The organism is Streptomyces sp. NPDC101152, from assembly GCF_044768275.1.
In the GTDB taxonomy this organism is placed as follows: Bacteria; Actinomycetota; Actinomycetes; order Streptomycetales; family Streptomycetaceae; genus Streptomyces.
On record NZ_JBIWPO010000001.1, the window covers coordinates 1 to 56,085 of the forward strand.

Here is a 56,085-nt window from a genome sequence, read left to right on the forward strand (position 1 = left end):
GTAGACGGCCACGCTCGCGATGCCGGCGTCCCGACAGGCACGGGCCACGCGGACAGCGATTTCGCCACGGTTGGCGATGAGCACCTTGCGCACGATTGAGGCTCCCTCCTTGAAACAAGCCGAGTTTAGGGACTGCCGACGAGACACTTCGACCCATCCCCTGTGGTGAGCTTGCCCACACGGAGCGTGATACGAGGCTCGCCCGACCCGCGAAATCCCTTGTCGCACCTAGGTACGCAGGACTCCTCCCGGAAACCCTAGCTCTCCCATGTGGTCAAGGTCTCTGTGAGAGCGTGCTGCGGGCCACTCGGTTTCTTTGTGGAGATCCTACGAATGGCCCAATGATTCTTTGCGGTCCGTAGAACCCTTGTCCCAGGGTTTACCCGTTAGTAGCGTTCGCGATGGAGTGAAAACGTACTTGGGGTAACCAGATCTTGGCTCGAGAGTGGGTGGGGACCGGTGGTGCGCAGGCCGGTGGCGTGGGTCGTGGCGGTCGTCCTCTTCGTGGAGGCACTCGGAGTCGCCGCGCTGAACTGGTTCCTCGGAATCGTCGTCGACCGGCAGGACATGTCCCTGGCCGGCCTCGACCCGAACACGATGTCGATCTCCTCGAAGATCGGCGGCATCGTCTTCGGCCTCTACTACGCCCTGTGCGGACTGGTCGCGCTCCTCGTGGCCGTCCGCAACCGCCCGCCGGCCGGCCTCGGCCGCGTCCTGCTGGTCAGCGCGGCCGTCGTGCACGGGCTGCTGGCGGCCCTGGTGTGGGGTCTGGTGGGCTGGGTCGCGTTCGTGTTCATGCTGGTCGTCCTGGCGCTCATCGTGCTGCTGCTGATGACCTACGACGCTCCCGCCGAGCCGGCCGACGCGGTGCCGCCGAGGGGCGCCGGACCCGACGGCGAGGGCCCGTCCGGCGAGGGCGGCGCGGACTCGCCGCCCGTGGCTACTCCGCCGGCGCCCACAACTCCGTGATGCGGATGCCCAGCCGGGTCAGGAGTCTGCGCAGCAGGGGGAGGCTGAGGCCGATCACGTTGCCGTGGTCGCCCTCGATGCCGTCGATGAACGGCGCGCTGCGGCCGTCCAGGGTGAAGGCCCCGGCGACGTAGAGGGGTTCGCCGGTGGCGACGTACGCGGCGATCTCCTCGTCGGTGGGGTCGCCGAAGTGGACGAGGGTGGAGGCCGTTCCCGACACGTGCCGCCTGGCGGTGGTGTCCCAGACGCAGTGACCGGTCTGGAGCGTCCCGGTCCGCCCGCGCATCGCCTTCCAGCGGGCCGTGGCCTCCTCGGCGTCCCCCGGCTTGCCGAGGGCCTGGCCGTCCAGCTCCAGCACGGAGTCGCAACCGATCACCAGGGCGCCGCTCACCTCCGGCCGGGCGGCGACGACGGAGGCCTTCGCCTCGGCGAGGGCGAGCGCCAGCTCGGCGGGGGTGGGGGCGGTGACGGCGTCCTCGTCCACGCCGCTCACGACGACCTCGGGGTCCAGGCCGGCCTGGCGGAGCAGGTTGAGTCGGGCGGGGGACTGGGAGGCCAGGATGAGGCGGCGCGGCTGATCGGTCATGCGGCCAGGGTATCGGCGGGCGTGTCGGCGTTCACCGCAGGCCGATCACGATCATCGCCAGGACCATGGCCAGCGCCATGAGAACGCCGAGCCGCCGCAACATGTCCTGCGTTTCGCGCAGTTCGTCGGGGGGTTCGTTCTCGGGGTCGGACCACAGCATGCCACCAGCCTGCGCTGGGCTTCGGCAGGGCGCCTGAGTACGGGTACTCAAATGGCGCCCTGAGCTGTACTCTTGTGCGCGGTTCCCCGCGCCCCTGAGTTGCTTCGATCACCCCGGCCAGTAAGTGCGCGTCCATGCCGTGGGCCCCGGCTGGGGCAGGCGGTGGGATGCGATGCGGGACGGGTCGGACCAGGTGTCCCTGGCCGTGGGCGGGCCCGGCGGTGTCGCTGCAGCCGCTGCGGCGCGGGCCCTGACCACTGTCAGGGCCGCTGCCAGTTCCTCCGGGGTGGGGTTGCCCCGGACTACCTTGATGGTCACAGCGTCTCCTTAGAGGGGGATGTTGCCGTGCTTCTTGGGGGGCAGGGACTCGCGCTTGGTGCGGAGCTGGCGCAGGCCGCGGACGACGTGGCGGCGGGTGTCGGAGGGCAGGATCACCGAGTCGACGTAGCCGCGTTCGGCTGCGACGTAGGGGTTGAGGAGGGCGTCCTCGTACTCCTGGATCAGGCGGGCGCGCACCGCGTCGACGTCGCCGTTCGCCTCGGCCTCGGCGATGGTGCGGCGGTGCAGGATGTTGACGGCGCCCTGGGCGCCCATGACGGCGATCTGGGCGGTCGGCCAGGCGAGGTTGAGGTCGGCACCGAGGTGCTTGGAGCCCATGACGTCGTAGGCGCCGCCGAAGGCCTTGCGGGTGATCACGGTGATCAGGGGGACGGTGGCCTCGGCGTAGGCGTAGATCAGCTTGGCGCCGCGGCGGATGATGCCGTCGTGCTCCTGGTCGACGCCGGGCAGGAAGCCGGGGACGTCGACGAAGGTCAGCACCGGGATGTTGAAGGCGTCGCAGGTGCGCACGAAGCGGGCCGCCTTCTCGCTGGCCTTGATGTCGAGGCAGCCGGCGAACTGCATGGGCTGGTTGGCGACGATGCCGACGGGGTGGCCCTCGACGCGGCCGTAGCCGGTGAGGATGTTCGGCGCGTACAGCGGCTGGGTCTCGAAGAACTCGGCGTCGTCCAGGACGTGTTCGATCACCGTGTGCATGTCGTACGGCTGGTTCGCGCTGTCCGGCACGAGGGTGTCCAGCTCGAGGTCCTCGGCGGTGACCGTGAGGTCCGCCTCCTCGGGGTAGACCGGCGCCTCGGAGAGGTTGTTCGAGGGGAGGTAGGACAGCAGCTGCTTGATGTATTCGACGGCGTCCTTCTCGTCGCCCGCCATGTGGTGGGCCACGCCGGAGACCGAGTTGTGGGTGCGGGCGCCGCCCAGCTCCTCGAAGCCGACGTCCTCGCCGGTGACCGTCTTGATGACGTCCGGACCGGTGATGAACATGTGCGAGGTCTGGTCGACCATCACCGTGAAGTCGGTGATCGCCGGGGAGTAGACCGCGCCGCCCGCGCAGGGGCCGACGACCAGGCTGATCTGCGGGATGACGCCGCTCGCGTGGGTGTTGCGGCGGAAGATCTCGCCGTACGCGCCCAGGGACGCCACACCCTCCTGGATGCGGGCGCCGCCGGAGTCGTTGATGCCGATGACCGGGCAGCCGGTCTTCAGCGCGAAGTCCATGACCTTGACGATCTTCTGGCCGTAGACCTCGCCGAGCGCTCCGCCGAAGACGGTGAAATCCTGGGAGAACACGGCGACGGGACGGCCGTCGACCGTGCCGTAGCCGGTGACGACCCCGTCCCCGTAGGGGCGGTTGGCCTCCAGGCCGAAGTTGGTGGAGCGGTGCCGGGCGAACTCGTCCAGCTCGACGAAGGACCCCTCGTCGAGGAGCAGTTCGATGCGCTCACGGGCCGTCAACTTGCCCTTGGCGTGCTGCTTCTCGACGGCACGTGCGGAGCCGGCGTGCGTCGCCTCGTCGATACGACGCTTCAGGTCCGCGAGCTTGCCCGCGGTGGTGTGGATGTCGGTCTCTTCCGGCTCGGACATCGGGATCGCGGCTCCCTGCCTGCTCAAAAGGGGGGGACGGTTACTCATCCGTAGAGTAGTGGTGGCCCTACGAAAGAGCAGTGCGGCGTTTCACACACCTAGGGTGGCTTGCATGACGCCGGAAGATGCATCAGACGACAGCCGCTGGTCCGATCTGGAGCGGCCGCCCCTCAACGCCAACGCGCTGCGCCGCGGGCTGCTGCACGAGGGCGGGCTGTGGCGGGAGCTGGAGGTGGTGCGCGCCACCGGCTCCACCAACTCCGACCTGGTCGCCCTGGCGGCGGCCGGTAAGGCGGGCGAGGGCTCGGTCCTGGTCGCCGAGGAGCAGACCGCGGGCCGGGGGCGTCTCGACCGCCAGTGGACGGCGCCGGCCCGCTCGGGCCTCTTCTTCTCCGTGCTGCTGCGCCCCGTCGAGGTCCCGGTGGCCCGGTGGGGGTGGCTCCCGCTGCTCACCGGGGTCGCGGTGGCGACCGGGCTGGCGCGGGCGGCGGGCGTGGACACGGCACTCAAGTGGCCCAACGACCTGCTGGTCTCCATCGGCGGCGAAGAACGCAAGGCCGGCGGGATCCTGGCAGAGCGGGCCGGGGACGACGCGGTGGTGATCGGCGTCGGCATCAACGTCACCCTGAGGGCCGGCGAGCTCCCGGTCCCCGCCGCCGGGTCGCTGGCGCTGGCCGGGGCGGTGAGCACGGACCGGGACCCCCTGCTGAGGGCGGTGCTTCGGGCGCTGGAGGAGTGGTACGGGCGCTGGCGGGAGGCCGGCGGCGACCCCGCGGTGAGCGGCCTGCAGGAGACGTACGCGGCCGGTTGCGCGACGCTCGGGCGGACCGTGCGGGCCGAGTTGCCCGGGGACCGGTCGATCACCGGTGAGGCGGTGGCCGTCGACGGCGACGGAAGGCTGGTGATCGCGACGGCGGCGGGGGTGCAGGAGCCGGTGGGAGCGGGGGACATCGTGCACGTGCGGCCGGTGTGAGGAAGGGCGGAGGACGGCCACCGCACCTGAAGGGGTGACGTACCGTCGGCTCCACGGGAGTGAGCCACGGCACACCTGCCGTAGAGTGAAGGCCGGTCGATACCTGACCGCGGCAGATCGGAAGGGCAGCAGGCGTGACCGTCGACGACACGGGCTCCGGTTCGGACGCGGACGGCCGGGTGGACCCCCACGCCGCCGATCCCGGCGAGGACCCGCTCGCCCTGCGTCTCGAACACCTGATCCTCGGTGCCGACCGGCGCTACACCCCCTTTCAGGCGGCACGTAGCGCGGGCGTCTCCGTGGAGCTGGCGACCCGCTTCTGGCGGGCCATGGGCTTCGCCGACATCGGCCAGGCCAAGGCCCTGACGGAGGCGGACGTCCTCGCGCTGCGCCGGTTGTCCGGTCTGGTCGAGGCGGGCCTGCTGAGCGAGGCGATGGCCGTGCAGGTGGCCCGCTCCACCGGGCAGACCACGGCCCGGCTGGCCGAGTGGCAGATCGACTCCTTCCTGGAGGGCCTGACGGAGCCCCCGGAGCCTGGGATGACCCGCACCGAGGTCACCTACCCGATCGTCGAGCTGCTCCTGCCCGAGCTGGAGGAGTTCCTGGTCTACGTCTGGCGCCGCCAGCTCGCAGCCTCCGCCGGGCGGGTCGTCCAGGCCGCCGACGACGAGGAGATGGTCGATCGGCGCCTCGCCGTCGGGTTCGCGGACCTGGTGGGCTTCACGCGGCTGACCCGCCGGATGGAGGAGGAGGAACTCGGCGAGCTGGTCGAGGCCTTCGAGACGACCGCCGCGGACCTGGTGGCCGCGCACGGCGGACGGCTGGTCAAGACGCTGGGTGACGAGGTCCTGTACTCCGCCGACGACGCCGGGGTGGCCGCCGAGATCGCCCTGCGCCTCATCGAGACCATGGCGAACGACGAGACGATGCCGGAGCTGCGGGTGGGCATCGCGTTCGGCACGGTGACGACCCGTATGGGTGACGTGTTCGGTACGACGGTGAACCTCGCCTCCCGGCTGACCTCGATAGCTCCCCGCGACGCCGTCCTGGTCGACTCGGCCTTCGCGGAGGAACTGATCCGCACCGGCGAGGCCCCCGCGTCCGAGGCGGAGGCCGCCGAGGCCGCCGCGACGGCGGAGAAGGAGGGCGAGGAGCCCCCCACCTACCGCTTCGCCCTCCAGCCGATGTGGCAGCGCCCGGTGCGAGGCCTCGGCGTGGTCGAACCGTGGCTGCTCACGCGTAGGGGCGGGGTGTCCTAGCCCTAGGGCCTGTTGCGAAAGTGGCGCCTGCCGCGCGACGCCCGGCACGTTCCCCCAAAGGGGGTACCCCCACTCGCCGCACCGCCCGAAAGCCCGAGTACGCCCGGTCCATCGACGGCGTCTTCCGGCCGGCACGCCGAGACCACGCTCCCCCACGCTCGAACCACTCGCGCGGGGGCCCCCACGACGCCGCGCGGCCGCCCGCCGGGCGACGACGCCACTTTCGCAACAGGCCCTAGCCGACGGCGCCTGGCGGGCGTCAGCTGCGCCCCGCCGCGCGTCGGCCGTGGCCGCCTGCCACACCTACGCACAGACCGGCCTGCACGCCCAGGCGGGTGCGGCGCGCGGTCGCGGGCGTGCTGCGGCGGGAGCGGGTGGGCTGCGGGCGGGAATTGGCAGAGGCGTCCGTGTCCGCCGCCCGTCAGCCGTGGCCGACTGATCCGGTCACGCACAGGCCGATGATCGGTACGCAGAGGCCGGGCGGGGCGGGTTGTGGGGTCGTCGGCGGGGGTGTGGTGTGGTCCGGCGCCGGGGTCGGTCGGGGGGCCGGTGGAGGCGTCGCGGCGGGTGCGGTCGGGACCGGGGTGTCGGGGAGCGTGGTGGTGCCGGGGGGTGCGGTGGGGGTCGCGGACGGTGGTTGCGAGGAGGGGCCTGCCGTCGTCCGGGGGACGGAGGCCGGGCTTGCCGTGAGGGTCGCGCCGGCGCCGCCCATGGGGGAGGTCGCCGACGGGCCCGTGTCGGGGACCGCCGCGACGGTGGCGGCGGTGTTCGTCGCTGCCTCGCCGGTGCCGCCCGGATCCAGCCTCGGTTCCGCCTCCGCGGTGCCGCCTCCGCCGACACCGGTGTCGGGGCTGAGCCGTACGAGGCTCAACGCTCCGGCCGCCAGAGCCAGCCCTCCGACGGCGAACAGCACCTTCCGGGGCCGTGGCCTGCGGTGACGCCCGCGGATGCGGGGGCCGAAGAGCAGGGGCCGGGCCGCGGCCGACTCCACGTCTTCCTCCAGGTGTGCCCTCATGGTGTCCTCCCCGATGCGCTCGCACCCCCGGTGCGCCGTGGCGGACGCACGTTATGCGCTGCTGTGGGGGGTGGGAGCCGAGTTGGGCGGGATGTCACTCGAACGGGTTGTCGGGGTGAGGGGCTGGAACCAGGGGTCGGTCTTTGCGCGGAGGGGGTTCGCTGCGATGATCGGGGAGAGGAAGTTAACCCGCGTTAACCGGAGGGTGTCATGAGTGAGGAGCGGTTCGGGGAGTTCGTGCTGGTGCGGCGGCACGGCGAGGGGCGTGTCGCGGAACTGGCCCTGGACCGGCCCAAGGCCATGAACGCCGTGTCGACGGAGATGGCCCGTTCCGTCACCGGGGCCTGCGCCGCCCTCGGCGCCGACCGGGACGTCCGGGTCGTGGTGCTGACGTCCACCCATGAGCGGGCCTTCTGCGTCGGGGCCGATCTCAAGGAGCGGAACTCCTTCAGCGACGCCGACCTGGTCCGCCAGCGCCCCGTCACGCGCGGCGCCTACACCGCCGTACTGGAGCTGCCGGTGCCCACCGTCGCCGCCGTGCACGGCTTCGCGCTGGGCGGCGGGTTCGAGCTGGCGCTGTCCTGCGACCTGATCGTGGCCGACAGTACGGCGGTAGTGGGCCTGCCGGAGGTCTCCGTCGGCGTCATCCCGGGCGGCGGCGGCACGCAGCTGCTGCCGCGCCGGGTCGGCGCCGCGCGGGCCGCCGAGCTGATCTTCACGGCACGCCGGGTGGAGGCGGCCGAGGCGAGGGAGCTCGGGCTCGTGGACGAGCTGGTGGAGGAGGGCCGGGACACCGAGGAGGCGCTCGCCCTCGCCGCCCGTGTCGCCGCGAACTCGCCCGTCGGCCTGCGTGCCGCCAAGCGCGCCCTGCGGCTCGGGCACGGCCTCGACCTGCGGGCCGGCCTCGAGGTCGAGGACGCGGCCTGGCGGTCCGTGGCCTTCTCGGGGGACCGGGCGGAAGGGGTCGCGGCCTTCAACGAGAAGCGGAAGCCGCAGTGGCCCGGCGAGTGAGGCCCTGGGGAACGCCGGTCACTCCACCGCCGTAGTAATCGAACGAATCACCCCAAACCTCCCTAACCTGGAGTGATGGGTGAGGACAACCGGCTCGCGGCCGTCGTCGCGCTGGCGCAGGGCATGGCGGCGGCGCACGGCTCGCACGAGGCGTGGCGGGCGGCGGCCGTCGGCGCGTGCCGCGCGCTGGGCGGGAGTTTCGCCGCGCTCTCGGTGTGGGAGCGGGAGCTCGGACGGTTGCGGGTCCTCGTCAACGTGGGGGAGCGGGCCGCCGGGGAGGAGGAGTTCCCCGAGGACGAGTCGTACCCCGTCCACCAGTTTCCGGAGATCGCCGAGTTCCTGCACGAACGGTGGGCGGGGGGTGGGGAGCCCCATGCCTGGGTGGAGACGGCGGAGGGTCCGGCCGCCGGGCGCCGGCCCGGGTATGTGCACCAGCGTGTGGCCGCGCTGCGCCGCAGGGGGCGCGGCTGCTGTGTCGTCGCGCCTGTCGTGCTGAACGGGCGGGCGTGGGGCGAGCTGTATGTCGCGCGGCGGCTGGGCGCGCCGGTCTTCGAGCGGGCCGACGCCGACTTCGCGACCGTCCTCGCCGCCGTCCTCGCCGCCGGGATCGCGCAGGCGGAGCGGCTGGAGGAGGCGAGACGGCTCGCGTACACCGACGCGCTCACCGGGCTCGCCAACCGCCGGGCCGCCGACATGCGGCTGGACGAGGCCATCGAGCGGCACCGCGCGGACGGCACGGTCGTCAGCCTCGTCGTCTGCGACCTCAACGGGCTCAAGCGGGTCAACGACACCCGTGGCCACGCCGTCGGCGACCGGCTCCTCGAACGCTTCGGCTCGGTGCTCTCCCTGTGCGGCGCGATGCTGCCGGGGGCGCTCGCGGCCCGGCTGGGCGGGGACGAGTTCTGTCTGCTGGCGGTCGGGCCGTCCGCCGACGAGGTGGTCAAGGCGGCGGACGAACTGTGCCGCCGCGCCACCGAGTTGGAGCTGGGGGAGGGGGTGGCCTGCGGAGTCGCCTCCACGCAGGACCCGATCGGGCCGGTCGGCTCGGCCCGGCGGCTGTTCCGGCTCGCCGATGCGGCCCAGTACCGGGCCAAGGCCGAGCGGGCGTCGAAACCGGTGGTGGCCGGCCGGGAGGGCCCCGACGACCCCGTCGTGCGGTTGGCGGACGCGGAGCCGGCCGAGGGCGCCGTGGAGCGCCGCCGTTTCCGGGGGCGGCGCGTGTAAGGGGCGTAGCGCACCCCCACTAGTGACATCTTCGTCTTCACTGCGTACGCTCCTGAATATGGATATGCACACTGTGGTGGTGGGGACGTCCGGGGTGACCGCGTCCGACGTTCTCGCCGTGGCGCGCGGCGGCGCCCGGGTCGGGCTTTCCGGAGAGGCGGTCGCGGCCCTCGCCGCCGCCCGCGGGATCGTGGACGCGCTGGCGGCCAAGCCCGAGCCCGTCTACGGCGTCAGCACCGGCTTCGGCGCCCTCGCGACCCGGCACATCAGCCAGGAACTCCGGGCCCAGCTGCAGCGCAACATCGTCCGCTCGCACGCCGCCGGACTGGGCCCGCGGGTCGAGCGGGAGGTCGTACGGGCCCTGATGTTCCTGCGCCTGAAGACCGTCTGCTCGGGACACACGGGCGTGCGGCCGGAGGTCGCGCAGACCATGGCGGACGTCCTGAACGCCGGGATCACCCCGGTCGTCCACGAGTACGGCTCCCTCGGCTGCTCCGGCGACCTCGCGCCCCTGTCGCACTGCGCGCTCACGCTCATGGGCGAGGGCGACGCCGAGGGCCCGGACGGGACCGTGCGGCCCGCCGGTGAGCTGCTCGCCGAGCACGGGATCGCGCCCGTGGAGCTCCGCGAGAAGGAGGGGCTCGCCCTGCTCAACGGCACCGACGGCATGCTCGGCATGCTGCTCATGGCCCTCGCCGACCTCGACACCCTCTACAAGTCCGCCGACGTCACGGCCGCCCTGAGCCTCGAGGCGCTGCTCGGCACCGACAAGGTGCTCGCGCCCGAACTGCACGCCATCCGCCCGCACCCGGGGCAGGGCGCCTCCGCCGCCAACATGCTCGCCGTGCTGAAGGGCTCCGAGCTCACCGGGCACCACCAGGACGACGCCCCGCGTGTCCAGGACGCCTACTCGGTGCGCTGCGCCCCCCAGGTCGCCGGCGCCGGCCGCGACACCATCGCACACGCCCGCCTGGTCGCCGAGCGCGAGCTGGCCTCGGCCGTGGACAACCCGGTGGTGCTGCCGGACGGACGGGTCGAGTCCAACGGCAACTTCCACGGCGCCCCGGTCGCGTACGTCCTCGACTTCCTCGCCATCGCCGCCGCCGACCTGGCGTCCATCGCCGAGCGGCGCACCGACCGGCTGCTCGACAAGAACCGCAGCCACGGGCTGCCGCCCTTCCTCGCGGACGACGCCGGTGTCGACTCGGGACTCATGATCGCCCAGTACACGCAGGCCGCGCTGGTCGGCGAGATGAAGCGGCTGGCCGTACCGGCGTCGGCGGACTCCATCCCGTCCTCCGCCATGCAGGAGGACCACGTCTCCATGGGCTGGTCCGCCGCCCGCAAGCTGCGCACCGCCGTCGACAACCTCGCGCGCGTGGTCGCCATCGAGCTGTACGCGGCCACCCGTGCCATCGAGCTGCGGGAGGGGCTGGCTCCGGCGCCGGCCTCCCAGGCCGCCATCGAGGCCGTACGGGCCGCGGGCGTCCAGGGCCCCGGCCCTGACCGGTTCCTGGCGCCCGACCTGGCCGCCGCCGACGCGTTCGTGCGGGCCGGGAAGCTGGTCGACGCGGTGGAGACGGTCACCGGGCCGCTGCAGTAGCCGTAGGGCAGGGAGGGGGGCCGGGGTGCCGGCCCCTTCTCAGAACCCGAGGCGTTCGCGGCGCACCGAGTAGACGACGAAACCGGCACCGAGCGTGAGGAAGAGCGTGCCGCCGAGGACGTACGGGGTCGTGTCGACGCTTCCGGTGTCGGCGAGCTGCGTCTCGTCGCGCACGGCCGCGGAGCTGTCCGAGATATGCGAGGCCTGCGCCGACACGGCCCTGGCCTGCGTCGTCGTGCTCGTCGAGGGCTGCGTTCTCGCCGGAGTGTCCGGTGTCGCGTTGGCGGACGGGACGAACCACAGGGCGCCCAGCAGGGTGCCCGCGGCGGTGGCGGTCAGCAACGTTCGGCGAGCGGATGACACGGAATATCTAACTCCTTGTGGCGCTGGCGAATTGGCCGTGTGGGGCGATGTTAGTGAAAGGCGCGGGTCACGGGAAAGTCACGGGAGGCACGGGCCGTACGCTCCCGCCATGAGTACCGGAGAGACCTCACGATTTGTCCGCCTTCGGGTGGAACTCGTCCTCGAGCTGGACGACACCGACGCCGTGACCAAGGCGGCTCTGCGGCGGATCGCCGACGAACCGGAGCTGCCGGACGACGAGCGGGCGCACGCCGAGGGTGCTGTGACCGAAGACACGGCGGAGGCGCTGGCCTATCTCGTCGACCCGTTCGACCTGGTGAGCGAGGTGCCCGGGGTCGAGCTCGCGCAGGCCTCCTGGTCCTGCGAGCCCGTCGAGTACGACCCCGATTCGCCGGACTGGGACCTGGACGAGGACGATGTCCGGGAAGATGACGAGGAGGACGGCGTCGGCTGAGCGGCCCAGGGAAAGTGGCCCCGGGTGGCAACCGCTGTCCGGGGTTTCGTCGTCTCAGGTGACACACCGGCCGCCGGTGGCACCCTCCGCCGCGGCGGACGTGGTGTGCCCCACACGTCAGAGACATGTGGAACGGGCGATACCGGTCGTAGCGTTGAAGGTCGTTGACGGCTGACGCCGGTCGGCGGGGACTCTCGGGGTTTTTGGGGATACGGCAACGATGGAGAAGCGTGTGATGACGAACAGTAGGCGGCGCAGGGGCCTGACGGTCGCGTCCGCACTGCTCGGTGGTGTTCTGGTGCTTTCGGCGTGTTCCGGCGGCGGTGGCGGCAAGGCCTCCGGCAGCGGGAACAGCGGCACCTCGCAGGCGAAGGCCGACGAGGCGGCGGCGAAGAAGGCGTCCGAGGCCGACATCAGGATCACGCCCAAGGACGGCACCGACAACGCCTCCATCAACAACTCCGCGGCCGTCACGGTCAGCAAGGGCACGCTCACCAGTGTGTCGATGACGACCGAGAGCGGCACCCCCGTCGCCGGCACGCTCTCCGCCGACAAGACGAGCTGGAAGCCCAACGGCCAGCTGGACCGTTCGACCAAGTACAAGGTCTCCGCGGCCGCCAAGGACTCGGCCGGCCGGGTCGCGCACGAGAACGCCTCCTTCACCACCGTCTCCCCGGCCAACAGCTTCATAGGCACCTTCACGCCGGACAACGGGACCACCGTCGGCGTGGGCATGCCGGTGTCGATCAACTTCGACAAGGCGATCACCAACAAGGCCGCGGTCCAGAAGGGCATCACCGTCTCCTCCAGCAGCGGCCAGGAGGTCGTCGGGCACTGGTTCGGCGCGAACCGCCTGGACTTCCGCCCCGAGCAGTACTGGAAGGAGAACTCCACCGTCACGCTGAAGCTCAACCTCGACGGTGTCCAGGGGGCGAGCGGCGTCTACGGCGTGCAGCAGAAGACGGTCACCTTCCACATCGGCCGCAACCAGATCTCCTACGTCGACGCGAAGACCAAGCAGATGAAGGTCACGCAGGACGGCAAGGTCATCAAGACCATCCCGATCTCGGCCGGTTCACCGCAGCACACCACGTACAACGGCATCATGGTGATGTCCGAGAAGTACCAGCAGACCCGGATGAACGGCACGACGGTCGGCTTCACCGACAACGACGGCAAGGCCGAGTACGACATCAAGGACGTGCCGCACGCCATCCGCCTCACCAACTCCGGCACCTTCCTGCACGGCAACTACTGGGGCGCGAAGTCCATCTTCGGCAACGTCAACACCAGCCACGGCTGTGTGGGCCTGTCCGACACCAAGGGCGCCAAGGACACCAGCACGCCGGGCTACTGGATGTACACCCACTCGATCGTCGGTGACGTCGTGGTCATCTCCAACACCGGTGACAAGGTGGTCCAGCCGGACAACGGCCTCAACGGCTGGAACCTCAGCTGGGCGCAGTGGAAGGCCGGTTCGGCCGTCTGACACACGCTCCGCCCCCTGCCTCCCGATGCCGCCCCGAGGGGCGGCATCGGTGCGTCCGGGGACTTTCCCCCGCCCGCCAACCGCTTCTCATGCAGCTCTTATTGGGGGCTTATCCAGCCATCACGCGCCGTCCCTAGCTTGCGGCCATGTTCTTCACCTACCTGAGGCGCGAGCTGCGCCGCCGCAGAAAAGCGGCCCTCGTCGTCGCCTCCGGCCTCGCGCTGGGCATCGCGCTGGTCATCGTGGTCACCTCCGTGTCGTCCGGCATGAACAGGGCCCAGGACAAGGTCCTCCAGTCGCTGTACGGCCTGGGTACGGACATGACGGTCACCAAGGCGGCGACACCGGCGGCGAGCGGCTCGCAGCAGCCGCGCTTCCAGTTCGACGCACGGGGCAACGACGACAGGACCACCCAGAGCAGCGACCGGATCCGGGTGCAGGGCTTCACCACCCTCGCCTCCTCCACGGTCACCCAGGTCGCGGGCCAGAAGGGCGTGTCGGCGGCCGTCGGCGGACTCAGCCTCAACGTGGTGAAGATCAGCGGCCAGTTCACCCGCGGCCAGTTCCAGCAGAACGGCGGCAGCGGCGGCGGGTTCCAGCGCGGCGAGGGCAACGGGCAGCCGCAGGGCCAGGTCCAGGGCGGCGGCGCCAACTTCGACGTCAACGCGTACACCGTCTACGGCACCGACGTCACCAGGACCGGGCTCGGCCCGCTGACCTCCTCGAAGATCACCAGCGGCCGCGGTTTCAGGACCACGGAGTCCAGCGCCAAGGTGCTGGTGGCCGACTCGGCGTATGCCAAGGAGAAGAAGTACAAGGTCGGTTCGACCGTCACCATCAAGGGCGTCAAGTTCACCGTCATCGGTATCGCCACGGCCGACAGCGGCGACTCCGCGGCCAACCTCTACATGCCGCTGACGGAGGCCCAGACGCTGGCGGGCGAGAAGGGCAAGGTCACCACGATCTACGTCAAGGCGACCGGCTCCCAGCAGATCTCCGCCGTCAAGTCGACGATCCAGAAGAACGTCTCCGGTACGACGGTCACCACCTCCGCCGACCTCGCGTCCACGGTGTCCGGCTCGCTGTCCACCGCGTCCAGCCTCGCCACCAACGTCGGCAAGTGGCTGTCCGTCGCCGTGCTGGTGGCCGCCTTCCTCGTCGCCGGTCTGCTCACCTCCTCCGCCGTCTCCCGCCGGGTCCGTGAGTTCGGCACGCTGAAGGCGCTGGGCTGGAAGTCGGGCCGGGTGACCCGGCAGGTCGTCGGTGAGGCCGTGGTGAACGGGCTGCTCGGCGGGGCGCTGGGAATCGCCCTCGGGCTGGCGGGCGCGTACGTCGTGACGGCCATCAGCCCCACCCTGCAGGCCCAGTTGGGCGGCTCGGGCGGTGGTGGCGGGTTCGGCGGCGGCGGGTTCGGCGGTGGGGGCTTCGGTCCGGGGCGCGCGGCGGCCAGGACCCTGGACGTAGCCCTGACGGCTCCGGTGAGCGTGACGACCGTGGCCCTCGCGGTGGCGCTGGCGGTGGCGGGCGGCCTGATCGCGGGCGCGTTCGGCGGCTGGCGGGCGTCGCGGCTGCGGCCGGCGGACGCTCTGCGGCGCGTCGAGTGACGGTCGTTCCCGGCCGCCGAGTTCCACCACCCCGACCCCACCCAGGAGCCAGCGACATGTACGAACTCAGAAGCGTCACCAAGCGCTACACCCGGGGCAAGGAAGCCATCCACGCCCTCGACGCCGTGGACCTCACCATCGGCGACGGCGACCGCCTCGTCATCCAGGGCCCCACCGGCGGCGGCAAGTCCACCCTGCTGCAGATGCTCGGCGCCCTGGACCGGCCCACCGAGGGCGAAGTCGTCCTGGACGGCACCGACCTGGCGAAGCTCTCCGAGGCCCGGCTGACCAGGGTCCGCAGCGAGAACATCGGCTTCGTCTTCCAGAGCTTCAACCTGATCCCGACGCTCACCGCCCAGGAGAACGTCGAAACCGCTCTCGTCCCCCTCGGCGTGAAGGTGAGGGACCGCCGCGAGCGGGCCGCTGAGGCGCTCAACTCGGTAGGTCTCGGGGAGCGGTTGGGGCACCTGCCGTCCGAGATGTCCGGCGGTCAGCAGCAACGCGTCGCGATCGCCCGCGCGCTCGTCAAGCAGCCGAAGGTGCTGCTCGCCGACGAACCCACCGGAAACCTCGACGAGTCGATGCGCGACGAGATCATGGACGTGCTGGAGCGCATGTGGAAGGAGCTCGGGCTGACCTTCATCATGGTCACCCACGACTCCGCGATCGCGAAGAAGGCGCCGAGGCTCGCGACGATCCGCAAGGGGAGGCTCACCGTCAAGGAGAACGCGGGCGCGTGAGGCGGCGGAAGGTCAACTGCTCACCGCCCGGCGCGTAACGGTCCTCACATCGCGCTCTTACCCTCCTCTCAACTCTTGAGGTCGCTGATCATCCCCCGGCATACTGCGTGTCCCGGGGGATCCGCGCAGGTGTGCGGTCGTCCCCCCGGCCGGGTGAACGGGGAATTCGCCCGGTACCTCATCTCCAGGGGGAGACTTGCGCAGACAAGTGAAGAGAGCATGCGCGGCCACCGTCGCCACGGCGGCCGCCGTGGCCCTGGCGGCGGGCATGACCGGCCCGGCGCAGGCCAAGGCCGGGCCCACGAGCGCGGCCTCGAAGGCCTCACTCGCGTCCCAGCACCGCATCACCCTGATCACCGGCGACCGCGTGATCGTCGACGCGAAGGGCCGCGTCGTCGGCCTGGAGCGGGCGAAGGGACGCGAGCGCATACCCGTCCAGATCCGCAAGGCCGGCGGGCACACGCTCGTCATACCGGCGGACGCGGCCCGGCTGGTCGCCGGCGGAAGGCTCGACCAGCGGCTGTTCGACATCACCGAGCTCAACCGGGCCGCCACCCGTAAATCCCAGGCCAAGGGCCTCAAGGTCATCGTCGGGTACCAGGGCGCGGCGACGACCGCCAAGGCCGACGTGCGTGACGCGGGCACCCTGCGCCGGACTTTGAAGGCCCTGAACGCGGACGCCGTGCAGACCCCGCTCAAGGAGACGCCCGCCCTGTGGGACGCGGTGACCAACGGCGGCAGGACCGCGGCCGGCATCGCGCACGTCTGGCTCGACGGCACCCGCAAGGCCAGCCTCGACAAGTCCGTGCCGCAGATCGGCGCCCCGAAGGCGTGGGCGGCCGGCTACGACGGCAAGGGCGTCAAGATCGCCGTGCTGGACACCGGCGTCGACGCGGACCACCCGGACCTCAAGGGCCAGGTGCTCGAGTCCAAGAACTTCTCCACGGCCGCCGACGCGGGCGACCACTTCGGGCACGGCACGCACGTCGCGTCCATCGCGGCGGGCACCGGCGCCAAGTCCCACGGCAAGTACAAGGGCGTGGCGCCCGGCGCCAAGATCCTCAACGGCAAGGTCCTCGACGACACCGGCAACGGTGACGACTCCGGCATCATCGCCGGCATGGAGTGGGCGGCCGAGCAGGGCGCCGACGTCGTCAACCTGAGCCTGGGCGGGCAGGACACCCCCGGCATCGACCCGCTCGAGGCCGAGGTGAACAAGCTGTCCGAGCAGAAGGGCGTCCTCTTCGCGATCGCCGCCGGCAACGACGGCCCGGAGTCGATCGGTTCACCCGGCAGCGCCGAGGACGCGCTCACCGTCGGCGCGGTCGACGGCAACGACAAGCTGGCCGACTTCTCCTCCACCGGCCCCACCGTCGACGGCGCCATCAAGCCGGACGTCACCGCGCCCGGCGTGGACATCACCGCCGCCGCGGCCCCGGGCAGCGTCATCGACCAGGAGGTCGGCGAGAACCCGCCCGGCTACCTGACCATCTCCGGTACGTCGATGGCCACCCCGCATGTCGCGGGCGCGGCGGCGATCCTCAAGCAGGAGCACCCGGACTGGAGGTTCTCCGAGCTCAAGGGCGCCCTGACCGGCTCGGCGAAGGGCGGCACGTACACGCCGTTCCAGCAGGGTTCGGGCCGTGTCGCGGTCGACCAGGCCATCAAACAGACCGTGATCGCCGACCCGGTGTCGCTGAGCTTCGGTACCCAGCAGTGGCCGCACACCGACGACACGCCGGTCAACCGGCAGGTGACGTACCGCAACCTCGGCACGAAGGACGTCACGCTGTCCCTGTCCGCGACCGCGACGAACCCGAAGGGCCAGGCGGCTCCCGCGGGCTTCTTCAAGCTGGCCGCGACCAAGGTGACCGTCCCCGCGGGCGGCAAGGCCTCGGTCGACCTGACCGTCGACACCAGGCTGGGCGGCACGCTCGACGGCGCGTACTCGGCGTACGTGACGGCGACGGGCGGCGGCCAGACAATCCGTACGGCCGCTGCCGTGCAGCGCGAGGTCGAGTCGTACAACGTCACGGTCAAGCACCTCGACCGGGACGGCAAGCCGACCGGTGACTACAACACCGCGCTGCTCGGCTACTCGGGCCTGGCGAACGGCCGCGCCTACCAGGTGACCGTCTCCGACTCCGGTACGGCGACGATGCGGCTGCCCAAGGGCGACTACCTGCTGGACGGCTGGATCGCCAAGGACCTGGTGAACCTCCGGGGCGGTCTCGACTGGCTGGTCCAGCCGAAGCTGAGCGTCACCAAGGACACCTCGGTGACGCTCGACGCCCGCACCACCAAGGCGGCCGACATCACGGTGCCGGACGCGCAGGCCAAGCAGCAGCTGGGACTGGTCGGCTACTCCTACGACCCGGCCGGCATCGGCTTCAGCATCGGTCTGCAGTCCTTCGCCGACGTCCGCATGGCACCGCTGGGCGGCGAGGTCTCGGGCCTGCACCAGACCTGGAGCGGCCAGTGGACCAAGGGCGCGAACGCCGAGTACGACGTGGCCACCACCGCGAACGTCAAGAAGATCCAGGGCGACAAGGTCCGCCACTTCACGGCGGGCGAACTCGCCACGGTGCGCAACGACCTCGGCGCCGGCGCCGCCGGCAAGTCGGGCGCCCTGTTCCCGCTGGGCGAGTTCCCGGGCGACGTGGTCTTCGCGACCGGCGTCGAGCAGCAGCTGCCGGGTGCCCGGACGCTGTACCTGTCGACGTCCGACAGGATCCAGTGGTCCTGGGACTTCCAGCAGTACAAGGGCCATGACGCCGACGGCCTCCCGATCCCGGAGGCCTACTACACGCTGGGCGCGCCGCAGCTGTTCAAGGCCGGCCAGAAGTACGCGAAGACCTTCAACACGGCGGTCTTCGGCCCGCACCTGAACACCGACTTCGGTCTCTTCCGCGACGGCAACAGCGTCTACGGCTCCGTCCCGCTGTTCGCCGACGGCGCGGGCCACGCCGGCTCCTCGGACTTCACCGGCGTCACCACCACCCTCTACCGCAACGGCACCAAGGTCGGCTCCAACGACGACCCGCTGTTCGGCCTGAAGGAGTTCACGGTGCCGTCCGGCGACGCCGAGTACCGGCTGACCACGTCGGTCACGCGCAGCGTCCATGTCGCCGCGGCCTCCACCCGCGTCGACGCGAGCTGGACCTTCCGCTCCAGGAAGCCGGCCGCCGGCACGGCAGCCAAGCTGCCCGCGTCCATGGTCCGCTTCAACGCGCAGACCGGCCCGGACAACCGGGTCCCGGCGGGCAAGACGCTCACCATCCCGCTCACCGTCGAGGGCGCGGCCAAGGGCGCCAACCTCAAGACGCTGTACGTGTACGTGTCGTACGACTACGGGCAGACCTGGAAGCAGGTCAAGGTGGTCGGCGGCAAGATCACCGTGAAGAACCCGGCGAAGGGACAGGCCGTCTCGTTCCACGCCAAGATCACCGACAAGCAGGACAACAAGTCGACGATCTCGATCTACAACGCGTACTACGGCAAGTAGCGATCAGCGAAAGCCCCCGCCGTGGGCTCGGCCTCCGGCGGGGGCTTTCGTGGACGCGGGTACCGGCGCTCAGGCCGAGGGCGCCGAGCGGCCCGCTCCCGCCCGGGTGGCGTCCGCGCCCCAGCTGGCCAGCAGCCGCAGGGCCTCCGCCGACGGCGAACCGGGCTCCGCGTGGTACATGGTCAGCGCCTGCCCGTCGTCGTCGGCCAGGCGGAGCGACTCGAAGTCCAGGGTGAGATCGCCCACCAGCGGGTGCCGCAGCCGCTTGACGCCGTAGCTCTTCTCCCGGACGTCGTGCGTGGCCCACAGCCGCCGGAACTCCTCGCTCTTCACGGAGAGTTCGCCCACCAGCGAGGACAGGCGCGGGTCGTCCGGGTAGCAGCCCGCCTCCATGCGCAGGAAGCTGACGATGTCGCTCGCCTTCTGCTCCCACTCCACGAACAGCTCGCGGTACTCGGGGGACAGGAACACCAGCCGCGCCCAGTTGCGCTGCGGGGCCGACAGTTCGTCCCAGTCGCCGAAGACGGCCGCCGCCATCCGGTTCCAGGCGAGGATGTCCCCGCGCCGCCCCGAGACGTACGCCGGCACCCCGTCCAGGGAGTCCAGCAGCTGCCGCAGCGCCCCGCGCACCTGCTCGGTGCGGGCCGCCGGCTTCTTCTTGTGCGTCTTCGGCTTGGCGAGATGCGTGAGGTGGTTGTGCTCCGCGTCACTGAGCCGCAGCGCCCGCGCGATCGAGTCCAGCACCTCCGCCGACACGTTGCGCCCGTTGCCCTGCTCGAGGCGCGTGTAGTACGCGACCGAGACGCCCGCAAGCTGCGCCAGCTCCTCGCGCCTGAGGCCCGGCACCCGCCGGTGCCGCCCGAAGTCCGGCAGCCCCACGTCCTCCGGCTTCAGCCGGGCACGCCGGGTACGCAGGAACTCGCTGAGCTCGGCACGCCGGTCCAGGGCGCCACCGGCCCCCTGTACGGGCTCCAGCTGTTCGTCCATGCGTTCAAGTATTCACGGTCGTACGCCCACCAGCCTGACCCCGCCAGTGGTAGGCACGGCAGACGTACGCAGAAGCGTGGCCTGGGTGATTCGTGATCCGCGGGGCATGCTGGTCATCGCGCCCGGACGGAACGAACAGAAGGCAGCCGGGCGCGGACCCACGAGGAGAACCACCGGCATGACCACCGTCGCCGCATACGCCGCTCCCGCCGCCAAGGCTCCGCTGGAGCGGACCACCATCGAGCGCCGCGAGGTCGGCGAGTTCGACGTCCTGATCGACATCAAGTTCGCCGGTATCTGCCACTCGGACATCCACCAGGCCCGGGAGGGCTGGGGCGAGGCCATCTTCCCGATGGTCCCCGGCCACGAGATAGCGGGCGTCGTCTCCGAGGTCGGCGCGGGCGTGACCAAGTTCGCCGTCGGCGACCGCGTGGGCGTCGGCTGCCTGGTCGACTCCTGCCGCGAGTGCGACAACTGCAAGGCCGGCCTGGAGCAGTACTGCACCGGCGGCGGCGTGGGCACGTACAACGCCCTCGACAAGAACGGCGAGCCGACCTACGGCGGCTACTCCGAGAAGATCGTCGTCGACGAGAACTACGTCGTCCGCATCCCCGACGGCCTGTCCCTGGACGTGGCGGCCCCGCTGCTGTGCGCCGGCATCACCACGTACTCCCCTCTGCGCCACTGGAACGCGGGCCCCGGCAAGAAGGTCGCGATCCTCGGTATGGGCGGCCTCGGCCACATGGGCGTCAAGATCGCGCACGCGCTGGGCGCCGAGGTCACCGTGCTCTCGCAGTCCCTGCGCAAGAAGGAGGACGGCCTGAAGCTGGGTGCCGACCACTACTACGCGACCAGCGACGAGCAGACCTTCCAGGACCTGAAGGGCACCTTCGACCTGATCCTCTCCACGGTCTCGGCCCCGCTGAACCTGGACGCCTATCTGTCCCTCCTGCGGACCGACGGCGCGTTCGTGAACGTCGGCGCCCCCGAGGAGCCCGTCAGGCTCAACCTGTTCTCGGTGATCGGCGGCCGCAAGACCCTGGCCGGCTCCGGCATCGGCGGCATCCGCGAGACCCAGGAGATGCTGGACTTCTGCGCGGAGCACGGCTTCGGCGCGGAGATCGAGCTGATCGGCGCCGACCAGATCAACGAGGCGTACGAGCGGGTGCTCTCCAGTGACGTCCGCTACCGCTTCGTGATCGACACGTCGACGATCTGACCCACGTGCTGCCGAGGGGCCCGGCCGACAGCGCCGGGCCCCTCGGCATGGCGCAGTACGTTGGAGAGGAGGAGGCCACCACGATGACCGTGCAGCTGAACCACACCATCGTCGCCGCGCACGACAAGCAGACCTCGGCCCGGTTCCTCGCCGACATCCTGGGCCTGGAGGTGAGCCCGCAGTACGGCCCCTTCCTCCCGGTCGCCATCCCCAACGGCGTGACCCTCGACTACATGGACACCTCCGGCGAGATCACCCCGCAGCACTACGCGTTCCTGGTGTCCGAGGACGACTTCGACACGATCCTCGCCCGCGTCCGGGCCGCCGGCCTGACCCACTGGGCAGGCCCGGGCCACCGCCGCCCCGGCGAGATCAACCGCAACGACGGCGGCCGGGGCACCTACTTCGACGACCCCGACGGCCACAGCCTGGAGATCCTCACCAGGCCCTACGGCAGCGGGAGTTGACCGGTCGGCAGGATGAACCCGCCGGCCCGGTGGGACCGTACGAGGACACCTCCCGCCGTCGGCCGTACGGCGTGCGCGCGCCCGAGTCCCGAGACCCGGGCGCCGCCGTCCGCGGTGACCTCGACCATGGTGTTCTCGTCCAGCGCGAGGCCGTACGGCAGCCGGTGCCGGGTGACGGCGGAGATCAGCCGGGGGAGCGTGCCCCACTGGGCGGCGTGGGCGTCCACCGCGAAGGGCACGAGCCCCAGACCCGGCCGCACCTCGATCTCGTCCAGGTCCTCACCCGTGTCCTCGTGGCACACCGCGATCCCGTCCTCGAGTCAGCCGCCGACGACGGCGTGCGCGGCGGCGATCGCGGCACCCGCGGAGAATCCGGCGTACGGGATGCCCGACTCCGCCAGCAGTGTAGGCAGTTGACCGAGACAGTCGGCGAACGCCTCCTGGTACGCGGGCGTCAGCCCACCGCACACCAGCAGCCCGTCCAGCCCCTCGACCACACCGGCGTCGAACCGCCCACCGAGCGGGACGAGCAGCGGTACGGGGCGACAGTCGGCGACCTCACGCAGCACCGCGTCGTACCGGCCGAACTGCTCCTTGCCGTCCCCCTCGTCGAGCACCACACACCCCACGCGCGGCGAGGCCTTCGCGGCGGCCCGCAGAAACGGCCCGTACAGGGCATGCGCGGCCCCCGGATCCCACCCGCCGCCGATCAGAAACGTACGACCACCCATGCGCGCAGACGTTACGGAGGAGGGTCTGCGGGTGCCAGGGCTTTTCCCAACCTACGGCCGGGCTGCTGCCGCGGCCCTGGCGAGTTCGCGCAGCGCCCGCGCCGACGGGGAGCCCGGGTCCGCGGTGATCAGGACGACCTCCTGGTCGTCCTCGGGGACGAGGAGGACGTCGCAGTTCAGGCGCAGGGGGCCGACGGCCGGGTGGTCGAGGGTCTTGGTGCGGTGACCGGGGGCGTGCACCGGGCGGCTCTCCCAGAGCCGGCGGAACTCCTCGCTGCCGGCGTGCAGCTGGGCCAACTGCTCAGCGAGCGCCGGGTCGTGCGGATACCGGTCCGCGGCGCGGCGCAGCCGTGCCACCACGATGTGCCCGAACTCCTCGGCGCTGGAACTCTCGTAGCGCCGGCCCTCACCGAGGAACCGCCGCCGGGCGAGATTCGTCGTCCCGCGCCCGAGATCACCGCCCAGCACCGCCTGCGCCAACGGGTTCCAGGCGACCAGCCCGTACGCGGCGTCGGTCACGATCGCCGCCGTCTCCGGCAACCGCTCCAGCATCCGCGCCACCTGCGGCCGCACCCGCCGTACGGGACCGGCGCCGGGCGGCGCGGCCGTGCCCGCGAGGCGGAAGAGGTGGTCGCGCTCGGCAGGGCTGAGCCGCAGCGCCCGCGCGAGCCCGTCCAGGATCCGCGCGGACGGCCTGGGCCCACGGGCCTGCTCCAGCCGTACGTAGTAGTCGACCGACATGTGGGCCAGCTCCGCCAGTTCCTCGCGCCGCAGCCCCGGCGTACGGCGCGGCACGTCGTCCGGCAGTCCCAGCTCCCCGGGCCGCAGCGCCGCCCGCCGCTCGCGAAGGAACCGCGCCAACTCCTGCCGCGCCATGCCACCGCCTCCTTTGGGCCCGCGTGCCTTCTCCGGGTGCCTGCCCTCGATTGTGCCGCCTGGTACAGGTCGTCCCTGGCAGGGCGGTCATGGGCAAAGGAGTGTGGGCGGCATGAACGATCGCGCAGCACTCGTGACGGGTGCCAACAAGGGAATCGGCCGCCACATCGCCGGTCAGCTGGCCGCGGAGGGCTTCACCGTGTACGTGGGCGCGCGGGACGCCGACCGCGGACGGCGTGCGGTGGCGGAGATCGGCGACCGCGCCCGGCTCCTGGTCCTCGACGTCACCGACCCCGACGGGATCGCCCGGGCCGCCGCCCAGGTCGACCACCTGGACGTCCTGGTCAACAACGCCGGCGTCAACCCGTCCCTCGCGCCGCCGACCGAGTCCGACGCCGAGGAGTTCCGGCGCGCGTACGAGACGAACGTCGTCGGCGTCCTGGAGGTCACCAACGCGTTCCTCCCGGCCCTGCGCCGCTCCCGGCACCCCCGCATCGTCAACATCTCCAGCGGCACGTCCTCACTGACATGGAGCACGAGTCCCAACCCGCAGTTCGCTCCGGGCCGCCCGGGCTCCGCCGCCTACCGCGCCGCCAAGACCGCCCTCAACGCCCTCACCCTCCTCTACGCCCAGTCCCTGGCCGACGAGGGCTTCAAGGTCAACGCCCTCGCGCCGGGCCTGCGGGCCACCGACCTGGTCCCGGGCGTGAGGGACAGGGGCGGTGACCCGGCGGAGGGCGCCGAGGGTGCCGTACGCCTGGCCCTCCTGCCCGACGACGGTCCGACGGGGAGGTTCTTCTCCTGGGACGGGACGGAGGTGCCGTGGTGAGCCGACGCGCCGGAGGCATCAGCCCCGTAGGCCCTTGAGGCCGTCGTAGGCGGACATGACGATCTCCAGGCCCCGGTTGTCGTCGGCCGGTTCGCGCATCTGGTTGGTCACGTACGCCACCACCATGCGCTCCTCCGGTTCGATCATGACCAGCGAGCCGCCCCAGCCGCCCCAGCCGCAGCCGTCGCCGAACAGCCCGTATCCGAGGCCGTAGCGCACCGGCATGCCCAGCCGGCGGTCCTCGCCGCTGAACTGCTCCTGCCGGCCGCGCTCGCACCCGCCCGGTGACATCACCCGCACTCCGCGCACCGCGCCGCCGCACGCCATCACGGACTGCGTGAGGGCGACCGAGCGGGCGTTGCCGAAGCCGCTCGCCGCGGGGATCTGCGCGCGCCGCCAGGCCACGCCGTTGCCGTCCCGGACGCGGATCGCGGCGCCTGACGCGGGGGCGGCGGCCTGCTCGCCGGGCGCACTGGCGGCGTAGTCCTCGTCCCGCCCCGGCGGCGGGACGGTGAGCGCCACGCGGTGATCGTGCTCGGCGCCCAGTCCCATGTGGAAGTCGGCGCCGAGCGGTCCGGCGACCTCGGCGGCGAAGAACTCGCCCACACTGCGGCCCGTGATCCGCCGGACGATCTCGCCCACCAGGAACCCCTGGGTGAGCGAGTGGTAACCGGCCGCGGTGCCCGGTTCCCACTGCGGGGCCAGGGCGGCGAGCCGTGCCGTGGCGGCCGGCCAGTCGTACAGCTCCTCGACCGGGCCGTCCCAGTCGGGCAGGCCAGCGGTGTGCGACAGCAGGTGCCGTACCAGCACGCCGTCCTTCCCGGCCGCGGCGAACTCCGGCCAGTACCGGGCCACCGGCGCGTCCGGGTCCAGTTCGCCGCGGTCGACGAGGACGAGCGCGCACAGTGCCGTCATCGTCTTGGTGACGGAGTAGACGTTGACGATCGTGTCCCGCTCCCACGGCACGGTCCGCTCAGCGTCCGCGAACCCGCCCCACACGTCGACGACGGGCTCGCCGTCCACGAACACGGCGACCGAGCCGCCCACGTCCCCCGCCTCCAGCAACGCGCCCAGCGCACCGGGCACCGCGGTGAACAGATCGTCGTACGAGCCCCGGATACCGGCCGTGCCGGTCGAGTCAGCCATGACCGGCATTAGCCCGCAGCCGCCGACCACCCGGCAACCGATTTACGGCCGGCCACAACAGGCGTGATCTCTGAGCGACTTCGGCCCGCGAGGCAACCTCGATCGTCTTCTCACCCTTTTCACAGATGGCACACACGCATCTCTTACGTGCCGGCCAGACGTGCACGACTCGTCCCGACCAGACGCAGAAAGAGCACCTGATGAACAGACACCACCCCACCGCCATACGGCGTTCGGCGGTCATCGCCGCCGCCGCTCTCGCCGTCGGCGCCGCCGGAACCGTCGCCGCGCCCGGCGCGGGAGCCGCGACCCCGGCGGGCACACCGAAGCTCCAGCTGATCACCGCCGCCCCCTCGGTGACGGTCGACCGCTACGAGGGCGAGCCGGGCGTCTACCTGGACCTCGGCACCTACGTCACGGTCGACGGGGGACCGCTCGAGCTGCGGGTGACGCGCAAGTCCTACAACGACCCCGTCGTCGCGACCCAGGTGATCCGCTCGGGCGGCCGGACGGTGACCAAGACCCTGCCGCAGGGCCTGGTGAAGGACTTCTCCGGCCTGACCGACTTCCTGAAGGTCAGCCTCAGCGACGCGTCGGGCGCGAAGGTGTCCGACACCACGCAGTCGTTCTGCCCGAACAACCGGGCGGGCCGGATCCGGCCGGACGCCCCCGCCACCTCGAAGTATCCGGGCGGCTGCTCCGACAACCCGTTCACGCTCGGCGGGGTGTGGGGCGTCGAGAAGGGCTGGGCGGCGGCCACGTCGCAGAGTTTCCGCGGCAACCCGGTCGACCTGAAGGCCGGCGTCTACACCGCGAAGGTGTCGGTGGTGAAGAAGTACCGCGATTTGTTCGGGATTCCGGACAAGACGCAGACCGTGAAGGTGACGGTCCGCCAGCAGTCCGGCGGGGGCCAGGGTCTGGCCGGGATCAAGCGCTCGCAGAAGAACGCGTCCAAGAGCCCGCAGCCGGCAGCGCACCGCCCGGTCGGCAGGGCGGCCGTCCCCGCCGACGTGCCCAAGCCGGACCTGCGCGCCCTCCCGGCGTACGGCATCGCGATCACCAACGGCGACGAGGGCGGAGCGGGCGCCGCCCCCGGCAAGGACTACCTCGCCTTCAGCGCCACCGTCTGGAACGCCGGCCCCTCCCCGCTGGTCGTGGACGGGTTCCGCAAGCCCGGCGCCGAGAAGATGGACGCCTACCAGTACTTCTACGACGCCCAGGGCAAGCAGGTCGGGTACACGCCCACCGGCACCATGGAGTGGGACCCACGGGAGGGCCACCAGCACTGGCACTTCAGCGACTTCGCCAGCTACCGGCTGCTCGGCGCGGACAAGAAGGAGATCGTCCGCAGCGGCAAGGAGGCGTTCTGCCTGGCCAACACCGACGCCATCGACTACACGGTGAAGAACGCCAACTGGCACCCCTACAACACCGACCTCTCCACCGCCTGCGGTGAGGAGACCGCCGTCTCCGTGCGCGAGGTGCTCGACGTCGGCAACGGCGACACCTACAGCCAGTACCGGCCCGGCCAGTCCTTCGACGTGTCCAGCCTGCCGAACGGCACCTACTACATCGAGGTCATCGCCAACCCCGACAACCGGCTCAAGGAGCAGAGCACGGCCAACAACGTCACGTACCGCAAGGTCGTCCTCGGCGGCACGCCGGGCGCCCGCACGGTGACCGTGCCGAAGTACGGCCTCGTCGACGCACCCTGACCGACCGGCGGGCGGCGGCGACCGCCTCCGCCCGCCCTCAGGCCATGGGGTCCTCGACAGCCGGGTCGGGCTCGACCCTCATCCACGGAAGTCCCTCGAACTGCGCGAGGATCCGGCTCCAGCCCCCGCTGCGCGCACCGCCGGTGGGGGCGCTGTCGTCCAGCCGGATCTCCGTGCCCGGCGGAAGGTCCTCCGGGCCCCGCTCGGTGCCGATGACCAGGGTGAACCGCGGGTCGTCGGGGTCGCTCCGGCTGTTTCACAGATCCCCGTCGCGCCATGCCTCCAGACCGAACTCCGCGAGGATCGCCCGCCCGTGGCGCCCCTCGGGAAACAGCAGCAGCAGCGTGTCGCCCCGCACGGGCACGTCGGTGTCGGCGACCCGGGCGGCCAACTCCTTGATGGAGACGGCGGGTTCGACCTGGAGCCCGAACCCGCTCCGGTGCGATCCGGTCACGGTCACGATGCGGTACGGCAGAGGCCATCCTCCCAGCCCGTGCCCCGGTGCGGCGAGACCGTTTCCGTCACTGCGGCAACGTCGCCGGGCTGCCGCCGTTCGCCTCGTAGCCCGCCACCGCCAGCGCGCGGTACACCGCGAACTCCGCCGCCGGGTCCGGGGAGAGGGTCCAGGGCAGCGCCCCGACGTGGCCGTCGATGTGTATGAGCTGGTTCATCGCCTCGGCCCAGCGCTCGGAGCGGACCAGGAAGAACAGCAGCAGATGGCGGACGTGCGCCAGCATCGGGTCGTCCGGGCGGGCCGAGTGGACGGCGTGAAGCGCTCCGTGGATCGCCTTCGTCACCACCTCGCTCTGGTAGAAGCCGCTGACCAGGTTCACCTCCGGCAGATGCTCGAAGACCGCGAACAGGGGCATGGCGGCCAGCAGCGAACCCCGCGGCGCCCGCGCGGCGGCCGCCTCGGCGAAGGAGTACGCCAGCTCCCGCGAACCGTGCCACTTCTCGCACCAGTAGTGCAGCGCGGCCAGGTGCGCGCCCATGTGCGTCGGCGCGCGGTCGAGGATCTTCAGCCACAGCTGCTCGAACTCCGGACGCGGATACGCGAGCCCGCGGGCCACCGACAGCTCGACGATGCAGGGAACGGGGTCGCCGGGCGCGAGCAGTGCCGCCTCGCCGCAGGCCGCTCGCGCCTCCTCCATGATGATCCGGAACTCGTCCGTGCCGGGCGTCGACGTCCGCCACGCCTGCTGCGCCAGGAACTCCGCGTGCACGGCCGCCCCGCCCGCGTCCTTGGGCTGCTCGACCCGCCACACCCGCAGCCACTGTCCGCCCGGCGTCTCGCTCACCCCGCCCGGCCGCTGCTGCAGCTCCAGCGACGCGGCACCCGCGAAGGCCTGCACCCGCTGCCAGCGCAGCTCGCCCGCGGCCTCCGTGCCGGCCAGCAGCTGCGAGGCCGCGCGGTAGTCCTGCGTGCGCTGCACCAGGTCCAGGACGTCCAGCAGGTCCTGGTCGGGGCCGGGCATGCGCACGTCGAGCTGCTCCTCGAGCACGAACCCGTAGTTCGCCGGGTCCGCGGCGTCCGGATGGCCCGCCGGGACCTGCTCGATCATGCCGCGCCTGCGCCGCAGGACCGGCAGCAGCACGAAGCCGAACATGACCAGCGCGATCAGGACCCACAGAAGTTCCATGACTCAAGCGTTCCAGACGCCTCGGACAATTGGCCAACCCGGTCCGCGGACCTGTGGAAAACCCCCGGAACCGCCTGCACCGCCCCGGCCGGGGGACCGAGGGAAAACCCGGCGGTACGGCCCGTCGGGCCTCGGCGTCCGACGCCCGACCCGCGAGCGCACTACCCTCGGTGCCCATGAGCGACAGGCACATCAGTCAGCACTTCGAGACCCTCGCGATCCACGCGGGCAACACCGCCGATCCCCTCACCGGCGCGGTCGTCCCGCCGATCTACCAGGTCTCGACCTATAAGCAGGACGGCGTGGGCGGCCTGCGCGGCGGCTACGAGTACAGCCGCAGCGCCAACCCCACCAGGACCGCCCTTGAGGAGAACCTCGCCGCCCTCGAGGGCGGTCGTCGAGGCCTCGCGTTCGCGTCCGGACTGGCGGCCGAGGACTGCCTGCTGCGTACGCTGCTCAGCCCAGGCGACCACGTGGTCATCCCGAACGACGCGTACGGCGGCACGTTCCGCCTGTTCGCGAAGGTCGTCGCCCGGTGGGGGGTCGAGTGGTCGGTCGCCGACACCAGCGACCCGTCCGCCGTACGGGCCGCCATCACCCCGAAGACCAAGGCCGTGTGGGTGGAGACCCCCTCCAACCCGCTGCTCGGCATCACCGACATCGCCGCCGTCGCCCAGGTCGCCCGGGACGCGGGCGCCAGGCTGGTGGTGGACAACACCTTCGCCACGCCGTACCTGCAGCAGCCGCTGGCGCTCGGCGCGGACGTCGTCGTGCACTCCCTGACCAAGTACATGGGCGGCCACTCGGACGTCGTGGGCGGTGCGCTGGTCGTCGCCGACGAGACGCTCGGCGAGGAGCTGGCGTTCCACCAGAACGCGATGGGCGCGGTCGCCGGGCCCTTCGACTCCTGGCTGGTGCTGCGCGGTACCAAGACGCTGTCGGTGCGCATGGACCGGCACAGCGAGAACGCGACCCGGATCGCCGACATGCTCACCCGGCACGCGCGCGTGACGAACGTGCTGTACCCGGGCCTGCCCGAGCACCCCGGCCACGAGGTCGCCGCCAAGCAGATGCGGGCCTTCGGCGGCATGGTGTCGTTCCAGGTCGCCGGCGGCGAGGAGGCGGCCGTCGAGGTCTGCAACCGCGCCAGGGTGTTCACGCTCGGCGAGTCGCTGGGCGGCGTGGAGTCCCTGATCGAGCACCCCGGTCGCATGACGCACGCCTCCGTGGCCGGCTCCGCCCTCGAGGTACCCGCCGACCTCGTCCGGCTCTCCGTGGGCATCGAGAACGTCGACGACCTCCTGGAGGACCTGCAGCAGGCCCTCGGCTGACCCCGGCCGGCCCCGGGGGCCCGCTCACCAGCCCGAGTACGGGGGAGTCGTCTGCGAGGGCGGCTCCACCCAGGGGCGGGCCGCCATGGCCCACACGAGGAACGCCACGGCCCCCGCGCACAGCAGCAGCCACATCAGCCGACGGGCCGCCCGCCGGCGGCGCAGCAAGCGGCTGCCGCGGCGCACGACGTCCGCGTACAGGTCGGGCGGTACCGGCGGCGGCACCCGCTCCATGATCCGCCGCGCCGCGGCCTCCCGCTCGGGCCGGTTCACCCCCACCACCGCCGTCCGTCGTCCGCGCGCCCGCCCGGGCCCCTCCCGGGCCGCCGCCTCATGACGGCGCCACCTTCGGCTCCACCACGGCCGGTGCGGGGCGGCGCGGCGGGTGCAGCAGGGTCGCCGTCGCCCGGTCGCAGATCGTGCGGACGCGGTCCACCGGCAGCCCCAGCAGAGCCGCCGTCTGCTCCTCGGCGACCCCCTCGTACAGGCGCAGGACGAGGATCAGACGTTCCTGCGGAGCGAGATCGGCCAGCACGCTGCCGGGATGCGGACGGCCGCGGCCCAGACCGCCGTACTGGTGCCAGGCGGTGTGGGCGAAGCGGCTCGCGAGGTACTGGCGGGCCCGGTCGTACGGGTCCTCGCCGCGCAGCCGGTCCCAGCACGCGTACGTGTGCGCGAGGGCCAGCGTCAGCAGCCGCCGCGCCCGTGGGTTGTCGTCCGGCGCCTCGGCCGTGAGCAGCGTGGCGGCATGCAGCAGCCGCCCTGCCGCGCCCGCGACGAACGCCTCGAACTCCCGGGCCCGGCGGGCGCCCTGGGACGCCTGCCGCTCTCGCACCGCGCCTCCCGCCCTGACGCGACCCTGACCAAGACAGGGCCGGCCGCGTACGGCATCCGGAACCGTGTACGACGGGCCCGGTCTCATATGAGGCCCTGGGCGGCCCGCCGGTCAAGAGCCGCGCGTCATCCACGCGTGCGTGGCCCCCGTACGCACCTCGCGTACGCGTGCGCCGAGCGCGCGGTGGCTACGAGGGGGACGACGCCTCCGGACCGGGAACCCCCTGGGCCGTCATCCGGGCGGACAGCGCGATGTTGAAGCGCGTCAGGAGCGCGCAGAAGGTCTCGCGCTCGGCGGGCTCCCAGTCCTGGGTCAGTTCGGCCATCAACTGGCGCCGGGACGAGCGCACTTCCTCCAGCCGCGACTGTCCGCGCGGGGAGAGCTGCAGCACCACCGCGCGCCCGTCCTCGGGGTGCGAGGTGCGCTTGACCAGCCCGGTGTCCACGAGCGGCGCCACCTGCCGGGTGACCGTCGAGGAGTCGATGCCCATGCTCGCGGCGAGCGCCTTGACACCCATCGGGCCTTCGTTGTCCAGGCGGTTGAGCAGCAGGTATGCGGCGCGGTCCATGGAGTTGCGCACCTGCCCGACTCCCCCGAGCCGGGTCTGTTCGGCACGCCGGGCGAAGACCGCCACCTCGTGCTGCAGCGTGTCGAGGAGACCGCTGTCACCGACGGTCGTCATGTCCATCGACATTTCAGGTGTTGTGGGCATGGCCGGAGACTCGCTTCATGAAGGTGGTCTGTGAATGGGGGACAGAGTACGCGGCCGGAAGGCGGCCCGTACCGGCGCTGCGCAAACCAGTCTCGGAGGTTGGTCACACCGGCCACAGGCCCCTGTGAACTGCGATGCTTGAGTCATGAGCTACAGCACGGCTGACTCCTTGCGGCCCGTGACCCTCGACGACGTTCGGGGCGCCCAGAAGATGCTCTCGGGCGTGGCGCGGGTGACGGCGATGGAGGGCAGCAGGCACCTGTCCCAGCTGGTCGGCGCGCCGGTCCACCTCAAGTGCGAGAACCTCCAGCGGACCGGCTCCTTCAAGCTGCGCGGCGCGTACGTGCGCATCGCCGGGCTGCTGCCCGAGGAACGGGCCGCCGGGGTCGTCGCGGCGAGCGCAGGCAACCACGCGCAGGGCGTCGCCCTCGCGTCCTCGCTGCTCGGCGTGCGCGCGACGGTGTTCATGCCGCAGGGCGCCCCGCTGCCGAAGATCAGCGCCACCCGCGAGTACGGCGCCGAGGTGCGCCTGCACGGGACGGTGGTCGACGAGACGCTGGCCGCCGCGCAGGCGTACGCGGCCGAGACGGGCGCGGTGTTCATCCACCCCTTCGACCACCCCGACGTCATCGCGGGCCAGGGCACGGTCGGCCTGGAGATCCTGGAGCAGTGCCCGGAGGCGCGCACGGTCGTCGTCGGCATCGGCGGCGGAGGTCTCGCGGCCGGTATCGCGGTCGCCGTGAAGGCGCTCAGGCCGGACGTGCGGCTCGTGGGCGTGCAGGCCGAGGGCGCGGCGGCGTACCCGCCCTCGCTCGCGGCCGGGCACCCGGTGTCGGTCGAGAACCCGGCGACGATGGCCGACGGCATCAAGGTCGGACGTCCCGGCGACGTGCCGTTCGGGATCGTCGCGGACTTGGTGGACGAGGTCCGCACGGTCAGCGAGGACCAGCTGTCCGCCGCGCTGCTGCTGTGCCTGGAACGGGCCAAGCTGGTCGTGGAACCGGCCGGCGCGAGCCCGGTCGCGGCGCTGCTGGCCGATCCCGCGTCCTTCCGGGGCCCGGTCGTGGCGGTGCTGTCCGGCGGGAACGTCGACCCGGTGCTGATGCAGCGCGTGCTGCGGCACGGCATGGCCGCGCAGGGCCGCTACCTGGCCGTACGGCTGCGGCTGACGGACCGGCCGGGGGCGCTCGCGACGCTTCTGGGGGTGTTGTCAGTGGTCGACGCTAACGTCCTCGATGTGAGTCACGTACGGACCGACCCACGGCTCGGGCTCACGGAGGCGGAGGTCGAGCTGCACCTGGAGACGAAGGGGCCGGAGCACTGCGCCGAGGTCGGCCGGGCGCTGCGCGAGGCGGGTTACACGGTCATCGGCTGAGGTCGTGGGCCGCCCCCGACAAGCGGAACGCCCAGTTCAGGAACCCTTCGTCACTCGATCGGGGAAACCCGTTGAGAGACGCGATACATCGCGTTATGGTGTGTCTCGTGGCCGTCGCCGCATCAGCGATCAGGTGGAACAAACCGCACAAACCTAGGCTTGCCTAGGCCTTCCGATGAATCCCCGACGACGTGGAGACTCACATGCCAGGCGCCATCTATGCCGAAGGTCTGGTCAAGACCTTCGGAGACGTAAGGGCTTTGGACGGCGTCGACCTCGATGTCCCCGAGGGCACCGTCCTGGGCCTGCTCGGACCGAACGGCGCGGGCAAGACGACCGCCGTCCGCTGCCTGACCACTCTGCTGCGACCCGACAGCGGCAAGGCCGTCGTCGCCGGCCTCGACGTGCTCAAGCAGCCGAACGAGGTACGCCGCTCGATAGGTCTGTCCGGCCAGTTCGCCGCCGTCGACGAGTACCTGACCGGCCGCGAGAACCTCCAGATGGTCGGTCAGCTCTACCAGATGAAAGCCAAGGCCGCCAAGGCCCGCGCCGAGGAGCTGCTCACCCAGTTCGACCTCGCGGACGCCGCCGACCGCACCGCGAAGACCTACTCCGGAGGCATGCGCCGTCGCCTCGACCTCGCGGCCGCCCTCGTCGTCTCGCCGCCCGTGATGTTCATGGACGAACCGACGACCGGCCTGGACCCCCGCAACCGCCAGCTGCTGTGGGAGGTCATCAAACAACTGGTCTCCGGCGGCACGACCCTGCTGCTCACCACCCAGTACCTGGAAGAGGCCGACCACCTCGCGCACGACATCGCGGTCGTCGACCACGGCCGGGTCATCGCACGCGGCACCTCCGACCAGCTCAAGGCCCGCACCGGCGGCGAGCGCGTCGAGGTCGTCGTGCACGAGCGCGAGCACATCCCCACCGCCAAAGAGGTCCTCAGCGCCTTCGGCAAGGGCGAACTCACCGTCGAGGACCACATCCGCAAACTCACCGTGCCCGTGACCGGCGGCGCCAAGCTCCTCGCCGAGGTGATCCGCGAGCTGGACGCCCGGGGCATCGAGATAGACGACATCGGCCTGCGCCGCCCGACCCTGGACGACGTGTTCCTGTCCCTGACCGGTCATGTCGCCGAGGTCAAGGAAACCGGCACCGACGAGGAGACCGACCCCAAGGGGCGCGGCCACAAGAAGGAGACAGCCAAGTGAGCGCCGTCACCGACGCCGTAAGGGTCGCACCGAGCACGAACGCGGTCAGCCAGTCCTTCCGGGACTCGATGGTCGTCGCCAAACGCAATCTGATCAGGATGTCCCGGATTCCTGAAATGATCATTTACGGGCTGATCCAGCCCATCATGTTCGTGGTGCTGTTCACCTACGTCTTCGGCGGTTCCATGCAGATCGGCGGCAGCACCAGCGCCACCGACTACAAGAACTTCCTGATGGCCGGCATCTTCGCGCAGACCGTCACCTTCGCCACCGCCAGCTCCGGCGCGGGCATCGCGGACGACATGCACAAGGGGCTCATCGACCGCTTCCGCTCGCTGCCCATGGCGCGCGGCGCGGTGCTGACCGGGCGCACGCTCGCGGACCTGGTGCAGACGGCGCTGACGCTGGTCGTCCTCGCCGTGGTCGCCGTGCTGGTCGGCTGGCGCGTGGGGTCGAACGGCGACACCAACGTCGGCAAGGTCCTCGCCGCCTTCGGCCTGCTGCTCCTGCTCGGTTACGCGTTCACCTGGATCGGCGCGCTGATCGGCATGTCGGTCCGCACCCCGGAGGCGGCCACCTCCAGCGGACTGATCTGGCTGTTCCCGGTGACCTTCATCTCGAACGCGTTCGTGGACACCAGCCACATGACCCCGTGGCTGCGTCACATCGCCGAGTGGAACCCGTTCAGCGCCACAGTCCAGGCCAGCCGGGTGCTGTTCGCCAACCCCGGCCAGTCCCAGTCCGACGCCTGGCCCATGCAGCACCCCGTGTGGGCCTCGCTGATCTACTCGGCCCTGATCATCGTCATATTCCGGACCCTGGCGGTGCGGAAGTACCGCTCGGCGACGGCGTGACACGACGAGGCCCCCGGCTTCGCCGGGGGCCTCGTCCAGGGCGTGAGGTTCGGGTCAGCCGTTGTAGGGCTCGGCCTTGAGGATCTTCACGGAGGACTTCCTGCCGTTCGGCAGCTCGTACTCCGCGTCCTCGCCGACCTTGTGGCCGATCACGCCGGAGCCCAGCGGGGACTGCGGCGAGTAGGTCTCGATGTCGGAGCTCGGGTACTCGCGCGAGGCGAGCAGGAAGGTAAGCGTGTCGTCCTCGTCGCCGTCGAAGGCGATCGTCACGACCATGCCGGGCGCCACCGCGCCGTCCGCCGACGCCGGGGCCTCGCCGACCTTGGCGTTCTCCAGAAGCTGGGTCAGCTGGCGCACACGGAGCTCCTGCTTGCCCTGCTCTTCCTTGGCCGCGTGGTACCCGCCGTTCTCCCGCAGGTCCCCCTCCTCGCGCGCGGCCGCGATCTTGGCGGCGATCTCCGTGCGCGCAGGACCAGACAGGTAGTCCAGCTCGGCCCTGAGCTGGTTGTACGCCTCCTGGGTCAGCCAGGTGACGTTCTCGCTGGTCTGGGTCACAGGTGCTCCTCGTAGGTACTGGGAATACAAAGCATCGCCCTACCCAGAAGAATGTTCCTTCACGGATGGGCGAAACCACGAGCCTAACAATTCAGCGGCCGAAGGGGGAGGACATAACGCACCAGAATTACGTCGGCGCTGGTCAGCGGCTACTTATCGGGGGTGACGTCAGTCGGCGTGGCAGCCGAGCAGCTCCGCCGTCGTGCCGGGGGCCGTCGTACGCAGCGTGACGACGCGGTCGATGCGGGTGGCGCTCCCGTCGAAGCGGAAGTCGGCCCGGCCGACCTCGGCGCCGTCGGCTGCCTGGGAGCGGATCGTGCAGTAGCCGGAGGCTCCGGAGTCCTTGCGGACCTCCAGATGGATCTGGACCGAGTCCTTGTGGGGCTCGAAGGTGATGACCTCGCCGCTGATCTTGTTCTGCCCGATGTAGTGGTAGGCCAGGTAACCGACGAGCGCGAGCAGTAGGGCGCCGAGCACCGTCCCGGCGATCTTGAGCTTCCGGTCGGCGCGCTCGTCCGAGGAGCGGCCGTAGCGGCCCTCGGGCAGCTTGGTGCTCGCCGTGCTCATGATCGTCCTCTCGGCGGGGCCCCGAAAACGGGCCCTGGAATTATTCGCCCCCCGATTCGGTCACTATAGAAGCCGCCGATCGCACCCGATGACACCGGGGCGCCGACTGACCAAGGATTGAGTCTTGACTGACCAGCTGCGACTGATGGCCGTGCACGCCCACCCCGACGACGAGTCGAGCAAGGGCGCGGCGACCATGGCGAAGTACGTGTCCGAGGGGGTGGACGTGCTGGTCGTGACCTGCACGGGCGGGGAGCGCGGCTCCATCCTCAATCCCAAGCTGCAGGGCGACAAGTACATCGAGGAGCACATCCACGAGGTACGCAAGAAGGAGATGGACGAGGCCCGGGAGATCCTCGGCGTCCGTCAGGAATGGCTCGGCTTCGTCGACTCCGGCCTGCCCGAGGGCGACCCGCTGCCGCCGCTGCCCGAGGGCTGCTTCGCGCTCGAGGACGTCGACAAGGCGGCCGGGGAGCTGGTGAAGCAGATCCGTGCGTTCCGTCCGCAGGTGATCACCACCTACGACGAGAACGGCGGCTACCCGCACCCCGACCACATCATGACCCACAAGATCTCGATGGTGGCGTTCGAGGGGGCGGCGGACACCGAGAAGTACCCGGAGAGCGAGTTCGGCCCGGCGTACCAGCCGGTCAAGCTGTACTACAACCAGGGCTTCAACCGCCCGCGCACCGAGGCGCTGCACAACGCGCTGCTCGAGCGCGGACTGGAGTCGCCGTACGGGGACTGGCTCAAGCGCTGGGCCGAGTTCGAGCGGGCCGAGCGCACGCTGACCACGCATGTCCCGTGCGCCGACTTCTTCGAGATCCGCGACAAGGCGCTGATCGCGCACGCCACGCAGATCGACCCCGACGGCGGCTGGTTCAAGGTCCCGATGGAGATCCAGAAGGAGGTCTGGCCGACGGAGGAGTACGAGCTCGCGAAGTCCCTCGTCGATACCTCCCTCCCCGAGGACGACCTCTTCGCGGGCGTCCGCGACAATGCCTGACATGAGCGCAAGCGTGAGCCTGGCATTGACGCACCTCGTCCCCCTCGCCAAGGAGGTGGACGAGAACAAGGTCACCCCCGGCGTCCTCGGCTTCATCGTCTTCGCGGCGATGGCCCTGGCGGTGTGGGCACTGATGAAGTCCATGAACCGGCACATGGGCAAGGTGGAGTTCAAGGAGCCCGCGGACCAGGAGACCGAGTCCTCGGGCGCCTCCGACAAGGACAGGGCGAGCTCCTGACCTGGGGGTGTCGCGTCACGGGTGACTCGCCGGCACCGCCACCCCCATCACCTCGCGGGCGTGGCGGCTCGGCACCATCCTCAGACGCCAGGCCTGCCAGCCCGCTTCCAGGCTGACGCCCCTCTCCAGGAGCAGCTGGTAGGCGCCGACGTAGTCGTCGAGCTTCTCGTCGCGCAGCGGGTGGTTCGTCCGGGCGAGCTGGGCCAGGTCCTCCTGGGCCACCGCCGTGCCGACCTCGACGCCGCCCGGGGCCGCGTACGGCAGCAGGGTGCAGCGCAGGAAGCGGGCCCAGTCCTCGCCCCGGCGGTCGCCGTAGGAGGAGAACAGGCCCGCCGCCTCGTCGCACAGGGCCAGGGCCTGCTGGGTGCGGGCGTTGCCCGCGTCCACGACCGCGAGTTCCAGACAGGTCCACGCCTCGCCGTGGGCGACGCCGATGCGCTGGAAGTCGGCCCGCGCGTCGACCAGGAGCTGGCGGGCGAAACCCGAGTTGCGCAGTGAGCCCGTCTGGGCGGCCCGCTGGTCGCGGGTGACGCGGGCCGAGTGGTGACGGGCGCAGGCGAGGCCGTAGACGTCCCGCATGCGGGAGAACATCGTCCGGGAGCGTTCCAGTTCGCGGACCGCCTGGTCGAGGTTGCCGGCCTCCTCCAGGGCCTGGCCCAGGTAGTAGACCGTCCAGGCCTCGCCCCGCGCGTCCTCGTTCTCCCGGTGCCGGGCCGCCGCCTGCCGCAGGCCGTCGACCGCGGGGGAGGAGTCGCCGGCGACCAGGCGGGCGCGGGCCAGCTGGGTCAGCGCCCAGGCCTCGCCGCGGGCGTCCCGGGTACGGCCGTAGCGGTCGAGGGCCGCGCGCAGCTCCGCCTCCGCCCGGGGGACGTCGCCCATGCGCAGGGTGAGCTGGCCGAGCTGGAAGTGGGCCCAGGCCTCGCCGTGCAGGGACTCGCCGGCCCGGTGCAGGACCAGGGACTCGGTGAGCAGCCGCAGCGCCTCGGAGAGGTGGCCGCGGTCGCGCTCCACCGCCGCCAGCGCGTGCATCGTCCAGGCCCGGTCCGTCGCCAGCTCGGGCGGTGCCTGCAGCTCCAGGGCCTCCCGCAGTTTGGCCGTGGCCTCGGTGAGGTTGCCCTGGTGGTGGAGGGTGATGCCCAGCGAGCACAGGGCGCGGGCGGCGCCGGCGTCGTGGTGCGCCTCCCGGTAGAGGTCCACGACCGAGGCGAGGGTGGTGCGAGCCTTGTCCAGCTCGCCCAGCTGGCGGGCCGCGATGCCCGTGCGCCACTGCACCGAGCGGACCAGCAGACCCTGGTCGACGGCCTGCGCCAGCTCGCTGATCTCGCCCAGGCGGTAGAGGTCGCCGCGCAGCAGGCAGTAATCGCACAGGGCACCGAGCAGGTTCAGGACCGCCGACTGGTTCACGCCCTCCGCGTGCCGCAGGGTCGAGGTGATGAAGCTCGACTCGTCGTCCAGCCAGCGCAGGGCCTCGTCCAGGGACGTGAAGCCGTGCGGGCTGAAGCGGTCAGAGCGGGTCGACATGTTGCCGTCGACCAGGCGCAGCACGGAGTCGGCGAGGTCGCCGTAGTTCACGATCAGGCGTTCCTGCGCCGCGGTGCGCTCGGCCGGTTCCTCCTCGTCGAGGAGGCGGGCCTGGGCGAAGGCGCGGACCAGGTCGTGCAGGCGGTAGCGGTTGCCGCGTACATGGTCGATCAGGCCCGCGCGGGAGAGGGCGACCAGGTGGCGGGTGGCCTCCGTCTCGTCGGTCGCGAGGAGGGCGGCGGCCGCAGCGGCGCCCAGCGAGGCACGGCCGGCCAGGGCCAGCCGGCGCAGCAGCCGCCGGGCTGTCTCCGACTGGTCGGTGTAACGCAGCCACAGCGCCCGCTCGGTGGGCTCGACCGGCCCGTACGCCCCCAGGTCCGTGGCCAGTTGGCGCGGTGACCGCGGGCCCAGCGAGGACCCGGCGATGCTCAGCGCCAGCGGCAGCCCGCCGCACAGCTGCCGGATCCGCTCGGCGGAGTCCGCGTCGTACGGCCCGGAACTGTCCTGCGCCGCCGCGTCCAGCAGCTCCTCCGCGCCCGCCGCGTCCAGTGCCTGGACCGGCAGGTGGTGGACGTGGGCCGGCAGGTCGGCGGGCAGTTCGAGGGGTTCGCGTGCGGTGACCAGGACCAGGCTGTCGGAGCGCTCGGGAACCAGCGTGCGGACCTGGACCGGGTCCGGGGCGTCGTCCAGGACGACCGTCACCGCCAGGCCCGCCAGATGCTGGTGGTACAGCTCGCTCAGCCGCTTGACCTGCTGGTCGGGGGAGGAACGCTCACGGAACAGCAGTTGCTCGCGGGGTGCGCCCAGCCGGTTGAGGAGGTGCAGCAGCGCGTCCCGGGTGGACAGCGGCGGCTCCTCCGGACTGCCGCCGCGCAGGTCGACCACGCAGGCGCCGCGGAAGTAGTCCTTCAGGTCGTGCGTGGCCCGTACGGCGAGGGTCGTACGCCCGCTGCCGGGTGCGCCGTGCAGCACGACGACCGTCGGGCGGGTGTCCGTCGCCGCGCGGGACGCCTGCACCCACTGCCGGATCCGCGCCATCTCCTGTCGCCGGCCCGCGAACGCCCCGACCGCTTCCGGGAGTTGGCCGAAGGACTGGGCCAGCACGTTCCGTCCCCGGGCGGCCGCGCTCTTGTCCGTGCCCCGCAGTTGCGGGCCCGTCTTCTTGGGTCCCGTGGAGGCGGCGAGCACACGCTGCTGGTCGAGGAACGGGCGGATGCCCCGCACCTCCAGCGCCGTCAGCCACTGCAGGCGCAGTTGCTCGGGACCGCCGGGCTGGTTCGCCGCGCCGGCGCTGTGGTGGGCGGCGGGCACATGGGAGCCGGCCACCTTGACCACCGTCGCCGCGGCGGCCACGACGCCCACGGCCACGCCCGCGCCCAGCGCGGTGCCGGTGTCCGTGCCCAGGGCAAGGTCGGAGGCCGCGGCCGCGACCGCGGCAACGGCCGCCACCAGCAGGGGAGTTCCGGCGCCCTCCTGCGCGTACCGCTGGGCGAAGGTGAGCCGGCCCGCCTGCGCCTCGTCCAGCGCGCGCGTGTAGGCCTCGTACTCCTCGGCCGCCGTCTCGGCCATCGCGTCCAGCGCGCCGCGCGCCCGCGACAGCAGCACGCCTGCGTCGGTGCGCCCGCCGGAGCGCCGCACCTCCTCCTCCACGGCCCGTGCCAACAGCCGTTCGGCGTCCGCCCGATGGCTGTCCCGCATGTCACGTCCCCCTCCGGCGGCAACTCCTTTGCCTATGAGTGTCCTTCGGGGAGCGCGAGAGCGCGAGAGGGCCGCGATCACTCGTGCCGCGGCAGTCGGCCGCCCACCGCCAGCAGGACGCACACGCAGGCGAGCGCCGCCTCCGCCGCGGCGCACGCCATGGCCTGGACGAGCGGGGCGCCCGGCTGGGCGGTGGTTATGTCGAACCAGGCGTCCAGCACGGCCACCGCCGCGGTCGCGGAGGCCGTGAGCCGGGCGCTGGGATCGCGGCGCAGACCGAGGGCGGCCGTCGAGGCGCAGCCCGCCGCCATCAGGACGTCGAGACCGATCCAGGCCAGCGACCAGTTCCGCACCTCGGCGCTGGCCGGCAGCGTCAGACCGAGCACCACCATCCACGGCACCAGCAGGACGGCCCCCGCGCCCAGCAGTATCAGCGTCCACCTGTTCACCCGCGGCCCCTTCCCCGTTCCATGCGTCCACGCTAGAGCGCAGAGAGAACTCTGCAAAGAAAACTCGGCAAAGCTCAGGGATCTCTCGGGGTTCTCAGGGTTACCGTGACCGCATGACCGACGGCCCGCACGAGCTGACCAGCCTCGAACGCACCGCCCTCTACAAGTCCCTCGGCAACCCGCTGCGCCGCCGGATCCTCGACTACCTGGGCCGGCACGGCGAGGCGAACTCCACCGTGCTCGCCAGGGAACTCGGCGAAAGCTCCGGCACCACCAGCTACCACCTGCGCAAACTCGCCGAGCAACGGCTCATCGAGGAGATCCCGGAGAAGTCCGGCGGCCGGGAGCGCTGGTGGCGCGGGCTGCCGTTCAGCCACACCACCCCCGACCCGGCCGCGATGGCCCCGCAGGAGTACGAGGCCGCCAGACACCTCGCCCTGCTGAAGATCGACGCAGACACCGAGCTGTTCCGCCGCGCCCACGAGGAGTACCGCGGCCCGGACGGCTGGGCCCAGGTCCAGCGGACCGGCGCCTGGCTCACCCGGGACGAACTCCTCGCGTTCATGCGGGAGTACCGCGCCCTCCTCGACCGCTACGGCCACTCCCGCGAGACCGCTCCGCCCGGGGCGCGCCCGGTCACCATGCGTTTCTACGCCGTACCGGAGCCCGTGGGAGAGTGGAGGAGTGAACCGACTGGCCCATGAGACGTCCCCGTACCTCCTCCAGCACGCCGAGAACCCCGTCGACTGGTGGCCCTGGTCGGCCGAGGCCTTCGACGAGGCCCGCAGGAGCGGCCGACCCGTCCTGCTGAGCGTCGGGTACGCGAGTTGTCACTGGTGCCACGTCATGGCTCACGAGTCCTTCGAGGACGAGGCGACCGCCGGCTTCCTCAACGACCACTTCGTCAACATCAAGGTCGACCGCGAGGAACGCCCCGACGTCGACGCCGTCTACATGGAGGCCGTGCAGGCCGCCACCGGGCAGGGCGGCTGGCCCATGACCGTGTTCCTCACGCCCGACGCCGAGCCCTTCTACTTCGGGACCTACTTCCCGCCCGCGCCGCGCCACGGCATGCCCTCCTTCCGGCAGGTGCTGGAGGGCGTGCACCAGGCCTGGACCGAGCGGCGGCAGGAGGTCACGGAGGTCGCGGGGAAGATCGTGCGGGACCTCGCCCAGCGGGAGATCGGCTACGGCGGCACCGAGACCCCCGGCGAGGAGGAGCTCGCGCAGGCGCTGCTCGGGCTGACCCGGGAGTACGACCCGCAGCGCGGCGGGTTCGGCGGGGCGCCCAAGTTCCCGCCGTCCATGGTCGTGGAGTTCCTGCTCAGGCACCACGCCCGGACCGGCTCCGAAGGCGCCCTGCAGATGGCCGCGGACACCTGCGAGCGGATGGCCCGCGGCGGGATCTACGACCAGCTCGGCGGCGGGTTCGCGCGCTACTCCGTCGACCGTGACTGGGTCGTGCCGCACTTCGAGAAGATGCTGTACGACAACGCCCTGCTGTGCCGTGTGTACGCGCACCTGTGGCGGGCCACGGGCTCCGAGCTCGCCCGCCGTGTCGCGCTGGAGACCGCCGACTTCATGGTGCGCGAACTGCGCACCGCGGAGGGCGGGTTCGCCTCCGCCCTGGACGCCGACAGCGAGGACGGGACGGGGAAGCACGTCGAGGGCGCCTACTACGTGTGGACCCCGCAGCAGCTCACCGACGTCCTCGGCGAGGAAGACGCCGACCTCGCCGCCCGCTACTTCGGCGTCACCGAGGAGGGCACCTTCGAGCACGGTCAGTCGGTCCTCCAACTCCCGCAGCAGGACGGCGTCTTCGACGCGCAGAAGGTCGCCTTCGTGCGGGAGCGCCTGTTCCGGGAGCGCGCCGGACGCCCCGCGCCGGGCCGGGACGACAAGGTCGTCGCCGCCTGGAACGGCCTCGCGATCGCCGCGCTGGCCGAAACCGGCGCCTACTTCGACCGCCCCGACCTGGTCGAGGCGGCGGTCGGTGCCGCGGATCTCCTCGTACGGCTGCACCTGGACGAGCAGGCACGCCTCGCCCGGACCAGCAAGGACGGCCGGGTCGGCACCAACGCAGGGGTCCTGGAGGACTACGCCGACGTGGCCGAAGGCTTCCTGGCGCTCGCGTCGGTCACGGGGGAGGGGGTGTGGCTGGAGTTCGCCGGGTTCCTGCTCGACCACGTCCTCGCCCGCTTCGTCGACCCGGAGTCGGGCTCCCTCTACGACACCGGCGCCGACGCCGAGCGGTTGATCCGCCGGCCGCAGGACCCGACCGACAACGCGACGCCCTCGGGCTGGACCGCCGCCGCGGGCGCCCTCCTCGGCTACGCCGCCCAGACCGGGTCCGAGCCCCACCGCACCGCCGCGGAACGGGCCTTGGGCGTGGTGAAGGCGCTCGGCCCGCGGGTGCCCCGGTTCATCGGCTGGGGGCTGGCCGTCGCCGAGGCCGTGCTGGACGGGCCCAAGGAGGTCGCGATCGTGGGTCCGGCCCTCGCTGACCCGGCGACGAAAGCCCTGCACCGCACGGCACTTCTGGCCACCGCCCCCGGTGCCGTCGTGGCCGTGGGGACTCCGGAGAGTGACGAGTTCCCGCTGCTCGCCGACCGGCCGCTGGTCGGCGGTGAACCCGCCGCGTACGTCTGCCGTAACTTCACCTGTGACGCCCCGACCACCGATCCGCGGCGTCTGGAGACCGCACTGAGCAGCTAGTACGACCAAAGATCATCAGTTCGTCACGTCGGTGACGGTCGAATCGCTCAATGTGGGGACGCGTTGTGATGAAACGCGCTCTTCACCGAAACGGCCTGTGCGCTTCACAGATCACCCATAGTCTCTGCTTTGTCCCGCGACGGAGGTAACTCACCGTCGTGGAGGGGGTTTTGGGGATCTGGGGGGATCTGCTTGCTGACGTCCGTGTTCATTGCCGCTGTTTCGCTTGCCCTTTTCTGGATGGCCGCCTTCACGCTGTGGTGGCAGATGCACGCCTGGCGCACGCCCGAGGTGCTCGCCTCCACCCGGTTCGGCAGACCCGACGGGGACGAGCACGTCTCCTTCTCGCTGCTGGTGCCGGCACGGCACGAGCAGGCCGTGCTGGACCACACCATCCAGCGGCTGTTGGAGTCCACGCACACCGACTACGAGATCATCGTGATCGTGGGGCACGACGACCCCGGGACCACCGAGGTGGCCGAGGCGGCCGCCGCCCGTGACCCGCGGGTGCGGGTCGTCGTCGACACCCACGAGAAGAAGAACAAGCCGAAGGCCATGAACACGGCGCTGCCGCACTGCCGCGGCGACGTCGTCGGGGTCTTCGACGCCGAGGACCAGGTCCACCCGGAGCTCCTCGCCCACGTCGACCACGCCTTCCGGACGACCGGCGCCGACGTCGTCCAGGGCGGGGTCCAGCTCATCAACTTCCACTCCAGTTGGTACGCGCTGCGCAACTGCCTGGAGTACTTCTTCTGGTTCCGCTCCCGGCTGCACCTGCACGCGCAGAAGGGGTTCATCCCGCTCGGCGGCAACACCGTCTTCGTGCGCACCGATGTGCTCAGGGAGGCCGACGGCTGGGATCCCAACTGCCTGGCCGAGGACTGCGATCTGGGTGTCCGGCTGTCGTCCGTCGGCAAGAAGGTCGTCGTCGCCTACGACTCCGACATGGTGACCCGCGAGGAGACCCCGGGCTCCCTGATGTCGCTGCTCAAGCAGCGGACCCGGTGGAACCAGGGCTTCCTGCAGGTCTACCGGAAGAAGGACTGGCGTCAACTCCCGGGCTTCGGGCAGCGGTTGCTGGCCCGCTACACCCTGATGACGCCGTTCCTGCAGGCGTTCTCCGGCGTGATCATCCCGCTGAACGCGGCGGTCGCGTTCTTCCTGGACGTGCCCGTCGGGATCGCCTTCCTCACCTTCCTGCCGCTGGTCACGGCGGCTGTCACCTTCGTCTTCGAGGTCGTCGGACTGCACGACTTCGGCAAGCAGTACGGACTGCGCGTCCGGCTCGTCCACTACCTCAAGCTGGTCGTGGGCGGCCCCTTCTACCAGGTCCTCCTCGCCGGAGCCGCGATCCGCGCCGTCTGGCGCGAGCAACGCGGCCGCAACGACTGGGAGTTGACCAGCCATGTCGGCGCGCATCTGAACGACACGGCGGTAATCCGAGAGGACGTCCCTGCGTGACCTCCACCCTTCCCGCGGTGACCACCCCGAAGGTCCCCGCGCAGCGCCGGCCTGTGCCCGAGACCGCTGCGACCGACCCCGCGGCCCCGCCGCGGCGCCTGCGTTCCTCCCGTCCCGACCTCGTCCTGTGCGGCCTGCTGCTCGTGGCGATCCTCGTCGTGCAGGGCTGGAACATCGCCGACTACCCGACCCTCAGCGACGACGAGGGCACCTACCTCGCCCAGGCCTGGGCGGTCCAGCAGGGCAGGGGACTCGCCCACTACACCTACTGGTACGACCATCCGCCGCTCGGCTGGATCCAGATCGCCCTGCTGACCTGGATCCCGTCCTGGCTGAGTCCCGGCTCGATGACCGTCGGCTCCATGCGCGTGGCGATGCTGGTCGTCTCCGCGGTCAGCGCGGTCCTCGTCTACGTCCTGGCCCGCCGCCTGGCGCTGCCCCGCTGGGCCGCCGGCCTCGCGATGGCCCTCTTCGGTCTCTCGCCGCTCTCCGTCGTCCTGCAGCGCGAGATCTTCCTCGACAACATCGCGGTGATGTGGGCGCTGCTCGCCTTCACCCTCGCCGCGTCCCCGAGCCGTCACCTCTGGCACCACTTCGGCGCGGGCCTCGCCGCCGCGACGGCCGTGCTCACCAAGGAGACGATGCTCGTCGTCCTGCCGGCCCTGTTCGTCACCATGTGGCGGCACAGCCACCGGGACACCCGGAAGTTCGCGCTCACCGGCGCCGTCACCGCCTGCCTGCTGATCGGCTTCAGCTATCCCCTGTTCGCGCTGCTCAAGGGCGAGTTGTTCCCCGGTGGCGGACACGTCTCCCTCTGGCAGGGCATCACGTACCAGATGACCAGGCCCGGTTCGGGCTTCATCCTGAACCACGGCTCCGGCTCCTGGGGCGTCCTGCACTCCTGGCTCTACTACGACCGGATCCTGCCCCTCGGCGGTCTCGCCGGCGCGCTGCTGCTGGTGGCCACCTGGCGCTGGTCGGTCACCTCCCGCGCGCTGGCCGGCCCGGCCCTGACGATCGCGATCCTCACCGCGCTCGCCCTGCGCCCCAACGGCTACCTGCCCGCGATGTACGTCATCCAGGCGCTGCCCTTCCTCGCCCTGGTCCTCGCCGGCGGCACCGCCTCCGTCGCGCACGCCGTCCTGCGCCGGTGGCGCCGTCCCGACGAGCTGCGGTGGCGGACGAACGGCCGGTACGCCCTCGCCGCCGTCCTCGCCCTCGCGGCCGGCGCCTACGTCGTCCCGAAGTGGTACGACGGTGACCGTACCGCCGTCACCGCCGACGCCAACGCCCCCTACCGGGCCGCCTCCACATGGCTGACCACGAAGGTCGACGACCCGAAGGGCACCCGCGTCCTCGTCGACGACGCGCTCTGGCTGGACCTCGTGCACGCCGGGTACCGGCCCGGGCTCGGCGTCATCTGGTTCTACAAGGCCGACCTCGACCCGGCCGTGACGAAGACGATGCCGCACGGCTGGAAGGACCTCGACTACGTGGTCGCCTCCCCGACGGTGCGGCGCGACGCGGTGAACCTGCCCAACGTCAAGGCGTCCCTCGAGCACTCGACCCCGGTCGCCACCTTCGGCACCGGAGCGGACCGGATCGAGATCCGGCGGATCCAGACCAGCTCAGCGGCTGCCGGAGGTGCCGGATGACCCACGAGTACACCGCACGCGTCCCGGAGGTCCGGGCCGCCGAGGTCCCCGAACCCGGGGCGGTCACCATCGTCGTACCGACGTTCAACGAGTCCGCGAACGTCCGTGAACTGCTGCACCAGATCACCGAGTCGGTGCCCGCCCGGCTGCCCTGCGAGGTCGTCTTCGTGGACGACTCCACCGACGACACCCCCGAGGTCATCCACGAGGCCGCCCGGGACTGCCCTTTCCCGGTGACCGTGCTGCACCGGGACGAGCCGGTCGGCGGGCTCGGGGGCGCCGTCGTCGAGGGCATGCGGGCGGCCGGGTCGGACTGGATCGTCGTCATGGACGGCGACTGCCAGCATCCGCCGTCGCTGGTACCGGAGTTGGTGGCCACCGGTGAGCGGGCCCACGCAGGGCTCGTGGTCGCCTCCCGGTACATCAAGGGCGGCAGCCGGGCCGGGCTGGCCGGCAGCTACCGGGTGGCCGTGTCGCGGGGCGCGACCTGGCTGACCAAGGCGCTCTTCCCGCGCAGGCTGCGCGGCATCAGCGACCCGATGAGCGGCTTCTTCGCGATCCGGCGTGCCGACATCGCGGCGGACACGCTCAAGCCGCTCGGCTACAAGATCCTCCTGGAGCTGGCGGTGCGCAGCCGCCCCCGCCAGGTCACCGAGGTGCCGTTCGTCTTCCAGGACCGTTTCGCGGGCGAGTCCAAGTCCAGTGCGCGGGAGGGCCTGCGCTTCCTGCGCCATCTGGTCGGCCTGCGCACCGCCTCGCCGGTCGCCCGCATGCTGGCCTTCGGCCTGATCGGCGCGAGCGGGTTCCTCCCCAACCTCGTCGGGCTGTGGGCGCTGACCAGGGCGGGGATGCACTACGTCCCGGCCGAGATCATCGCCAACCAGTTCGGCGTCGCCTGGAACTTCGTCCTCATCGAGCAGCTGCTGTTCCGCGAACGCCGGCAGCACCGCCGCTGGTGGGACCGCGTCGGCCGGTTCGCGCTGCTCGCCAACGCCGACCTGGTGCTGCGCATCCCGCTGATCACCCTGTTCGTGCACCGGTTCGGCATGGGGGCCCTGTCCGCCACCGCGCTCGCCCTGGTGACGACCTTCGTCCTGCGCTTCGTCGGGACCGAGGCGCTGGTCTACCTCCCGCGCAGGGGGCGCGGGAAAGGCACCGCTGCAAGGAGAGCCGTGTGACGTACCGCCGAAGAACGACCGCGCTGCTCGGGGTGGGGGCCCTGACCGCCGGTCTGCTGCTCACCTCGCCCCAGGCGGCCCAGGCCGCCAACCTCATCACCAACCCGGGCTTCGAGACCGCCGGTTCGGGCGACATGCCGTACTGCTGGGAGAAGTCCGGCTGGGGCGACAACGACTTCACCTTCGAGACCACCTCGGACGCCCACTCCGGGTCCAAGGCCATGAAGGTCACGCTGACCCGGCGGGTCGACGGCGACCGCAAGGCCATGATCCTGGAGACCTCCGACTGCGCGCCGGCCGTGACGGTGGGCAAGCAGTACGACCTCGGGCTCTGGTACAAGACGACCACCCCGGACGCCAACATCACCCTGTTCCGGCACGACGCCACGGCCGGCTGGCAGTACTGGACCGACCTCAAGACGCTGGACATGCAGTCGAGTTGGACGCAGGCCACGGTCCGCACGCCCCAGATCCCGGCCGGCACCGACCGCATCACCTGGGGTGTCTCCGTCTACGGCACCGGCTCGGCGACCACCGACGACTACACGATGGACCAGGTCACCGACCCGGTCCCGCCCGCGACCTGCACGGCCACCGCGGACCAGTGCGCCAACGGCCGCTGGGACGTGCTGCCCACGCAGAACCCGGTGCGCTCCATGCACTCCGTCGTCCTCAACAACGGCAAGGTGCTGCTGATCGCCGGCTCCGGCAACAGCGAGGAGCAGTTCAACGCGGGGACGTTCACCAGCGCCGTCTACAACCCGGCGGACGGGACGTACAAGGTCATCCCGACGCCGAAGGACATGTTCTGCTCGGGCCACATCCAGCTCCAGGACGGGCGAGTCCTGGTGCTCAGTGGCAACAAGGCGTTCCCGGCGGCGGACGGTTCGCACGGCTACGAGGGCTACAAGGACTCGTACATCTTCGACCCGGTGACCGAGACCTACAGCAAGACCAACGACCTCAACGACGGCCACTGGTACCCGTCGGCGACCGAGCTCGGCAACGGTGACGTCGTCTCCTTCGGCGGCCTGCGCGAGGACTCGACCGGTTCGGTGACCACCGAGTACTGGTCCAACACCCAGCAGCAGTGGCTGCCGCTGTGGAAGGTCAACCAGACCTGGTCGTACTGGGGCCTGTACCCGTCGATGATCCTGATGCAGGACGGCCGGCTGTTCTACTCGGGCAGCCATGTCTTCGGCAACAACATCCCCGGCACCGGCTCGGCGATCTACGACTACAACGCCAACACGATCACGCAGGTCCCGGGCCTGCAGAACAAGGACCAGCGGGACCAGTCGGCGAGCGTGCTGCTGCCGCCCGCGCAGGACCAGAAGGTCCTCACCATCGGCGGCGGCAACATCGACTCCAACCCGGACGCCAACCGCCTGACCGACGTGATCGACCTGAAGCAGGCCAACCCGTCGTACGTCGCCGGCCCTCCGCTTCCGCAGGGCACGGTCGACCTCGGCAACGGCCCGGTCCCGGAGACCGGCAACCAGGGCAAGATGTACGTCTCCGCGGTCCTGCTGCCCGACGGCAAGGTACTGGAGACCGGCGGCGCGCTGCACAACCGCGCCAACCCCGTGTACGAGTCCTCGCTCTACGACCCGCAGTCCAACACCTTCGACCCGGTGGCCGCGGACCCGCAGGCCCGCGGCTACCACTCCTCCGCGTTCCTGCTGCCCGACGGCCGGGTGATGGCGACCGGCGACAACCCGGGCAACGGCACCTGGAACCACAACGTGTCGATCTACACCCCGCCCTACCTGCTCAAGGGCGAGCGTCCGACGATCACGTCGATGATCAACACCGAGTGGCACTACGGCGACACCCAGCGGATCACCGTCGACCACGCCATCGTCAAGGCCGAGTTGATCCGTCCGGCCGCCGTCACGCACTCCTCCGACCCCAACCAGCGGTTCGTGGACCTGCCGCTGTCGGTGGACGGGGACAACGTCGACCTGAACGTCACCAACAACCCGAACGTGGCGCCGCCCGGCTGGTACATGCTCTTCGCGGTCGACGCCAACGGCGTGCCGTCCGTGGCCAAGTGGGTGCATCTGGAGGGTCCGCAGGCGCTGAGCGCGAACACCGCCGCCGCCCACGTCCACTCCTTCGCCGACTCCCTCTCGGGCAAGGTGACCGGACCCGGCAAGAGGCGCACCTCGCAGAAGGTCCCGGTCACCATCTCCGGCTGCGACCGGCACTACGGCTCGATCAACGTGTGCGTGCCGACCGTCTTCCCGACGAACGTGCAGCGCACCACGGCCGCCCGCTGCGCCTGGCTGAAGGCGAACGACTACGGCCGTCTGAAGGTCAACGGCGGTGACGACCCCCTCGGCCTCGACCCGAACAGGGACGGCATCGCCTGCGGAAAGGGGGACGTCCGCCGACGCTAACCGGCGAACTCCGCGAGGGCGCGCTCCACGATGGCCACCAGCTGCTCGTGGTGCGCGCCCTTCCAGTACGCCCGCCCGCACTCCCGGCACTGCGCGAAGACGTCGTACGACCGCTGTGTGCCGCCGTGCAGCTGGTCCGCGACCTCGTCCTTGGTGGCCTCCTTCAGCAGGCCGTTGCAGGCGGTGCAGCGCGTCCACGGCCGCAGTTCGGGCCGGAACCGGTCCAGGACGTCCTTCAGCTGGTCCTCGGGGCGGGTGCTGTAGACGTAGGCGCCGGCCCACAGTTCGCGGCGCCGCAGCAGGCCCCGGTCGCGGCTGAGCAGGACCCGCTGCTCGGCGGCGGAGAGGGCGGCGAGGGCGGGGTCGCCGAGGTCCGTCGACTCGTACGCCGTGTCCACGCCCAGCAGCCGCAGCCGACGGGCGAGGGTGCCGAGATGGACGTCGAGCAGGAAGCGCAGGGGAGCGCCGGGGACCCGCTGGGGGCGTCCGACGGGCCGCACCTCCACCGAGTCGCCGGCGGAGGCGACGTACGACGTCGGTACCTCGCGGCCGTCGACCCACAGGGAGCCGACCTCGGTCAGCGGGACACCGGCCGACTCGACGACGTGGCCGAGGCTGGAGACGCCGTCGGTGACGAGGGTGCGGCGCGGCCCGCGCGCGACGAACAGGGCCAGGTCGGGGGCGAACTCGACGTGGATCTCGGGACCGTTCACCCGGTCAGGATGGCATGTCGGAGGGCGCGGGGCTCAGGGGTTTCGGGAGGACAGGCCGTGCTCCAGGACGTCCAGGGCGCGGTCCAGCAGGGTGCGGAGGTCGTCCTCGAAGTCGTTCTCCGCCCAGGCCAGCGTGGCCTCCATCAGGCCGCCGACGAGGGACCTCGCGCAGACCCGCACCTCGACGCTGTCGGCGTCCAGACCGGTGCGCTCGGCGAGGACCGCGCGGAGCAGTCGTCCCCGCTCCGCCATGCTCTCGGCCACCCGGGAGCGGACGGCGGGGACCTCGACCGCGAGGCGGGCCCGCATCCGGACCACTTCCGGATCCTCGGCCATCAGCGCGTCCGTTGCCAGGCGCGTCACGTGCCGCATCGAGTCCATCCACGGCTCGCCCACCGGCCGGGCGCGCAACTCCTCGAGCAACAGCGGGTCGTGCTCGTCCGCGAGGACGATGTCCTCCTTGGCCGGGAAGTACCGCAGGACGGTCGACGGCGACACCTCGGCGCGCTCGGCGATCTGCTCGACCGTCGTGGCCTCGTACCCCTGCTCCTTGATCAACGCGTGGGTCGCGGCCCGGATCGCCTCGCGGGTCTTGGTCTTCTTGCGCTCGCGCAGGCCCGGTCGGGGGCGGTCGGCCGGGGCAGAGGTGGGGGCGGGCATGGACGCCATTGTCCGGCACCCGCCCGCCCGCGCGTGCGAGAGCCGACGGCTAGCCGTGCTGGTACGCCACCAGCGAGATCCCCACGTAGTGGGCGATGAAGGCGGCCAGGGTGAAGGAGTGGAAGACCTCGTGGAAGCCGAACCAGCGCGGTGACGGGTTCGGCCGCTTGATGCCGTAGATCACGCCGCCCGCGCTGTAGAGCAGGCCGCCCACGATGACCAGGACCAGGACGGCGATGCCGCCGGTGCGCATGAAGTCGGGCAGGAAGAAGACGGCCGCCCAGCCCATGGCGATGTAGCAGGGGGTGTAGAGCCAGCGCGGGGCGCCGACCCAGAAGACGCGGAAGACTATCCCCGCCGCGGCCGCCGCCCAGATGCCCCACAGCAGCCACTGCCCCTTCGCGCCGGGCAGCAGCAGCATCGTCAGCGGGGTGTAGGTGCCGGCGATGATCAGGAAGATGTTGGCGTGATCCAGGCGGCGCAGCACGCCGTCCATCCGGGGGCTCCAGTTGCCCCGGTGGTACAGCGCGCTCACGCCGAACAGCAGGCAGGCCGTCAGGGCGAAGATCCCGCAGGCGATGCGCCCTCTGGTCGAGTGCGCCAGGGCGGTCAGGACCAGGCCCGAGACCAGGGCCGCCGGGAACATGCCCAGGTGCAGCCAGCCGCGGAGCTTCGGTTTGATCGGCTCGGCGAGCTGCTGGGCGTGCTGTTTGATCTGGTGCGGGATGGAGGGCGCCTCGGCACCGTGGCCGGCGACCGGCGTGTCCGAGGGCGCGTCGGGTACGGGCGCTGTCATGCCTCGCATCGTACCTACGGGACCGTAAGTTACGGATCAGAGCGGGTCGAGAACCGACGAAGAGTGGCCATCATCTCACGCACGTTCGGGCCCCCGCGCTTCCAGCGCAAAGAAACGGTCTCTTGAACCCTAGGTGCACGCAAATAAACGCGTCGGGCACAAAAGGCACGTGACGATCCCCACTCCGCTCACCTGTGAGGCCCTCTGGACATATGGGCACTCGCGTCGGATGATCAAATGAGTGCGGTCGGCACCGGATGAGCGCTGAAGATCCAGCCACGAAGCATCCGGGTCGCAGCCCCCACGGGGCCTCCAAACAAAAAATCCCTCATTTAGGAGCAATCGTGGCGCGCGACAACGCGGCTCCCACCGTCATCCCCACCCACCACAAGGAACTGGTCTCGTGGGTGAACGAGATCGCCGAACTGACCCAACCGGACAGCGTGGTCTGGTGTGACGGATCCGAGGCCGAGTACGAGCGACTGTGCGGGGAGCTCGTCTCGAAAGGCACCTTCAAGAAGCTCGACCCGATCAAGCGCCCCAACTCGTACTACGCGGCCTCCGACCCGACCGACGTCGCGCGCGTCGAGGACCGGACCTTCATCTGCTCCGAGAAGGAGGAGGACGCGGGCCCGACGAACCACTGGAAGGACCCCGCGGAGATGCGGGAGATCTTCACCGGTGAGGAGGGCGTCTTCCGGGGCTCGATGAAGGGCCGGACGATGTACGTCGTCCCGTTCTGCATGGGCCCGCTCGGCTCGGACCTGTCCGCGATCGGCGTCGAGATCACCGACTCCGCCTATGTCGCCGTGTCCATGCGCACCATGACCCGCATGGGACAGCCGGTCCTCGACGAGCTCGGCTCCGACGGCTTCTTCGTCAAGGCCGTGCACACGCTGGGCGCCCCGCTGGCCGAGGGCGAGGCGGACGTACCGTGGCCGTGCAACTCCACCAAGTACATCTCGCACTTCCCCGAGAGTCGCGAGATCTGGTCCTACGGCTCCGGGTACGGCGGCAACGCCCTGCTCGGCAAGAAGTGCTACGCCCTGCGCATCGCGTCCGTCATGGCCCGCGACGAGGGCTGGCTGGCCGAGCACATGCTCATCCTGAAGCTCACCCCGCCGACCGGCGAGTCCAAGTACGTGGCGGCGGCCTTCCCCTCGGCCTGCGGCAAGACCAACCTCGCCATGCTGGAGCCCACGGTCTCCGGCTGGACCGTGGAGACCATCGGCGACGACATCGCCTGGATGCGCTTCGGCGAGGACGGCCGGCTGTACGCCATCAACCCCGAGGCCGGCTTCTTCGGCGTCGCGCCCGGCACGGGTGAGCACACCAACGCCAACGCGATGAAGACGCTGTGGGGCAACTCGGTCTTCACCAACGTGGCGTTGACGGACGACGACGACATCTGGTGGGAGGGCATGACGGAGGAGACCCCGGCCCACCTCACCGACTGGAAGGGCAACGACTGGACGCCGGAGTCCGGCACCCCGGCCGCCCACCCCAACGCCCGCTTCACCGTGCCGGCCTCGCAGTGCCCGATCATCGCGCCCGAGTGGGAGGACCCCAAGGGCGTGCCGATCTCGGCGATCCTCTTCGGCGGCCGGCGCGCGTCCGCCGTCCCGCTGGTGACCGAGTCCTTCGACTGGAACCACGGTGTCTTCCTCGGCGCCAACGTGGCCTCCGAGAAGACCGCCGCCGCCGAGGGCAAGGTCGGCGAACTGCGCCGGGACCCCTTCGCCATGCTGCCGTTCTGCGGCTACAACATGGGCGACTACATGGGGCACTGGATCGACGTGGCCAAGGACAAGGACCAGTCCAAGCTGCCGAAGATCTACTACGTCAACTGGTTCCGCAAGAACGACGAGGGCAAGTTCGTCTGGCCCGGGTTCGGCGAGAACAGCCGCGTCCTGAAGTGGATCGTGGAGCGCCTGGACGGCAAGGCCGAGGGCGTCGAGACGCCGATCGGCATCCTGCCGGCCAAGGGTGCCCTCGACACGAAGGGTCTCGAACTGTCCGAGTCCGACCTCGACTTCCTGCTGACGGTCGACAGGGACGTGTGGCGCGAGGAGGCCTCCCTGATCCCCGAGCACCTCAACACGTTCGGCGACCACACGCCGAAGGAACTGTGGGACGAGTACCGGGCACTGGTCCAGCGCCTGGGCTGACACCCCGTATGAGACTCCGCGGCCGGTCGGGATGCCCTGACCAGCGACCGTGACGACCGGCCGCGGAACAACCGGCGAGGCCCCACACAACGACGTGAGGGGTCCCAGGCCTGTCGTTGCCACCCGTCCGCCCCGACGAAACGGCAACGACAGGCCTTCGCTGCAACGCGCCCCACAGGGGGCGCGGGGCTGTATCGATTTGCGGCTCCGCCGCGTGGGCGCGACAAGCCACAACGAACCTGCAGCCGCCCAACGACACGAACCCCTATGGCGACTAGGCACCGCACCACAGACCACCGGCACTGAACAACCCGGCGTGACAAAAGCACGCCGCTCAAGCCAACACAGTGTGTGGCGCCCGGTCCGCGCGTCGCTGCGGGTGCACGCGGACCGGGGCCGTCAAGAGGAGCCCGAAGGGCTCAGCGCGACGCGAGCTCGCGAGGCTCGAGAGCCTCACGGTGCGCATCCATACGTTCCGCCGAGAGGATCGCCGCCGCCGTGTCCGCCCGCGACGCCGCCACCACCAGCGCCCGCCCCGCGAGGGCGTGCGCCCGCTCGTGCAGGGTGGTGAGGTCGGTCCCGGCCGGTGCCACGGACATGCGGACCGGCGTCACGCCGCCCCGCAGCCGGGCCACCTGCTCGGCGAGCCGCTCGGCCGCCTCGTCCAGGTCGGCGGAGGGCGCCGCCGACCGCAACTCGTCCGTGACCGCGAGCAGGGCCGCGAGATGTCCCGCGAGCTGGATGTCCAGCTCCTCCTCGCGGGAGCGGTGCGGGAAGTCCGAGGTCGTGCCGGCCATCGTGCTGTGGACCGACTTGGTGCGGATCGGCTCGTACATGGGATGGCCTCCAGAAGCTGTCAGGAACCCATCCTAGCTTAGATTGCGTCTAAAGTTGAGGGAACGGAAAAGATCGTGGGCCGAAGAGGTTTAAGGCTGGCCGTAGCCGTCCAGGAAGCGCCCGATCCGGCCCACGGCGTCGCGCAGATCCGTCACCGTCGGCAGGGTCACCACCCGGAAGTGATCGGGTTCGGGCCAGTTGAAGCCGGAACCCTGGACGACCATGATCTTCTCGCTGCGCAGCAGGTCCAGCACCATCCGCCGGTCGTCCTTGATCTTGAACACCTTGGGATCGAGCCGCGGGAACAGGTACAGCGCCCCCTTGGGCCGTACGCAGCTCACCCCCGGGATCTGTGTGAGCAGCTCGTACGCCGTGTCCATCTGCTCCTTCAGGCGCCCGCCCGGCAGCACCAGGTCGTTGATGGACTGCCGCCCGCTGAGCGCGGCCACGACCCCGTGCTGACCGGGCATGTTCGCGCACAGCCGCATGTTCGCCAGGATCGTCAGGCCCTCGATGTAGGAGTCGGCGTGCGCGCGCGGCCCGGAGATCGACATCCAGCCCACCCGGTAGCCGGCCACCCGGTACGCCTTCGACATGCCGTTGAAGGTGAGGGTCAGCAGGTCCGGGGCCACCGCGGCCGTCGGGGTGTGCGCGGCGCCG

General features: G+C 71.1%; 54 protein-coding genes (1 of these 54 only partly in view). 28 read left to right on the top strand and 26 right to left on the bottom strand.

What is annotated here, in order from left to right:
• Positions 1-93 (bottom strand): biotin carboxylase N-terminal domain-containing protein (locus ACIRVK_RS00005; RefSeq protein ID WP_280842533.1); only part of this gene is annotated, 93 nt, incomplete at its 3' end.
• A 366-nt stretch (positions 94-459) separates the two neighbouring features.
• Between ACIRVK_RS00005 and ACIRVK_RS00010 the strand changes: the two genes are divergently transcribed.
• Positions 460-969: a hypothetical protein gene (locus ACIRVK_RS00010; RefSeq protein ID WP_404242246.1), complete on the top strand. Its 510-nt coding sequence runs from the start codon at positions 460-462 to the stop codon at positions 967-969.
• Here the strand turns inward: ACIRVK_RS00010 and ACIRVK_RS00015 are convergent.
• The 4 genes from ACIRVK_RS00015 to ACIRVK_RS00030 form a co-directional block, all read right to left on the bottom strand.
• On the bottom strand, positions 941-1,555 hold the full coding sequence (locus tag ACIRVK_RS00015) for a nucleoside triphosphate pyrophosphatase (RefSeq protein WP_404242248.1): 615 nt from the start codon (positions 1,553-1,555) through the stop codon (positions 941-943). The genes ACIRVK_RS00010 and ACIRVK_RS00015 overlap by 29 nt on opposite strands.
• A 31-nt stretch (positions 1,556-1,586) precedes the next feature.
• Positions 1,587-1,715 (bottom strand): morphogenic membrane protein MmpB, encoded by a 129-nt coding sequence (mmpB, locus tag ACIRVK_RS00020; protein ID WP_404242249.1) that lies wholly within the window; start codon positions 1,713-1,715, stop codon positions 1,587-1,589.
• Positions 1,716-1,823: 108 nt separating this feature from the next.
• Positions 1,824-2,033: an acyl-CoA carboxylase subunit epsilon gene (locus ACIRVK_RS00025; RefSeq protein ID WP_404242251.1), complete on the bottom strand. Its 210-nt coding sequence runs from the start codon at positions 2,031-2,033 to the stop codon at positions 1,824-1,826.
• 9 nt (positions 2,034-2,042) lie between these two features.
• Positions 2,043-3,635 (bottom strand): acyl-CoA carboxylase subunit beta, encoded by a 1,593-nt coding sequence (locus ACIRVK_RS00030; RefSeq protein ID WP_404242253.1) that lies wholly within the window; start codon positions 3,633-3,635, stop codon positions 2,043-2,045.
• Positions 3,636-3,747: 112 nt separating this feature from the next.
• On the opposite strand from ACIRVK_RS00030, the gene ACIRVK_RS00035 reads away from it, so the two are divergent.
• Positions 3,748-4,608 (top strand): biotin--[acetyl-CoA-carboxylase] ligase, encoded by an 861-nt coding sequence (locus tag ACIRVK_RS00035; protein WP_404242255.1) that lies wholly within the window; start codon positions 3,748-3,750, stop codon positions 4,606-4,608.
• 134 nt (positions 4,609-4,742) lie between these two features.
• Complete coding sequence (locus ACIRVK_RS00040; protein WP_404242256.1) at positions 4,743-5,867, top strand: adenylate/guanylate cyclase domain-containing protein; 1,125 nt, start codon at positions 4,743-4,745, stop codon at positions 5,865-5,867.
• Positions 5,868-6,288: 421 nt separating this feature from the next.
• Here ACIRVK_RS00040 and ACIRVK_RS00045 read toward each other — a convergent pair whose 3' ends face one another.
• Positions 6,289-6,882, bottom strand: coding sequence for a hypothetical protein (locus ACIRVK_RS00045; RefSeq protein ID WP_404242258.1), 594 nt, complete (start codon positions 6,880-6,882; stop codon positions 6,289-6,291).
• 210 nt (positions 6,883-7,092) lie between these two features.
• Here ACIRVK_RS00045 and ACIRVK_RS00050 point away from each other — a divergent pair, with 210 nt between their 5' ends.
• From ACIRVK_RS00050 to hutH, 3 genes are all read left to right on the top strand, one after another.
• Positions 7,093-7,893, top strand: a complete 801-nt coding sequence (locus ACIRVK_RS00050; protein WP_404242260.1) for an enoyl-CoA hydratase/isomerase family protein — start codon at positions 7,093-7,095, stop codon at positions 7,891-7,893.
• Between the two features lie 75 nt (positions 7,894-7,968).
• Positions 7,969-9,117 carry a diguanylate cyclase domain-containing protein gene (locus ACIRVK_RS00055; RefSeq protein WP_404242262.1) on the top strand — a complete coding sequence of 383 codons (1,149 nt, stop codon included), beginning with the start codon at positions 7,969-7,971 and terminating at the stop codon, positions 9,115-9,117.
• Positions 9,118-9,181: 64 nt separating this feature from the next.
• A complete protein-coding gene (gene hutH / locus ACIRVK_RS00060; protein ID WP_404243109.1) occupies positions 9,182-10,720 on the top strand; it encodes a histidine ammonia-lyase in 1,539 nt (512 codons plus the stop codon).
• 39 nt (positions 10,721-10,759) lie between these two features.
• On the opposite strand, the gene ACIRVK_RS00065 is transcribed toward hutH, so the two are convergent.
• Positions 10,760-11,083: a hypothetical protein gene (locus tag ACIRVK_RS00065; RefSeq protein ID WP_404242264.1), complete on the bottom strand. Its 324-nt coding sequence runs from the start codon at positions 11,081-11,083 to the stop codon at positions 10,760-10,762.
• A gap of 109 nt (positions 11,084-11,192) precedes the next feature.
• Between ACIRVK_RS00065 and ACIRVK_RS00070 the strand changes: the two genes are divergently transcribed.
• From ACIRVK_RS00070 to ACIRVK_RS00090, 5 genes are all read left to right on the top strand, one after another.
• On the top strand, positions 11,193-11,537 hold the full coding sequence (locus tag ACIRVK_RS00070) for a hypothetical protein (RefSeq protein WP_404242265.1): 345 nt from the start codon (positions 11,193-11,195) through the stop codon (positions 11,535-11,537).
• 220 nt (positions 11,538-11,757) lie between these two features.
• A complete protein-coding gene (locus ACIRVK_RS00075; RefSeq protein WP_404242267.1) occupies positions 11,758-13,026 on the top strand; it encodes an Ig-like domain-containing protein in 1,269 nt (422 codons plus the stop codon).
• A gap of 146 nt (positions 13,027-13,172) precedes the next feature.
• Complete coding sequence (locus ACIRVK_RS00080; protein ID WP_404242269.1) at positions 13,173-14,630, top strand: ABC transporter permease; 1,458 nt, start codon at positions 13,173-13,175, stop codon at positions 14,628-14,630.
• Positions 14,631-14,686: 56 nt separating this feature from the next.
• Positions 14,687-15,370, top strand: a complete 684-nt coding sequence (locus ACIRVK_RS00085) for an ABC transporter ATP-binding protein (RefSeq protein WP_404242271.1) — start codon at positions 14,687-14,689, stop codon at positions 15,368-15,370.
• Positions 15,371-15,578: 208 nt separating this feature from the next.
• Positions 15,579-18,875, top strand: a complete 3,297-nt coding sequence (locus tag ACIRVK_RS00090; protein ID WP_404242273.1) for a S8 family peptidase — start codon at positions 15,579-15,581, stop codon at positions 18,873-18,875.
• Positions 18,876-18,944: 69 nt separating this feature from the next.
• Here ACIRVK_RS00090 and ACIRVK_RS00095 read toward each other — a convergent pair whose 3' ends face one another.
• Entirely contained in the window at positions 18,945-19,862 is a 918-nt protein-coding gene (locus ACIRVK_RS00095; protein WP_404242275.1) for a helix-turn-helix domain-containing protein, read from the bottom strand.
• 178 nt (positions 19,863-20,040) lie between these two features.
• Between ACIRVK_RS00095 and ACIRVK_RS00100 the strand changes: the two genes are divergently transcribed.
• Complete coding sequence (locus ACIRVK_RS00100) at positions 20,041-21,081, top strand: NAD(P)-dependent alcohol dehydrogenase (protein WP_404242276.1); 1,041 nt, start codon at positions 20,041-20,043, stop codon at positions 21,079-21,081.
• Positions 21,082-21,164: 83 nt separating this feature from the next.
• Positions 21,165-21,548 (top strand): VOC family protein, encoded by a 384-nt coding sequence (locus ACIRVK_RS00105; protein ID WP_404242278.1) that lies wholly within the window; start codon positions 21,165-21,167, stop codon positions 21,546-21,548.
• Here ACIRVK_RS00105 and ACIRVK_RS00110 read toward each other — a convergent pair.
• Genes ACIRVK_RS00110 through ACIRVK_RS00120 form a run of 3 tightly spaced genes read right to left on the bottom strand, consistent with a single transcriptional unit; the run spans position 21,530 to position 23,155 of the window.
• On the bottom strand, positions 21,530-21,850 hold the full coding sequence (locus ACIRVK_RS00110; RefSeq protein WP_404242280.1) for a hypothetical protein: 321 nt from the start codon (positions 21,848-21,850) through the stop codon (positions 21,530-21,532). The two genes, ACIRVK_RS00105 and ACIRVK_RS00110, sit on opposite strands and share 19 nt — an antisense overlap.
• 18 nt (positions 21,851-21,868) lie before the next feature.
• Positions 21,869-22,279: a hypothetical protein gene (locus tag ACIRVK_RS00115; protein WP_404242282.1), complete on the bottom strand. Its 411-nt coding sequence runs from the start codon at positions 22,277-22,279 to the stop codon at positions 21,869-21,871.
• A gap of 51 nt (positions 22,280-22,330) precedes the next feature.
• Complete coding sequence (locus tag ACIRVK_RS00120) at positions 22,331-23,155, bottom strand: helix-turn-helix transcriptional regulator (protein WP_404242284.1); 825 nt, start codon at positions 23,153-23,155, stop codon at positions 22,331-22,333.
• 112 nt (positions 23,156-23,267) lie between these two features.
• Between ACIRVK_RS00120 and ACIRVK_RS00125 the strand changes: the two genes are divergently transcribed.
• On the top strand, positions 23,268-23,984 hold the full coding sequence (locus ACIRVK_RS00125) for an SDR family oxidoreductase (RefSeq protein ID WP_404242286.1): 717 nt from the start codon (positions 23,268-23,270) through the stop codon (positions 23,982-23,984).
• Positions 23,985-24,002: 18 nt separating this feature from the next.
• On the opposite strand, the gene ACIRVK_RS00130 is transcribed toward ACIRVK_RS00125, so the two are convergent.
• Positions 24,003-25,139 carry a serine hydrolase domain-containing protein gene (locus tag ACIRVK_RS00130; RefSeq protein ID WP_404242288.1) on the bottom strand — a complete coding sequence of 379 codons (1,137 nt, stop codon included), beginning with the start codon at positions 25,137-25,139 and terminating at the stop codon, positions 24,003-24,005.
• A 191-nt stretch (positions 25,140-25,330) separates the two neighbouring features.
• Here ACIRVK_RS00130 and ACIRVK_RS00135 point away from each other — a divergent pair, with 191 nt between their 5' ends.
• Positions 25,331-26,845, top strand: a complete 1,515-nt coding sequence (locus tag ACIRVK_RS00135) for a lysyl oxidase family protein (protein WP_404242290.1) — start codon at positions 25,331-25,333, stop codon at positions 26,843-26,845.
• Between the two features lie 256 nt (positions 26,846-27,101).
• Here the strand turns inward: ACIRVK_RS00135 and ACIRVK_RS00140 are convergent, their stop codons facing one another.
• Both ACIRVK_RS00140 and ACIRVK_RS00145 read right to left on the bottom strand, forming a co-directional pair.
• Positions 27,102-27,305, bottom strand: coding sequence for a hypothetical protein (locus ACIRVK_RS00140; RefSeq protein WP_404242292.1), 204 nt, complete (start codon positions 27,303-27,305; stop codon positions 27,102-27,104).
• Positions 27,306-27,366: 61 nt separating this feature from the next.
• On the bottom strand, positions 27,367-28,485 hold the full coding sequence (locus ACIRVK_RS00145; RefSeq protein WP_404242294.1) for a hypothetical protein: 1,119 nt from the start codon (positions 28,483-28,485) through the stop codon (positions 27,367-27,369).
• A gap of 176 nt (positions 28,486-28,661) precedes the next feature.
• Between ACIRVK_RS00145 and ACIRVK_RS00150 the strand changes: the two genes are divergently transcribed.
• A complete protein-coding gene (locus tag ACIRVK_RS00150) occupies positions 28,662-29,816 on the top strand; it encodes a cystathionine gamma-synthase (protein WP_404242296.1) in 1,155 nt (384 codons plus the stop codon).
• A gap of 24 nt (positions 29,817-29,840) precedes the next feature.
• Here the strand turns inward: ACIRVK_RS00150 and ACIRVK_RS00155 are convergent, their stop codons facing one another.
• The 3 genes from ACIRVK_RS00155 to ACIRVK_RS00165 all read right to left on the bottom strand — a co-directional run bounded on the left by ACIRVK_RS00155 (position 29,841) and on the right by ACIRVK_RS00165 (position 31,345).
• Positions 29,841-30,089 (bottom strand): hypothetical protein, encoded by a 249-nt coding sequence (locus ACIRVK_RS00155; RefSeq protein ID WP_404242298.1) that lies wholly within the window; start codon positions 30,087-30,089, stop codon positions 29,841-29,843.
• A gap of 58 nt (positions 30,090-30,147) precedes the next feature.
• The gene (locus ACIRVK_RS00160; RefSeq protein ID WP_404242300.1) at positions 30,148-30,651 is read right to left on the bottom strand and encodes a sigma factor-like helix-turn-helix DNA-binding protein; all 504 of its coding nucleotides are present in this window, start codon (positions 30,649-30,651) and stop codon (positions 30,148-30,150) included.
• A 187-nt stretch (positions 30,652-30,838) separates the two neighbouring features.
• On the bottom strand, positions 30,839-31,345 hold the full coding sequence (locus tag ACIRVK_RS00165) for a MarR family winged helix-turn-helix transcriptional regulator (RefSeq protein WP_404243111.1): 507 nt from the start codon (positions 31,343-31,345) through the stop codon (positions 30,839-30,841).
• Positions 31,346-31,508: 163 nt separating this feature from the next.
• On the opposite strand from ACIRVK_RS00165, the gene ilvA reads away from it, so the two are divergent.
• The 3 genes from ilvA to ACIRVK_RS00180 all read left to right on the top strand — a co-directional run bounded on the left by ilvA (position 31,509) and on the right by ACIRVK_RS00180 (position 34,806).
• Positions 31,509-32,738, top strand: a complete 1,230-nt coding sequence (gene ilvA / locus ACIRVK_RS00170) for a threonine ammonia-lyase (RefSeq protein WP_404242302.1) — start codon at positions 31,509-31,511, stop codon at positions 32,736-32,738.
• A gap of 203 nt (positions 32,739-32,941) precedes the next feature.
• Positions 32,942-33,952: an ATP-binding cassette domain-containing protein gene (locus ACIRVK_RS00175; protein WP_404242303.1), complete on the top strand. Its 1,011-nt coding sequence runs from the start codon at positions 32,942-32,944 to the stop codon at positions 33,950-33,952.
• Positions 33,949-34,806, top strand: coding sequence for an ABC transporter permease (locus tag ACIRVK_RS00180; RefSeq protein ID WP_404242305.1), 858 nt, complete (start codon positions 33,949-33,951; stop codon positions 34,804-34,806). Before ACIRVK_RS00175 ends, ACIRVK_RS00180 begins: the two co-directional genes overlap by 4 nt.
• A gap of 54 nt (positions 34,807-34,860) precedes the next feature.
• Here ACIRVK_RS00180 and greA read toward each other — a convergent pair whose 3' ends face one another.
• A complete protein-coding gene (gene greA, locus ACIRVK_RS00185; RefSeq protein WP_404242307.1) occupies positions 34,861-35,361 on the bottom strand; it encodes a transcription elongation factor GreA in 501 nt (166 codons plus the stop codon).
• Positions 35,362-35,529: 168 nt separating this feature from the next.
• Entirely contained in the window at positions 35,530-35,928 is a 399-nt protein-coding gene (locus ACIRVK_RS00190) for a DUF4307 domain-containing protein (RefSeq protein WP_404242309.1), read from the bottom strand.
• Between the two features lie 124 nt (positions 35,929-36,052).
• Between ACIRVK_RS00190 and mca the strand changes: the two genes are divergently transcribed.
• Both mca and ACIRVK_RS00200 read left to right on the top strand, forming a co-directional pair.
• Positions 36,053-36,934: a mycothiol conjugate amidase Mca gene (mca, locus tag ACIRVK_RS00195; protein ID WP_404242311.1), complete on the top strand. Its 882-nt coding sequence runs from the start codon at positions 36,053-36,055 to the stop codon at positions 36,932-36,934.
• Complete coding sequence (locus ACIRVK_RS00200; RefSeq protein ID WP_404242313.1) at positions 36,927-37,172, top strand: hypothetical protein; 246 nt, start codon at positions 36,927-36,929, stop codon at positions 37,170-37,172. Before mca ends, ACIRVK_RS00200 begins: the two co-directional genes overlap by 8 nt.
• Before the next feature lie 15 nt (positions 37,173-37,187).
• Here ACIRVK_RS00200 and ACIRVK_RS00205 read toward each other — a convergent pair whose 3' ends face one another.
• Positions 37,188-40,391, bottom strand: coding sequence for a tetratricopeptide repeat protein (locus ACIRVK_RS00205; RefSeq protein WP_404242315.1), 3,204 nt, complete (start codon positions 40,389-40,391; stop codon positions 37,188-37,190).
• Positions 40,392-40,468: 77 nt separating this feature from the next.
• On the bottom strand, positions 40,469-40,840 hold the full coding sequence (locus tag ACIRVK_RS00210; protein WP_404242317.1) for a hypothetical protein: 372 nt from the start codon (positions 40,838-40,840) through the stop codon (positions 40,469-40,471).
• Positions 40,841-40,953: 113 nt separating this feature from the next.
• Between ACIRVK_RS00210 and ACIRVK_RS00215 the strand changes: the two genes are divergently transcribed.
• From ACIRVK_RS00215 to ACIRVK_RS00240, 6 genes are all read left to right on the top strand, one after another.
• Positions 40,954-41,544 carry an ArsR/SmtB family transcription factor gene (locus ACIRVK_RS00215; protein WP_404242318.1) on the top strand — a complete coding sequence of 197 codons (591 nt, stop codon included), beginning with the start codon at positions 40,954-40,956 and terminating at the stop codon, positions 41,542-41,544.
• Positions 41,525-43,555, top strand: a complete 2,031-nt coding sequence (locus tag ACIRVK_RS00220; protein WP_404242320.1) for a thioredoxin domain-containing protein — start codon at positions 41,525-41,527, stop codon at positions 43,553-43,555. Before ACIRVK_RS00215 ends, ACIRVK_RS00220 begins: the two co-directional genes overlap by 20 nt.
• Before the next feature lie 192 nt (positions 43,556-43,747).
• Entirely contained in the window at positions 43,748-45,016 is a 1,269-nt protein-coding gene (locus ACIRVK_RS00225) for a glycosyltransferase (RefSeq protein ID WP_404242322.1), read from the top strand.
• Entirely contained in the window at positions 45,013-46,671 is a 1,659-nt protein-coding gene (locus ACIRVK_RS00230) for an ArnT family glycosyltransferase (RefSeq protein ID WP_404242324.1), read from the top strand. Before ACIRVK_RS00225 ends, ACIRVK_RS00230 begins: the two co-directional genes overlap by 4 nt.
• Positions 46,668-47,849 carry a glycosyltransferase gene (locus ACIRVK_RS00235; protein WP_404242326.1) on the top strand — a complete coding sequence of 394 codons (1,182 nt, stop codon included), beginning with the start codon at positions 46,668-46,670 and terminating at the stop codon, positions 47,847-47,849. Before ACIRVK_RS00230 ends, ACIRVK_RS00235 begins: the two co-directional genes overlap by 4 nt.
• Complete coding sequence (locus ACIRVK_RS00240) at positions 47,846-50,251, top strand: galactose oxidase-like domain-containing protein (RefSeq protein ID WP_404242328.1); 2,406 nt, start codon at positions 47,846-47,848, stop codon at positions 50,249-50,251. The genes ACIRVK_RS00235 and ACIRVK_RS00240 overlap by 4 nt, the downstream gene beginning before the upstream one ends.
• Here ACIRVK_RS00240 and ACIRVK_RS00245 read toward each other — a convergent pair.
• The 3 genes from ACIRVK_RS00245 to ACIRVK_RS00255 are packed head-to-tail and all read right to left on the bottom strand — an operon-like array spanning position 50,248 to position 52,420.
• Positions 50,248-50,964 carry a Mut7-C RNAse domain-containing protein gene (locus ACIRVK_RS00245; RefSeq protein WP_404242330.1) on the bottom strand — a complete coding sequence of 239 codons (717 nt, stop codon included), beginning with the start codon at positions 50,962-50,964 and terminating at the stop codon, positions 50,248-50,250. The genes ACIRVK_RS00240 and ACIRVK_RS00245 overlap by 4 nt on opposite strands.
• A gap of 33 nt (positions 50,965-50,997) precedes the next feature.
• The gene (locus tag ACIRVK_RS00250) at positions 50,998-51,633 is read right to left on the bottom strand and encodes a TetR/AcrR family transcriptional regulator (RefSeq protein ID WP_404242332.1); all 636 of its coding nucleotides are present in this window, start codon (positions 51,631-51,633) and stop codon (positions 50,998-51,000) included.
• Positions 51,634-51,673: 40 nt separating this feature from the next.
• The gene (locus ACIRVK_RS00255) at positions 51,674-52,420 is read right to left on the bottom strand and encodes a hemolysin III family protein (protein ID WP_404242334.1); all 747 of its coding nucleotides are present in this window, start codon (positions 52,418-52,420) and stop codon (positions 51,674-51,676) included.
• Positions 52,421-52,764: 344 nt separating this feature from the next.
• Between ACIRVK_RS00255 and ACIRVK_RS00260 the strand changes: the two genes are divergently transcribed.
• Positions 52,765-54,588, top strand: coding sequence for a phosphoenolpyruvate carboxykinase (GTP) (locus ACIRVK_RS00260; RefSeq protein ID WP_404242336.1), 1,824 nt, complete (start codon positions 52,765-52,767; stop codon positions 54,586-54,588).
• 419 nt (positions 54,589-55,007) lie between these two features.
• Here the strand turns inward: ACIRVK_RS00260 and ACIRVK_RS00265 are convergent, their stop codons facing one another.
• Positions 55,008-55,424, bottom strand: coding sequence for a hypothetical protein (locus ACIRVK_RS00265; RefSeq protein ID WP_404242338.1), 417 nt, complete (start codon positions 55,422-55,424; stop codon positions 55,008-55,010).
• Between the two features lie 90 nt (positions 55,425-55,514).
• Positions 55,515-56,085: the 3' portion of a pyridoxal phosphate-dependent aminotransferase gene (locus ACIRVK_RS00270; RefSeq protein WP_404242340.1), read on the bottom strand. 641 nt of this gene lie beyond the right edge of the window; the window shows 571 of its 1,212 coding nt (coding positions 642-1,212); its start codon lies beyond the right edge, outside the window; the stop codon is at positions 55,515-55,517.

Coding starts and splice junctions, on each gene's coding strand:
- ACIRVK_RS00150 (WP_404242296.1), top strand. CDS start 28,662: ATGAGCGACAGGCACATCAGTCAGCACTTCGAGACCCTCGCGATCCAC.
- ACIRVK_RS00120 (WP_404242284.1), bottom strand. CDS start 23,155: ATGGCGCGGCAGGAGTTGGCGCGGTTCCTTCGCGAGCGGCGGGCGGCG.
- ACIRVK_RS00105 (WP_404242278.1), top strand. CDS start 21,165: ATGACCGTGCAGCTGAACCACACCATCGTCGCCGCGCACGACAAGCAG.
- ACIRVK_RS00115 (WP_404242282.1), bottom strand. CDS start 22,279: ATGGGTGGTCGTACGTTTCTGATCGGCGGCGGGTGGGATCCGGGGGCC.
- ACIRVK_RS00215 (WP_404242318.1), top strand. CDS start 40,954: ATGACCGACGGCCCGCACGAGCTGACCAGCCTCGAACGCACCGCCCTC.
- ACIRVK_RS00045 (WP_404242258.1), bottom strand. CDS start 6,882: ATGAGGGCACACCTGGAGGAAGACGTGGAGTCGGCCGCGGCCCGGCCC.
- ACIRVK_RS00095 (WP_404242275.1), bottom strand. CDS start 19,862: ATGGACGAACAGCTGGAGCCCGTACAGGGGGCCGGTGGCGCCCTGGAC.
- ACIRVK_RS00035 (WP_404242255.1), top strand. CDS start 3,748: ATGACGCCGGAAGATGCATCAGACGACAGCCGCTGGTCCGATCTGGAG.
- ACIRVK_RS00135 (WP_404242290.1), top strand. CDS start 25,331: ATGAACAGACACCACCCCACCGCCATACGGCGTTCGGCGGTCATCGCC.
- ACIRVK_RS00070 (WP_404242265.1), top strand. CDS start 11,193: ATGAGTACCGGAGAGACCTCACGATTTGTCCGCCTTCGGGTGGAACTC.
- ACIRVK_RS00050 (WP_404242260.1), top strand. CDS start 7,093: ATGAGTGAGGAGCGGTTCGGGGAGTTCGTGCTGGTGCGGCGGCACGGC.
- ACIRVK_RS00100 (WP_404242276.1), top strand. CDS start 20,041: ATGACCACCGTCGCCGCATACGCCGCTCCCGCCGCCAAGGCTCCGCTG.
- mmpB (WP_404242249.1), bottom strand. CDS start 1,715: ATGCTGTGGTCCGACCCCGAGAACGAACCCCCCGACGAACTGCGCGAA.
- ACIRVK_RS00235 (WP_404242326.1), top strand. CDS start 46,668: ATGACCCACGAGTACACCGCACGCGTCCCGGAGGTCCGGGCCGCCGAG.
- ACIRVK_RS00165 (WP_404243111.1), bottom strand. CDS start 31,345: ATGTCGATGGACATGACGACCGTCGGTGACAGCGGTCTCCTCGACACG.
- ACIRVK_RS00175 (WP_404242303.1), top strand. CDS start 32,942: ATGCCAGGCGCCATCTATGCCGAAGGTCTGGTCAAGACCTTCGGAGAC.
- ACIRVK_RS00015 (WP_404242248.1), bottom strand. CDS start 1,555: ATGACCGATCAGCCGCGCCGCCTCATCCTGGCCTCCCAGTCCCCCGCC.
- ACIRVK_RS00190 (WP_404242309.1), bottom strand. CDS start 35,928: ATGAGCACGGCGAGCACCAAGCTGCCCGAGGGCCGCTACGGCCGCTCC.
- ACIRVK_RS00205 (WP_404242315.1), bottom strand. CDS start 40,391: ATGCGGGACAGCCATCGGGCGGACGCCGAACGGCTGTTGGCACGGGCC.
- ACIRVK_RS00080 (WP_404242269.1), top strand. CDS start 13,173: ATGTTCTTCACCTACCTGAGGCGCGAGCTGCGCCGCCGCAGAAAAGCG.
- ACIRVK_RS00265 (WP_404242338.1), bottom strand. CDS start 55,424: ATGTACGAGCCGATCCGCACCAAGTCGGTCCACAGCACGATGGCCGGC.
- ACIRVK_RS00125 (WP_404242286.1), top strand. CDS start 23,268: ATGAACGATCGCGCAGCACTCGTGACGGGTGCCAACAAGGGAATCGGC.
- ACIRVK_RS00145 (WP_404242294.1), bottom strand. CDS start 28,485: ATGGAACTTCTGTGGGTCCTGATCGCGCTGGTCATGTTCGGCTTCGTG.
- ACIRVK_RS00200 (WP_404242313.1), top strand. CDS start 36,927: ATGCCTGACATGAGCGCAAGCGTGAGCCTGGCATTGACGCACCTCGTC.
- ACIRVK_RS00250 (WP_404242332.1), bottom strand. CDS start 51,633: ATGGCGTCCATGCCCGCCCCCACCTCTGCCCCGGCCGACCGCCCCCGA.
- ACIRVK_RS00255 (WP_404242334.1), bottom strand. CDS start 52,420: ATGACAGCGCCCGTACCCGACGCGCCCTCGGACACGCCGGTCGCCGGC.
- ACIRVK_RS00075 (WP_404242267.1), top strand. CDS start 11,758: ATGGAGAAGCGTGTGATGACGAACAGTAGGCGGCGCAGGGGCCTGACG.
- ACIRVK_RS00055 (WP_404242262.1), top strand. CDS start 7,969: ATGGGTGAGGACAACCGGCTCGCGGCCGTCGTCGCGCTGGCGCAGGGC.
- ACIRVK_RS00030 (WP_404242253.1), bottom strand. CDS start 3,635: ATGTCCGAGCCGGAAGAGACCGACATCCACACCACCGCGGGCAAGCTC.
- ACIRVK_RS00085 (WP_404242271.1), top strand. CDS start 14,687: ATGTACGAACTCAGAAGCGTCACCAAGCGCTACACCCGGGGCAAGGAA.
- ACIRVK_RS00130 (WP_404242288.1), bottom strand. CDS start 25,139: ATGCCGGTCATGGCTGACTCGACCGGCACGGCCGGTATCCGGGGCTCG.
- ilvA (WP_404242302.1), top strand. CDS start 31,509: ATGAGCTACAGCACGGCTGACTCCTTGCGGCCCGTGACCCTCGACGAC.
- hutH (WP_404243109.1), top strand. CDS start 9,182: ATGCACACTGTGGTGGTGGGGACGTCCGGGGTGACCGCGTCCGACGTT.